This window comes from Sagittula marina (assembly GCF_014196795.1).
Lineage (GTDB): Bacteria > Pseudomonadota > Alphaproteobacteria > Rhodobacterales > Rhodobacteraceae > Sagittula > Sagittula marina.
This window is the reverse complement of sequence record NZ_JACIEJ010000006.1, coordinates 111,359-165,461: the sequence shown is the minus strand read 5'-3', so window position 1 is coordinate 165,461 and position 54,103 is coordinate 111,359. Positions and strand designations below refer to the sequence as shown.

Sequence of the window (54,103 nt, the reverse complement as noted above, 5' to 3'; positions counted from 1 at the left end):
CTCTAGAAGGCTTCCGACCTTGTCCATAAGGACGTCGCGAACCTCGGCAGGTGTCGCAAAGAAGAACTCCTTGCGGGCGTTCACCGCATTCAGAGCACTGTCCCGAAAATGGGTGTGGAGCTCATTCTCCAACGACACGGCGTCTTCAGAAAAGAAAAGGGCATGAACATCGAACCGAAAGGGAACGGACGCGCCGCCAAGCTCCGTTATCCGGTCGTTTGGCTCAAGCCGCCTCGTCAATCCAATCTTGACGACGTTCGCGCCAAACGCACCCTGATTGGAAATGACGTAAACATATCCGGACCTAATATTTGCCAGCCGGTATTCGTTCTGCTTTATGGCGTCCTCCAACGCCAAAAGGTTCTCCTCCAAGTGAGCGTTTCTCTCTCCCTTCTCCCGCAGGGCCTCAATGGCATTCTCGAGGTGGCTCTTCTCCTTAGCAAGCCGCTCGCGCTCTTCGGCGAACTCCTTCTCGATCCGTTTCTCCTCACGAATTCTCGCCCGGTTCTCCTTCTCCGCTTCCTTTTCTTCCTGCTTCTTCATTAGCCAGTCGGCCGTAAGCTCGATCTCTCGGACCCGAAGGTCATGGTACCCCGCGCTGATTTGCATCTCCATGATTTTGCCCAGCTTCGCTATCGCCTTTCGTGACGCTTCGAGCCGCTTCTTGGCCACGCCCGGATTTCCGTTGCGAAGTGAACGGATGCAGTTATCGCATTCAGCGTTGTAGGCGCGGAGCATCAGCTTTCCCAGGTCGTTCGATAGCTTTCGGCCTGCCGCCAAGGAGTTCTCGAACGTGAATGTCGACGAGAGCTCGATGGCCTTTTGCTCCCGCACGATCTTGGCGATCTCAACCTCGATCCGCTCAAGTTCGGCTCTGTATCCTGCGGCATTCTCGAGGGGATGATGGTATCGGTAAATCCCGATGTCCTGCAGGATCTTCTGGTCGTCGAGGGAGATGGTTTCCGATGCAGCAGTCGAACTGTCGGCCAGTTGCGCCCGCAGCATCGCCACTTCGGCCTTCAACGCGAAAAGCTCGTTAGGCGGCATTTCCGAGTCAGTCGGATCACTATCCAACTCGATCGCTGGCTCTGCCTGAGGCGTGTCGCCGGCGTCCAATACCCAGAGCTCCCATCCCTCAGGCATGGCGGGCCAACTCGGGTCGGGTTTCCAGTCCTTTGGTGGCGTCCACCCCTTAGGTGGCTTGGGCCACCCAGGCGGCGGATTAAACGTCGGTCCTTTCGTCACGATTTGCGCACTCCTTTCACATCGACGGCGACCAGGGCGACGGGGTCCTTGGAGATCGCGGCGCCGAGATGCTTCAACGTTGCCAGCGGGACAAGGCCGGAGAGATCGAACTCCATGAAACTGTCACGCTCAGCGCTGACACCTACAAAGGGAAGGAAATCGAGCCGTCCCGTGGCAGGGTGCTGTGCCTTCGTGCCGACCTCGAGCGAGATCGTTCGGATCAGCCCGCGCCTGTCCGCCTCGAACACCTCGTGGAGCGACCTGATCGCGACCTGATGCAGAACGCTGGCATACCGTTTCTTGATCTCCGTCTGGGACAATGGGACCTCGCGTATCTCATCGGACGTCTTTACGTATTTGTACCCTTTTACCGCCGGAAAGCTGTCTGGGGTTGGGACCGTCACACTCATCCGAAGCTCGGCTGTCTCAGGTGCGAACGAGAATTCATGGGTGACTTCAAAGTGATCGGGATAGGTGGAATTCTCGACGACGAGCGAGATGTACTCCTGAACCGCCTCAGCGTCTCCATAGGAAAGGTTCGTAATGAATTGGTCGATGGACTGGTTGTAATCGTCCAGTTCCCGCCGGAACCGATCTTTCTCTGCTGCCAGGGTATCAACCCTTTCGGCCTCTGCCTGCTCATAGGCGGCCAATTCGATTGCGTACTTTTCTTCTAAGGCCAAAACCCCACTGGCCCACTCCGCTTTTCGCGTCTCGTGAGTTTGCCGCGCCATGGCACGCGCTTCCTCAAGCTTCCGCCTCTTACCGAAGAAGCCTTTGGGCTTCGCTGGCTCTACGTATGTTGGTTCGGATGGGACCTTTGGTCGTTTCGGAGCGACTAAGGGAATCTCCAAATCAGGCATGTCGAATGGTGTCGCATCAAACGGCTTTCGAAGAGTGTCAAGGTCTATATGGTCATCGACGTCGATCGTGGCGGCCAGTAGACCTTCCAGATCATCAAAGACCGCATCAACTTCGGAATTCATTCGTTCGACCTCGGATTGCTGGGCCACGGCATGTGCGGCTTTAACCGCCTTCTCGTGAGCTTTTCGATCCCGCTCATCCGTGACCTCTGCTTTCCGGACCTTGGCTTCATAAGCCTTCGCCTGACGTGCTGCCTCTCTCCGCTCGGCGAGGTCACGACGTTCCGCAGCTTTTGCGCGACGAACACGATCTTTTTCCGCGGCCTTCATAGCCTTCAGCGTGACACTCAGTAAACTTTTGGCCAAAGGTACTTACCCCTTAATCGACAATTTTGTTTAAGCTTATCCCACCACGTCCTATTGTCTACGACTGGCTTGCCATAGGTCGGCAGCGCGAAGCATCAATGTGGTTTCGGAGCCGCCAGGTCCGGCGCTTATCACCAAGATCCGCTGTGAGAGAGCCGCGCCGCAGCGATGACCTGTCTGGTGAACGGCAGGAATGGGCTGAGCGCGCCAGTGAACTGAGGCACCCTAGGGGCAGGACTCGTTCTCTCTCAAAGCCAAAAGATTACGGTCGCCGCGGGTGCGATTGCTGAGAAGAAGGTTTGTGGGCAGCGGTCATAACGGGTCGCAACCCTCCTTCCGTCCTTGAGCCTGCCGAAACTGATATCGATCCGGTTGCGACGTTTGTATCTGCGCTTGCCGTACCAGACGGGCGTTGTCCGTTTTTTCCGGCCCGAGATGCAAGGACGTATCTTCTTGTCCTGCAAGGCTTCTCTGAACCAATCGGCATCATTTCCACGATCTCCGAGCAGTCACTTCACCGTGGGCAACCCGCTGACCAGGGCACGCGCCCCGATGTAATCTCTGATGGGTCCGGCGGTCAGGAATAGGTCCATGGGCCGGCCCTGGCTGTCGCAGACCGCGTGCGGCTTCGCATTCATGCCGCCTTTGGTTCGGCCAATCAGACGCCCACGCCCCCTTTTCGACGCCCAGGCTGGACGCCGTACGATGGGCCTTCAGATGAGTTGCGTCGATCATCACGGTCGTCTCCTCACCGTGCTCGACCGCCAACCCCGCCATGATCCGGGCGAAGCCCCCCCGCTCGTGGCCTCTCTCGAACCAATGGCGTTTGGCCACTCACCTCCAAGGCTTCCAGCGGTTGTAGAGCGTCTTGTGCGGGCCGCGTTCCCTCGGCGCATCTCGCCACCGCAAGCCATTGCGATTGATGAAGATAATCCCGGTCAGGACACGCCAGTCATCAACTCTAGGCTTGCCGTGCGACTTGGGAAGGTAAGGCTCCAGACGCGCCATCTGCGCATCGCTCAACCAGAAAAGATCAGGCATGTTCACCGCTCGTTTCCGAACGGTGAATCACGCTCGCCCAACCAAATCAATGGGTCCTGACCCTAGATAGGCTTGAACATGCTTTCGGCTGCGTCGGACCTAAGCCTTGCCCAAAATTCTATAGCATATCGATCCGTCATGCCTGCGACAAAGTCGCAAATATGGCGAGCCTTCAGCGCCTTGTCGCCTTCGGCGTCTTGGACTTGCTTGCGCACGTCATCTGGCATGAGCAATTGTCCGTTTTCCCTCTCAAGAGCCTCGAAGATGTCTGTAACCAATTCGGTTCCGCGATACTCGCCGAGTTTTACGCGGTTTGAGTAAATCGTCGAGAGATAGGTGTACTGCTTAAGGATTTCTACAGTGATACGAGTCTTCTCTACTAGTTTCACCTTAGAGAGAGGTAAGATTTCTTCATTCACCTCCAACTCAACCCCGTTCATAAACTCATGAACTAGCTCAGAAGAAAGCTTCATCCTTCTCCCTGCGTCCATGTGCAAATCTCGGGATGCCCTCATAGCATAGATGAAATTGGAGATGTCATCCTGCCGTTCGTCATCCGCCGTACGTGAGGCATTGCTCTCTCTCGCAGCAAAGATATCGCCGAAAATGCGAACCAAAGTGGCTTGGACTTTCTGAAGAGAAATATCCCCATCATACTCTCCCGCAAGCTGCTTTGATACGGTCGCGGCGACTTTCTTGAGCAACTCGTCATCAGTCGCCAAAATAGACGCGGGCGTGAGAAAACCAGCCTTGAGGCTATCTTCAAGATCGTAAACAGAATAGGCAATATCGTCTGCGATATCCATGATGGCGCATTCGATAGTTTTGAATTTCACGTCGGGTGGCAGCGGCTTTCCACCCAAAACTTTCAGCTTTATCTTTTCGACGATTTTAGCTTCAGATGCGTAGTAGCCTTTTTTTGGTTTTTTGGCTTCAGGCCGTTCAAACTCAATTTCTGAATCGTATTTCAGGACGGCCGCAAGTGTGCGGAAGCATAAATTCATCCCCGCGCGCTCGTCGCCATCTAGAGGCTCTTGATAAGTCTCCTTCTTTTCAAGTCGGCTTAAAATTCGTAACGTCTGTGCGTTTCCCTCAAATCCGCCATATTCTTTCATCTTTCTATCGAGTGCCCGCTCGCCGTTGTGCCCAAACGGTGGGTGCCCAATATCATGCACAAGAGCCGCGGCCGCACACAGCCTACTGTTGATCTCTTGCCCCTCTAGCTCTTTCTTGTACACATGATTCAAACGGTCGGCGATACCTTCTGCGATTTGCGCGACCTCTAGTGAGTGAGTCAAACGGTTTCTAAAAAAGTCAGACTCGTGCCCAGGAAAAACTTGTGTTTTGCCTTGGAGCCGCCTGAAGCTGGCACTGTGAATAATTCTACCGTAGTCTCTGACAATAGGCGGTCGCCAAGCATCGACTTCCGCAACTTCGCCATTCTGACGCTGCCAGTCTTCATCCCTATACATGCTTTTACTCATTCTTGGCTTGCATGCGGAAGAGGAATCTGTTGCCGGAGTGCGGCCTTCCTAGCCTCTTCTTCCCGCTTCATCTGAAGTCCGAGCCGCACTGCTTCGCGAACATTGTCCTGCTTTGCCTCTACCGCTTGTCGCGCTTCCAAAATTGCCGAATAAGCCATTTATTTTTCTCCCAAATAGCGCAGCGCCTTTTTTCATAACGGTCGTGCGCAGGTTAATCCAGTGCCTGACTTGTAGTCATGCACTGAAGCAGTGCTATCGTGGCCGCACTCGCGCGGGCACCCCGGCCTTACGCAGGACATCGGCCAAGTGGCTGGTCAACCCGATCCTTCGATCAAGCATGACACCAACGTGTGGTTCTAGCTCGGAGGATAGCAACCGGAGCGCCTCCAGCCCTCGACTAACATCAAAGTCAGCCCACTCCATAGCTTCGCCAGGCACGATGACGTCCCCATCGGACACGCTAGCGCCGCTATGCAGTTGTACTATCCACAATTCGCTTCCATCAAAGACCCACTCGAATCTCGTGGCCCCGAAAACGGCCAGAAGCCGAGCATATAGGTCATGAACCCTCGTAAGGACTTCCTCTGGCACAACTTCAGGATCCGCCTGTCCGACCATGAGGTGGTCTCCAGTTCCGCTTATTCCCTCTACCACCAGAGCTCCACTCGATGTCTCGATGGCGGCTCCGGACCACTGAGCCGCAATGCCTTGCTGCGAAAGCACCGCAGAGATAGCGGTCCCGTCAGGATCCTCAGCTTGGAGCAATTTAAACGGATCTTTCCATCCACGTGCTGTAGTGAATTTTCCGGGGACCTGCTCACTCGGGCTGGTCCGTATCCACACTTCTTCAAGACCAGTGTGCCGTCCGAAAGAAAATGGCGCTACCCGTCGACCTATCACCGTGGTTCTCGGCACCGGAAACCCATTGATATCCGCAATCAGAAGTCCATAGGCCTTGTCACCTATCATGCGACTGAAATCGTTAGGCCACTCCACCCTTACCGGCCCTCCGGGAGCGAAGTCCTCAGCGTATTCCCAAAAGATCACGTTGTCCATTTTCCATCCCCGAGGTCTAGGATGAAGACTGAACTCTAAGCGGCCGTTGCGGCCATGGGAAAAGTCTACATCTACTCCATAGACCTTCTTGAAAAGCTGTATCGCCCCCTGCGTGGGAAGCCGGGCGAAGCCTGGTTTCTCGACGCCCCTAGGAGTCATATCGGGACGAAATTCAACTACGTCGCCGATTACGACTCCAGAGACGCCTCCATCCGAGACATCAATCGTTTCGTTGACAATTGTGAACGCTCCTTCATTGGCGATGCGCTCAACAGCGGCGACTGCAGCAGCAACATTATCGACACCATATATGAACTCGCGGCTTTGGGATTGATAAGCGCTGAAGCTACGAATGTTTACCGTCCGTTCAGCGCAGCGTTCGATGAGAGTTTGTATGGCATCGACGACGGACTCGAACTGGTGGTTGGCCTCGAAGCCTGCAATGCGGCAGAATTGCTGTGCGGGTCCGTCGACTGAAGGCGCGAAGCTTACAAACTGCGCTACGTTGCATGTAGCTGCGAGCCGGTCTAGGGACTCATCTTTCCTAAAGACCGCTCCGTCAGGTTGATCAGACTTACTTTTCGAACCGCCCAACGCCATCTTTCTGTGCCTTCTCAGTAAGTTGACATGTTTACCATGCCGTTCTTAGGATCGTATCCCAAAGTTTGGTGACAACCAAATGTCGATTGCTTGCGCCGCTATAGGTTTCCCACCAGTGGAAGTCGACCCGATCTGCCTTGATGGCTCAACTGCACAGAGAGCGCTCCTTGAGGTGTACCGCTGCACCAAAGAGCGGAGGCTGTGGAAGTCCATTTCTTGATATTTTCAACGATGATCTCGGGAGCGCAAGGGCAAGCGGCTGTCTAGCGCCGGATGTAACGCGGTAGTCAACTCCACGCCGAACGAGGCGCGCGTCTTTGTGCCGTCGGGGTGCCTCCTGACCTGCATCGCGGACTCCGAGCGAGGTCCGAGGCCTGCGCCTGACCGCCTCTCATGCCGCGGGTGCATATATCCCCTTCCAGCGCTAGGCTGCCACCCGAGCCAGATGCGGCGCACGACCGGAGCCCTCGCGTCGCTGCCATACCATGACCCTCGCTACTAGCAACCTTCGCCAGCTACTCCCAACTAGCATCCATGAAGCTCTTCAGGTCAAAGTCGGGGTCTCGAGTGCCGATGCGCTCAACCTGATCCTGAATTGGCCGCAACCGTTCGAGCAGGTCTTGTTCTGCCCGCATCCGAACGAGTTCGGAAATTAACTGGGCCCGTAGCTTATGATACTCCGCAGCCTCCACATCCACCTCGTTCATGGCCAAGAGCAAGCTCCTCAGGCGTTCGATGTCATCGTCCATCGCTCGAAATCCTCATGGGTGCTCCATGAGCGGCAACCTGCGATCGCTCATAGGCTCGAACATGTCGCCCCCCGCAGCTGACTGTCGGAACCCCTTCCCTATCCAGCCTCCGTGCCAAATGGATCGGGGCCACCTTCGACGCCTTGGCGAGCTGCCCAAGTGTAAGGAACCGTGCCTCGAACTCACGAATGCTGGACAGAGTGATCAGGGCGTGTCGGTGATTGGTGTCGGCGTTCACGCATTTCGCTTGGCAGAGATACCCGGCATCCCGAAGCGCCCGAATGGCTCCAACCCCGATCTTCAGGTAGGCTGCGGCCTCAAGCGGCGTCAGATCGCGCGGCGCGAACAGGATCTCTCGCGCGCCGACTTCAACCTCTTGTGGCACGAGGATCGCCTGGAGGCCTGTCACGTCTGCCAAACGGGCGAGCCCCTCGATTTCGCCCTCCCGCCAGAGCGTGATCAGGCGGACCAAACCAATACGATGGTTTCGGCAATGGTCACGAAGCGGGAGGTAGCTCCCGACGCCGGGCGCTTCTGGCAAAGCAGCCACATCTGCCAAGAGCCGCCCCACATCCTCCGCGTAAACATAGCGCAGCGCCGTACCGAACCTGATCGAACGCAGAACTTCCTTGTCGATGAGCCCCTTTACCTGCGTCGGCAGAACGTTCAGTGCAGCAGCCGTAGATTTGAGGTTTCGCAACCCGCCCCAGAATTCCATCGCCCTGTCGAGTTGCTCCGGCGTCGTTTCCGTCAGGGCTTCAGTCTCTGTATCGGAAAGACCATCGACGTGGCCGATCAGCCGCTTCAGCAGCGCGACCCCAAGGCCGGTTTGCCTGCGCGCTGTATCAAATGACATGCGCTGGACACCGGGCACCGGCCTGCCCAACACGCGCCTGTTGGGCTTCATCGTGTAGCTGCGCACCGCGAAGGCATGGACGCAGGCGACTAGGCCTTGCAGCTCCGGGCGCTCGTGTGCGGCGCGGAGCCAATGGTAGAACGCGCCGAGGTCAGTCGAATAGTACGGCCGGCGCGAGCGGGAGCGCGCTTTTAGCTCCTCCATGCAGCGAAGGAGGCTCTCTGGACCGGCGGAAAGAACTCGAAGCCCCTCAACGCAAAACTCGCGCTCCTGGTCCTGACCGTAGGCTGAGAAATGCTGCAATGGCGCGCCGCAGATGACCGCGCCCAGCGTCATGCATGCACCGTGCAGATGAGTGAGCTCCAAACCACGGAGCCAGTCATCCTGTGGCCCCCCGTAAATTCTGCCGCGGACGTACGTTTCAAACTTGGTGGGCTCAAATGCCTGCTGCCGGTCCGCGGCCTGCTTCACCAGATCGTGGTGGAGATCGACCTGGGCCACGACATCGTAGGTTTCATGCGAGGTTGCAGCACGCGGCAGGTCCAGAAGAGCCGTTTTGTGGCGCGCGCACCCGGAAAGGCACAGGACATTCCACTCGAGCAGCTGATGCGCCCCATACCGACCCATTTCCGCAGGCACCTCTTCGATGCATGTCGGGCAAACCCGGCTGGACGTGCGCCGGAACACGCCCGTGCTGCTCTTGGTGCGGCCGACCCGGTAGTGACCGGTCCGAACCTGCGCTGCGCTCCAAAGCTCAAGATGAGACAACTCAAGGTCCCCGACGTCGGCGAGCAGAGCAAGCTGGTCCGGGTGCCCGGAACAAAGAAACGGCCACCGCATGCCCATGTCGGAACAAAGGTCTCGTGGCCTGACGCCATTTCGGGCAGCGAGCCGTGAGCCGATGCTTGCGGGAGTCTCCCCATTGAGCGGAGAAACGGTCAGCGCCAGTCGCACATTGTGCATGTCGTCGTCAGGCATCGTCACCCCCATCATCGAAACACCGGCGCGGATCGATCCGGTGGAAGTCCTCGGCGAGAAACGGGTTCAGTCCCGGGCCGACGGCAGTTCGCATGTGATAGACCTCCGCGAAATGCCGCCTGGACAGACATGCCTCTAAGCCGTCGGCCCGGAGAGCGCGCGTCAGCGCCTCTACGATGAACTGAGCGAGCAACCCGAACTCGTAGTCCGCCGCGTGCATGAGACGTGTCGCGAACTCCGCCTCCCTGACATCGTCGTCACGCTGCACCTTCGCCCTGTCGCAGTAACGCGCCACAAGGCCAAGGACCTGATCCTGCCCTGCATATGGCGACAAGCGTTCGATCTCGATCGGGTACATGCGGCGTGCCAGCTGCGCGTCCTGATTGATAATCGACTTGAGGCCGGGCATGCCGGTCAGGAGGAGGCCGACGGGCCACTGACTGTTCTCCATCAGGGACTTGAGCGTATTCACGATGGCCTGCCGCTCCTTGTCGGTCTGGTGCTGAGCCAAGTCCTGCGCCTCGTCCATGTGCATGAAGAGGGTTTTCCGCAATTTGAACTGCTGCTTCACGAGACCCCAGATGACCGCTGCGGACCGGTCACGCACAAGCGGATAGCCCGCCGCGTGCAGCGCAGCCGTCGCGACAAACTTCATCGTAGCGGGCGAAGGCACTTTGAGGCTGATCATCTCATTCACGCCGTCCGGGTCGTCATACACCAATCTTTTCCGGTAGCGCCGCCTCAGCTCCTGAATTGCCGTCGTCTTGCCCGCCCCTGAGCGACCGACGAGGACGATGCCCCTGAGGTCGGACACAATGCCCTCGGCGAGGTCCGCGCGCCTCTGTTCGAGCAACTGCTCGAAATACTCATCGAGGCGGTCGTAGGCCATGGTCGGGACATACGCGCCCCGAATGTCCTGAATGATCTGCCGGACCTCAGGACTACTCTTGTTCGTCTTCATCACTGAATCTCCATTCGATTTCGGGATCATTCGGCAGCTGGAACTGGTCGGAAGAGTCGTCGACCGGGGGCACTCCCTGGATGTTCGCCCCCTTTGACGCAGCAATGTCGGAGAGCGAGCTGGTCAGGCTTGCCGTCCCCGCGGCCGCCGGTTTTTCGATGACCTCGCCGGGGACGATCCCGAAACTCAGGCCGTAGAAGCTTTCGTGCTCCGCCCTGCGAATGTCTTTTGCGGACACGGTCAGTGGCCCGATCTGGCGCCACGCGCGTTGGTGATCATCAATCAGCTTGATGCGCTCGAGGGCGGCATCGACGACCTCGATATGGAGGCGTGCGGCTGCCTTGTTCGACCGTCGCAATTCCCGGATGGTCGCTTCCCAAACGGCGAGCGAAGTTCCACGTGCATTCGGCAATCCAGCCGGAATGGTGTGCCATGCATCATCGAACCAGGCAGAGACGTACCCCATGTCCTCAGGGTCGATGCGAAGATCGATCTGCTGCGCCCCCCTCCGCTGGAAAAAGGCGGCGAGCTTGCGACTCGTGTAGGCGATGCCGCAAACTAGGACGCCGTGACGACCAAGCTGACGCTTCTGCGGGATACCGAGGAAATGTCGGAGAACATGAGGTGATTTGGCCGGGCTATGCCCGTAGAGCGCCATCAATCGGTTCCAGGTGTCGGCGGGTGTCGCGTATTCCAAGCCACGATGCGCGCGATGGTGGTAGGCATCGACGACGAAGCGCACCATAAGTTCCACAATGCTGTCTGCGGTATGAACCACGTACTTGTCGAACGGGTAGTCGCCGCGCTCCTGCGGATTGCTAAACGTTCTGCCGGTCAGAAGTGGCATGAGCATCGTGACGAACGTCCGGAAGACGCGTTCTACGCGTCCCCGCAGCTTGGGCACACCTGCTGGCAGCACTTCATACCCGATCCCGAGGTCTGCGAGCGCCGCCTTGAACTCCGGGTTGACGAAGGAAGCTCCGTTATCCACCACCACGTTGAAAATGTGGCCGTGCTGGCTCCACTCTGTCTTGCACCCCAGCTGTTTGGATATCTCGCTCTTGTTCCGCATGGCCAACCATAGGGTTGCCAGTGCGGTCTCGTGGCTCGGCGTTCTCGCCATCTTGATGGCCAAGATCACCCTCGTCGCGGCATCGATTGCGACGCAGACCCAGAAGCGCCCTGTCCGAAGTTCGTCAAACTTCGGCTCGCTGACATCGATCCCGGCTTCTTCCAGCATGGCGATGAGGTCGATCTGCCACTCGTCCATTTCGATGCGCTGCAAGGGGGCTTCAATCTCAAGACCCTGACCGTAAGGTCCCAACTTGTTCTTGGCCTTCGCTACTCCTTCCCGAGCCGCGCAGGTTTCAAACTGGTCGAGTTCGGCGATGCGTCGTCGCACCGTACTCTGGCAAGTCTCCCGCTCCGGAAGCTGGTCACTCAGCGCAAGCGACTTGTTCAATTCACGAATAATTCGATTTGCCTCATCCGCGATGTGCCGGATGTTGACCCGGCCCGGATGCAGGTATGTCTTGATCGCAGCCTGTATGGCACTCTCGACCTGAGACGAGACCCGCTTGGCATTGCCCTCGTTAAACCGGCTCTTCTTGACGAAGCACATGGGATCACGTGTTTCCTGCCAAAGTCGCACCGAAGCCATTAGGGCCGTGCGACCGGGATGCTTCTTGGAGAGAAGTTTCCCCAGCTCCGCCCCATCCCCACCATGGCGTATCTGCTCCAATATCTTGGCCTCGACACGTTTTTCCAACTGAGGGAGGAATGCGACGCAGGGGTCATTGGAGCGGTTTACCTCGCCATTCGCCTCCGCTTCGAGAAAACAATCGACATAGAGCTGCTTGCGGAAGATCTCGGCTTTTTCGGCTGCGTCCATCCGGCTGATGAGCGCGCTGCTCGCCAAGGCGCGGCGCGCGGCTTGCGCACCGGAAAAATAGCCGTACTCGATGGATGCCTTACACTCATCGATCATGCGTTTGACATCGGCATGGCTGAAGCAGAGCAAATCCGAGCTGCCGTCCAATGGACGCAGCTCGAGCGTGCTATCCGAGACGCCACAGACCACATGCACGGTGCTGCCCACGACCAGTGCATCTGATTTGCTGATACGTAGCCTGACTGCCATCAGCGCACCTCCGGCAGCAAGAGCATGCTGGCCTCGGTCACAGGAACAGACACGTTCGTCATGGCGGTCCCGTCGAAGATTGCCTTGAAGCCTGCGCGGAATGCCCTCCCCCGCAGACCGGTCGCGGCAACAACCTGCCCCAGAGACATTTCGCGGTTCATGCCACGGAGCACCTGCTGAACCGCCGCATCTGCTTCGGCATCCTCAACCTGCCGAAACATGTGCAGCAGCTCCGCGTTGCGCACTTCGGCTGCGGAGAAGCTGCTATCTGTGACGAGCAGCGCGTCGTCTGCGAATTGCTTCGCGGTCTGAGCTCTGATCAGCGCGAACTCACGGTCGAAACCATTTCGTTCGACCAGCCCATCCGGTTTGACGGCAATCGCGATCCTTTTGCCGTCGTCCAACGTTGCCAGGAAATCGAAGGTGTGAGGCTTCAGCTTCCCATCTTGATTTCTATAGGTGATCTGAGGCGGCTGATCCCAGACGTCGACGACCGCATGCTGGGAGAGCAGCACCAGGAGGCACTTGCGCTCAAGGTGGCTCTCGAAGATCAGCTGCCGCCAAGCGGCCTGGGCACGCAGTTTCGCGACCAGAAACCCTCGTGCGCTCGCCCGCGATCGGGCCGGGAACATCCGGGTCGCGCGCGTCCGCTCGGGCGGGGCGTACGGCCCCCCGAAATCTTCGTCATACATAGGCTGTTGCTCCCGGCACCGCAGGCATACCTGCCGGTGCAACGGGGTCCTCTTTCATGGAGACACGGAGCCCCGGCCCGCAGAAGTCTCTGCACGCTTGACCGGGGCCGAAAGTTGGGTCATGAATGAGGTGTATCTGGCTACAACTTGATACACCTGAAGGGCCTTGGGAGCGTCAACTCCTCGGGCCCTTTGCTTTTCTAGGTCATTGTCATTCCTTCCTCTTCGTGGACGGGGAACAATTCTTCCGGCGACATGCCCACGGCCTGCGCAAGTGCTTCTTCGATGCGCTGAGACCGACACATTCGCTTACCGACCAAGGTCAGCGCAGAGTCACTGACACCAAGTTCACGCGAGATCTGCGCCAGTGACGTTCCGCGGATCCGAAGTTCCGCCTTCAGACGCTCGTGGGCGTCTAAATCCGCCTTTGTAGGGGTGCGCATCGGGGCGATCTCCTGGTTCTGAGAGAGCAAAAGCAGCCGGACTCGTCATCCAGCTAAGGAACTCCATCCGAAGCAGTCAATCTCTCAAGATATTGCCGTAAAACAAAAAACCACCCGGACCATTTGGTCCGCACGGACCAAACGGTCCGATGCCCTTGTTTTCCTAACCGCTGGCCAGCATTCCGAGCTAAGGTTCCTGATAAGGGTAAACAGCTCAGACATCGGATCAGCGGATTTGGTCACGCCACAGGAAGATCACGAATCGATCGCTCAGCGGCTTGGTGCGGCCAACCTCCTGGCCATTCGTGCGTCCACGGGACTGAGCCAAGCCCAGTTCGCCGCGGCCATAGGGTTCTCGGACCGCACCCTACGCCGCTATGAGCACGGGGAACGCGAGCTGCCCCAGGCTGCGCGGCTGACCATCATTCAGCTATTCAAGATCGACCCTCTTGCCAGCGACCAAATGGCCGCCGCGATTGGGCTGGACGGCGCTGAGCTGTCTCCAAGCGCAACGGCAGTGACTGGGGCGGAGGAAGATTGCTGGCTGAAGCTTAGGAGAGAGGGTCTGGAATCCAGGGAGCGGAACTACTCTCCCCTTGGCCAGCATCTTCTGAAAGCCCGCGACTACGCGTTTCTCAGCGCAACGCTGTACTTCGCCGCGAAGCATGTCGCGCTGGGGCTGGGGCTCCCCTTTGGCTTCGGGGTCAACGGCACGGACTGGGCATTCATCGGAGCCTTCTGTGTGATCGTGCTCTTCCTGTTTTCAGTCGTTGCCGAGCTGCCCGTACTCAAGGCCGCCAGACATATTCTAACGGGCAATAGGGGGAGAAGGGCTCTCTAAGGCGCGTTGGCGGTCAATATGGCGGGAAGCGGTCGTTCACTGTGATCTGGGCGAACGGATGCTCTAGTGTGCCCCGTAGTCTGCCAGAAACGCAACGCGCCGGTCTTTCGCGATGAGTGGCTCGCGGTAAGGGCAATTTTTGCCCCCCATCCGCGCGACCAAACTTGAGCTCCAGAATTGACTACGAAACCGCCAAGAGATCAAAGAAATCTATCTGCTTTGCGCTGATCTCACCAAGAATGCGTTCCTTGGTTCTTGGGCTTCTGAACATCTGATAGTGAGCGACCGCTTTCTGCTGGCTGCAGGCAGCCGCAACACGACGAATGGCCTCCTCTACTAGCTCAAGCGCGGAGTCTCCCTCGGGCACCTCGGCCTTTTGAGACTTCACGTGGAGAAGCTTGCACGCGAAGAGAATAAACCACTGCCCATAGACTAGGTACTGATGCTCGTGTCCGCTTTCAGGCGACGAGCCAAACTTTGCTTGGTAGGCATCGCGAAGTTCTTCGATGATTCCATAGATCCGATAAAGTTTGATCAACTCATCGATGTTCTGGCGGCTGCCAAATATCTGCTGGAAGCGGGCATCGAAAATTGAGTCTGATTCAGTCTTGGCCCGATCCGGTTCTCTGAGATCAAACGACAAGATGATCTGCCCCAACTTCAGGGCGTCGATCCTCTTATCGTCTGGCTGCTCAGAGTGCATATTCTTCTTGCGCTCAAAGAAGTAGCCCTTCTCCTTGAACGCAAGCTCCAGCTTTTTCAAGACTTCATGGTTCGACATGAGATCACGGCTTTGAATACGCGCCTGACTATTGGTCGCAACGGCCACCCTCTCCGCGATATCTGACCGATCGGTTGCATACATGCGCACCATTACGACAACATCAGACAGTGCCTCGGGGTCGGTTCGCGCGGCCTCAACTAGTGAGTGCGAGGTTTGCGCACCGTTGACGATCTGGAAGTCTTTGAAGACCAATTTCGGATTGGTATGCCCCTTGTTGTAGGAAAAGCTCTTGCAGGTAATCGTGACGCCATTGTTCAGATACCAGAACAGGTAGCTGTCGTTCGAGGTCGCGGTCGAAATGATCGCCTGATTGAAGCCGCCCTTGCTTCCGAGGAACACGCGTAGGTTGTCATCAAACAGGTGTCGTTTGATGGTTTCGCCATCATCTTCGGTGATCAGATCGACAAAGGACATTGCATCAATTGACGCAATCGCACCTCTGACATCACCATCAGATCGCTCAAGGATTTCTCGGCCAATGACCTGCAATTGACCATCTGCGCGCGCTCGACCTTCGCCCGCCATGGCCTGAATGACACTGTGGCCGCCATAGAACTCAAACGAAACAGATGAATGTGACGCCTTTATGCTCTCGATAATTCCTAAGGCTGAGGTCGAGAAGCCCTCGCCATTCGAACAGAAGATCGCCTTGTAGCGGCAGATCTTGCCCTTGTTGTGGAGGTCCCAAATTCGTCGAACAGCTTCCTGAAGCCGAAAATTCCCACTGGTAGCCAAACCTTCTGATTTTTCGAACAGCTCGTTAAGGAAAAGGGAAACTTTCAGAATTTCTGTGTCGTTGATTGTCTTATGGCAAGTGCCTTGGCTCTCCCGATACTTCGACTGGAACAGAAAGACCTCGGCACTGCTTTCGCTTTCAATGATATGAACGGCGTCGATCCCACGATCGTCGGGGCCATCGGTGATAATCTCTTGCAGCTGATCATCATGTCCAGGAAAAATTTGGCCCAAGACGATCGCAAGGAAACCCACTGTCTTCTTAGCAAACTGATGTTTCTCGCAGGTTCTCGACACTCTCGCGTCGATGATTTCCCAATCCATCTTTGAAATCGGATTCATGGTGTAGTTTAATCCTCAGATTGGGATCGATGCTTCTGTGCTGCAAAGGATTTTCAGCAAGTCCCTATTGCTGCGAACTTCATTATCCTATGCCGATCTTAATTTGTTGATAGCCTAGAGTACTAAAGAGAAACTTCTAGCGAACATAACAAGCTGAATCTACAAGTGATTTTCGCCGCCCCCTCAACCGAGCTTCCCGAACAGTGCGAACTGCAATCTGACGCACCTGCCTCTGAAGGCATGAGGTGCGTACGCATGTTGACGCTGTGGAGATAAGAAGCGGCAAGCAAGGTCAAGGCTCAGCAAACGGCCGGTTTGAAAGGTCGCACTCCAGCGGGCAGGATTTGTGCGCGATGTCAGCTCTGGGCCGAAATGTTACTGCTCGGTCGCGACGTAGGCGCGCACGTCCTCGCGCCAGAAAATTCTGCTCAAGTCGTGTGGCATCGCCAAGAGGGCCACGTCTGCATTTCTCAGTTTCATAGACAAAGCGCCCTGTGGGCGCCGAGCGACGTCGGCAAGCTCGCCCAAAGATATAAAGATTTCGCGGAACTGCATCAGACTACCAGCGGTAACTACGGTTGCCCCTCGACGGTAGAGCTCCGAAGCATCCGCACCGTGCAGCAATCCGTTTTCAACGAGGTACCCCACCGTCTTTGCGGTGACTCGTAGCTTCTGTGCGACGGCGCTGATGGAGAGATGGGCTTCACCCTCTACCGCTGCGCCGTCGGCACCATGCGCCTCGCCAGCTACGCTTGCACCCGAGCCCTTACGAGCTGGAAAGAACTTCTTTTCGCGCTCGTATGCCTCAAGCATTCGCTGTGTGACAAAGCCCATCGGAACAATGCTGCCATCAGGCTGACGCTTTGCGAGGCCGCGGCGCACCAAGTCCTCTGCGTTGCGCTTGGCGAAGCGCTTGAGCGGAAATGGCTTCTCTGCGTTCGACGAAGCCTTTCCCTCCGACGGCACCCCAAGCACCAGCACTCCTCTTCTGACAGAGAAATGGTCGAAGACGTGCCGCCGCACGACGTCACGCAGGGGTTCGAATTCGTCACCGAGGCTCCGGCTTTTCAGCCACGTGGTCCAGGGACCGAAAACACGACCGAAGAAACGCCCATCCACCCCGTCCTCACGCGACAACGCCGCGAGGCAGTCTGAGAGGGCCACAGGGCCGTCTTTCAGCACGTCGTAGCCGTAGCCACCGAAACTCACCCAATCAGCCCCTCTGTGCCCCGCTAGCGAGGCGTCTGGCCCCTTAGCAATGCGCAGCCCCAACACCTCGCATGCGCGCGATACCACATTGAGCTCGAGACGGTCGATCCATCGATCGCCCCGCCCTTTCAGGATGCGGTCGGTGAGGTACTGCTCGAAAGGGCTGAGGTCTGCGGGGATCATCGGCTGATCCAAGAGCCACCCGTAATGCTTCCGAAGCTGCGCCGAAAAGTCCCTGGCACCTTTACTAAACTTCTCTGGCGGGAGGGTCACGAGCATACATCCTGCTCCGGGCAGCTTCTGATCGACGAGAATTTCCACTGCAGGCGGCGCGGAACACGCCACGATTCAGCTGCAGTCGACGCCTCCGCCCTTACACACTCCGGACAGACACGGACACGCAGGCGCTGAAAGCTCTGGAGGGAGGCAAATTCGTCTCGCAGTCGGAAATGCCCTTTCCCGAAGTGGCGGACTGACACCCATTCCAACGCAGCCGCATCGCACCCGGCCAGCTGCGCCAATTGCCCTATCGCGACCTTCTCACCGCGGAACAAGGGATCGACCGGAAAGGCAATGTCGCCGCAGAATCGCTGCATGGAGCTTGCGCCGCCCCTCGCCGCGATTCGGGACAGCAAAGACGAAGCCGGCTCGAACGCGGCATGCGGCACGGTCAGCGGCAACTGAGGAAAGGTATTTCCAGGGATGGCAGAGAGGCTCTTGGCCAAACGAGACTTCCGGGATCAGACAAAGGCAGGAACGTCCTGACCTTACGATCGCGAGCTCAACTGGGCAACGCCACTCCGCGTCCTGGAACTTCCGCCTGCGGGGTCAGGCATCTGACATGAAAGTCAGTTTTGCCTGACACCCCACAATTTGAATTATGGCGGACCGAGGAGGATTCGAACCCCCGACCCCTTGATTCGTAGTCAAGTACTCTATCCAGCTGAGCTATCGGTCCGTGAGGCGGGGAATACATATGCCGCGCGGAGGGCGCAAGCGCCTTTTTCGATTTTTTATGACATTTCGCCCATCGGCAGGCGAATTTCAAAGCAAGTGCCTGTTTCATCGGTTCTTTTCAGCGCCAGCATACCGCCATGCCCGCGGATCAGCTCCGATACGATTGCCAACCCCAGACCGGAGCCCCCCTTCCGCACCCCTCCCTGGAAGGGTTGGAACAGATGTTCGCGTGCTTTTGGCGGCAGACCCGGCCCGGTGTCGGTCACTTCGATGATCCAGGCGTCATCCTCCGCCCAGGCGGCCACGGAAATCTCTCCCGCGTCGCCGGTGGCGACAATCGCCTGACGGGCATTGCGCACCAGATTGGCCAGCGCGCGATAAAGCTGTTCGGGGTCGCCACGAATCACCAGGCTGGCAGGAATGTCCTCCGACAGGGAAATGTCCTCTTCCCCGATGGCCAGCCGCTCCGCCTCCAGAACCTCGGAGGCCAGCTCCGACAGGTTGAACAGCGACAGCACCGGCGCGGGCTCCTCCGCGCGGCCAAAGGCCAGGGTGTTCTCGCACAAACTGACCGCACGGGTGATGGAGTTCACCAACTTCGGCGCCATGCGTTTCACGGCAGGATCTTCGGACATCTCGATCCTGTCGGTGAACAACTGCGCCGAGGTCAGGATATTGCGCAGATCATGGCTGACCCGTGCCACCGCGCCCCCCAGCTGGGCCAGGCGCTCTTTTTGCCGCAACGCCTGCGTCAATTGGGTTTCCATGGCTTGCAGCGCGGTCTCTGCCTCGCGCAGTTCGCGCACCGTGGCCTGTGGCGTGATGATGCGGCGCGCGTCCTCCGGCGCTTCGGCATAGCGTTTCATGTGCCCGATCACGCCCTTCATCGGGCGCACGATCAGCCGCCGCACCGCCATGAACAGCAGACACGCAGTGACGATGGAGATCACGGCAGACAGGAACAGAACGCGCAGACCATAGTCCAGCATCGCCACCCGCAGGCCCGCCGTGTCCATGGTGACTTCGATCAACTGCCCCGCATCCAGCGAAGGCGCACCGATCACCCGAATAATGCCCGGCTGCGTATCCCACAGCCGCAGCATCGCATCGCGCATCAGGTCGAGCGGCCCTGCTTCGCGCAGATCAAAGGATTTATCGACCTCACCGGGAATCGGCGAGCTCAGCACCAATTGCCGCATGGTGTCGCGCCGCAGCACCACGTTGTAGACGCCGGCATTGTCGAGCAGCTCGCGCTCCAACTCCTCCGACAGCATCTCATCGGCCAGCAAGGCAAGCGAGGCGATCTGCGCACGCTCCAGCCGTGCCAGCAGGTAATCTTCGCGGAAGCGCGCCACGGAAGGCACAAAAATCAGCACCTCCGCCAGCATCACGAAGACGACTGTCAGTATCAGGAAGCGACCGGAGAGCGAATTGAGCATCAGGACCTTATGGCAGCCAGCGTTGCACGAGCCGCACAACTTTTTTCACGGTTTCGTTTTCAAACAACTTGGGTGTGAAATAGGCACCGGCAACCCGTTTGTTAATCTCTCCGACAGTCGGATAGGGCGAAACCATGTTCGACACGGCGCTCATCTTCAGCCCGTTGGCAATGACAAGCGACCAGAGGTTCACCAATTCGCCGGCTTGCGCCCCCACGATGGTGACGCCGACGGGCTTGCCTTTGACCACCATAGCCTTGATGAAACCCGCCGTCTGCCGTTCTGCGATCAGGCGGTCATTATGGTGAAAATCAAAGCGCGCAACCTCCAGCGCGTCACCATGCCGCTGCTGCGCCTCGGCCTCTGTCAGACCGATCTGCGCCAGTTCAGGCTGTGTATAGGTGGCGCGCGGAATATGGTCGGTCTTCGCCTTCGCAGGCAGGCCCAGCACGGCGGAACGCACGATGAGCCCCGCGTGATACCCGGCCAGATGAGTGAACTGCATCCCGCCCGCCACATCGCCAATGGCGTAGACACGGCGATTCGAGGTGCGCAGCCGGTCATCCACCTTGATGCCGGTGCGCGTGGTCTGGATCCCGGCAGCGTCGAGGTTCAGCCGCTCCGTATTCGCCCTGCGCCCCACGGCCACCAGCAGATGAGAGCCGGTGAAGCTGCGGCCATCCTCAACCTCCACCGTGATCCCCTCGCGCACGGCGGTGACCTTGGCGTCCTCGACGATCTCCACGCCTTCGCTGCGCAAACGGTCGATCACCAGCGCGGCCGCCTCCGGATCATCGCGTCCCAGCGCCTTGGCCCCTTCGATCACGGTGACCTTGGACCCGAGCCGCACGTGCGCCTGTGCCATCTCCATCCCGATGGGGCCGCCGCCGATGATCAGCAGATGCGCGGGCTGCTCCCGCAGCTGCCAAAGCGTCTCGTTCGTGAGGTAGGGCACCGTCTCCAGCCCGTCGATCGGCGGCACAAAGGGCGAAGAGCCCGTCGCCAGCACAATCCGCCGCGCGCTGATGCGGTAGCCGCCGGCCTCCATTTCCGTCTCGGACACAAAAGCCCCGAAGTCGCGGATCACGCGCACGCCAAAGCCCTCGAACCGCTCGACGCTGTCCATCGGGGCGATCTGCGCGATAACCTCCTGCACATGGTCCTTGGCAACGGCGTAATCGACCTGCGGTGCCACAGGCGCGATGCCATATGTCCCCGCCCCGCGCATCGCCTGCGCCCGCGCGGCGGCGGCAATCAGCGCTTTGGACGGCACACACCCGTAGTTCAGACAATCGCCGCCCATCTCATGGCCTTCGAGCAGGATCACATCGGCGCCCATCTGCGCCGCCCCGGCAGCCACCGACAGGCCGCCTGATCCGGCACCAACAATCAAAAGGTCACAGCTCAGGCTATCCATCTCAGATCTCCTTCTTGCCGCGCACGGCCTTGATGACGATTGGCAACGCGGACAGCGCCGCCAACCCAAGGATCGGCCCGATCACATGCGGCGCCCAAAGCAGCGACAGATCTGGCCGCTCCCCCCGGTCGAACACTTCGCCCAGACCGACCCCGATCGAGGTGAACACCAGAGCACCGGGAATGATGCCAAGCGCGGTGGTCATGACGAAATTGCGCAGTTTCACGCCCACCAGCGCAGGCAAAAGATTGGCGACAAAGAACGGCACCGCCGGCACCAGCCGCAACATGAACAAAACGGAGATTTCATTCTCGCGCAAGCCGTCGCGGATGCGCTTCCAATTGCCCTCCGCCGCGTCCACCTTTGCCGCCAACGTCCGCCCAAGACCTGCCCGCGCCGCAAGAAAGATCCCCGTCGCGCCAATGGTGGCCGCCAACACATTATAGACGGTGCCCGCCGCAAGGCCGAACAGGAAGCCACCCGTGACCGACGCCACAGCCGCCCCCGGCAGGGAAAACGCGACGATCGCCACGTAGATCGCCAGAAATCCCGCCACCATCAGCACATAATGCGTGTCCCGCAGCGCCAGCAACGCCTCACGGTTGGCCGCCAGGGTGTCAAAGCTGATGTAGTCGCGCAGGGTAAAAGCCCCCAACACCGCCACCACGCCGATCACGATCAGAGGCAAATGGCGCGTCCAGCTCTTGGGCTGGTCCGAAGTCTCGTCGGTCTCTGTCATATCGCTCATTGTGTTGGGGCCTTTCGTTCCGGGCAATCTGCCTGAAACGTGACGGCTCCGCCTCCCTTGGCCGCACGGGTTCACGCGGGGTTGATCCGAGAAAGCCCATCCGTGAGGGAATCGCGCGTAATCTCGCACGACTGAAACATAGGCTGCCGGCATTTGGCAAAAGCTGTAACATGACCCAAAGGCCAACCGCTGCACTTTAACGCAGTCTGTCGCGGTCCTGAATTCACCTGTAGAATAGGGTATTATCGGATCGTCGGCTCGTATATTCACGAAAATGGCCGGGATGCAGATCTTTTCGCAGTTCTGGCAATCGGACATTTGACAAAATAATGAAGCCCCCCTATAGGACGGGCTTCGAACTTCCCTGGCGGCGACTCACGTCGCCTCCAATGAACCCGGAGTAGCCGCGATGAAACGCACTTTTCAACCTTCGAACCTCGTCCGCAAGCGCCGTCACGGCTTCCGTGCCCGCATGGCAACCAAAGCAGGCCGCAAAATCCTGAACGCGCGCCGTGCACGTGGCCGCAAGGTTCTGAGCGCCTGATCCGGACGGGCCTTCACATGGTCACGACACAAGCACCCGCCCCGGCTCACCCCGCGGCGGGTTCTTCGTCTTTTCAGGTTCTCGCGAAACGCGCCGACTTTCTCCGCGCCGCCAAGGCGCGTCGGGTCCCGTGCGAAGGTTTCCTTTTGCAAGCCCGCCAGCGCGGCGAGGGCGAGGCAGACGGGATGAGAATAGGCTTCACCTGCTCCAAAAAGGTGGGCAACGCCGTGGCGCGCAATCGGGCCAAGCGGCGCCTGCGCGAAATTGCGCGCCTCGTTTTGGCCGACATCGGTTTGCCGGACCACGACTACGTTCTGATCGGTCGCGCCGAAAAGACCGCGCAGCGGGATTTTGTGCTGCTGCAAGAGGACTTGCGCCGCGCCATCGTGAAGCTGCACGGCCCCCGGACATGACCCCCTTCGCCTGGGTCGTCTCTTTGCCCGTGCGCGCCTACCGATTGGTCGCTTCTCCATGGGTTGGCCACGGCTGCCGCTTCCATCCAACCTGTTCTGCCTACGCCATGGAAGCCCTGGAAAAACATGGCGCTCTCAAAGGCAGCTGGCTCGCCGCCCGTCGCATCGGGCGTTGCCATCCGTGGGGCAGCTCCGGCATCGACAACGTCCCGGACTGAGCACCGAGCTGCAGGACGAGACCAACCAACGCAGCCACGTCATCCGAGACATTTTTGGCTCTGACGGAACATGTGGTCGAGAAGGGGTTTCCGCCCGCGAAGACTCTGCCGTATAGCGTCGCTCATGACCGATGATCTTGATGACATTCACCCCCTCTTCCAAGGCGCTCCGCGGACGACGGAATTCCGAAAACTGCGCAAGCGGATCGTTCGCAACGTTCGCGAAGCCGTGGAACAATACGGCATGGTGGAGGGCGACAACGCGCGCTGGCTTGTGTGCTTGTCAGGCGGCAAAGACAGCTACACGCTGCTCGCAATTCTTGTCGAATTGAAGTGGCGCGGCCTCTTGCCCGTGGACCTTCTGGCCTGCAACCTCGATCAGGGCCAACCGGGATTTCCGGCGACGGTTCTTCCCGAGTTCCTCGAGAAAATGGGCGTCCCACATCGCATCGAATACCAGGACACCTACTCCATCGTCACCGACAAGGTTCCCGCCGGGCGGACCTACTGCGCGCTCTGCTCGCGCCTTCGCCGCGGTCACCTCTACCGGATCGCCCGCGAAGAAGGCTGCTCAGCCGTTGTCCTGGGTCATCACCGCGACGATATTCTCGAGACGTTCTTCATGAACCTCTTCCACGGCGGCCGCCTCGCGACCATGCCGCCGAAGCTGGTCAACGAAGAGGGCGACCTCTTTTTGTATCGCCCCCTCGCCCATGTTGCCGAGGCCGACTGCGAGAAGTTCGCCAACGCGTTGAATTATCCGATTATTCCCTGCGACCTGTGCGGCACTCAGGACGGGCTGCAACGCCAGCAGGTCAAGCAGATCCTCGACCAGTGGGAAAAGAACTCCCCCGGCCGGCGACAGGTGATGTTCCGGGCTTTGACGAACGCGCGGCCCTCGCACCTGCTCGACCCCAAGCTCTGGGACTTCCAGGGGCTTGAGCTGAAAGAACGCAATTCGAACAAAAACTAACTGTCGAGTTAATAAGCAAGTTACCCCCTTCCCCTAGTGTCTTTTTCGAACGAGGGAAGGGCACGCGATGAAAGCGTTGATCGAGCAGAATGTCAGCAAGGTCCGCACGATCCTGCGACGGGGGCTATATGGCCCGCAGGCCCTGGCGTTCCTCCCCGCAGCTGCATTGACCGCCTTTTGGACGGGCGGAGAGGCGTTTTTGATCTTCACAGCCCTTGGTGCGCCGTTTCTATACTTGCTCACCAGCCGGGCGCCCAATCAGGAAACAGATGACGGCAGGCGCAATGCCACGTCCGGCGTGATTGGCAAAGCCGAGGCAGAGGCGCTGGCGCAGCAGGCACTCGACCGCGCGCAGGCCGCCAATCTCGCGACCGCTTGCATCATTGTGGACATCGACGGTCTGGACGAAGCAGCGCAACTGTCCGGGGAAAGCACGGTGGAGGCGCTGCGGGATCTGTCCTTGTCCCGGCTGATCAACATCCTCCGGCGCGATGACAAGGTGCTTCGTATCGGCGAACGGCGCTTCTTGATTCTTTTAGGGCCCTCCCTGCGCATGGAACTGGAGCCGCTTTTGCAACTTGCCTCGCGGCTGCAAGGCGCGGTTGAGGAACCCGCCTCCGTCGAGAATGCCATGCGCTACCTCTCAGCGTCCGTCGGCTTCTGCGGCAGTCCTCGGCTGAACCGCGCCGCAACTGGCAAAGAGCTTTTGGAGGCGACCAATGTGGCCTTGGCAGAGGCGGTAGCAAACGGCCCCTCCGCAATACGCGCCTGGTCAGAGCACATGCGCATGGCTCACACTGAACAGAAAAGCCTAAAGGCCGAAGTGGACCGCGCGCTGGACAACGGCCAGATACAGCCTTGGTTTCAACCGCAGATCTGCACCTCTACCGGCCGCATCAGCGGCGTCGAAGCGCTGGCCCGTTGGATCCACCCCACCCGCGGCATTGTCCCGCCTGCACAGTTCCTTCGCGTGCTGGAGGACGCCGGCCGCATGGAACGGCTCAGCGAAGTGATCCTGCAGCACTCCCTCACCGCGCTGCGCAGCTGGGACGCCGCCGGGCTGGATGTTCCGCGTGTCAGCGTGAATTTCTCTGATTCCGAATTGCGCGCCCCTCGTCTCGTCGAACGCATTCAGTGGGAGCTGGATCGTTTCGGATTGACGCCACAGCGACTTGGCATCGAAGTTCTGGAAACAGTGATTGCCGGATCACCGGAAGGCATCGTTGCCCGCAACATTGTCGAACTCAGCAAACTCGGCTGCCACATTGATCTGGATGACTTTGGCACAGGTCATGCGTCCATTACCTCATTGCGCCGTTTCAAGGTACACCGCCTGAAAATCGACCGCAGCTTTGTGACCCGCGTCGACCGGGACGAGGAACAGCACCGCATGCTCGCCGCCGTTTTGGGCATGGCGGATCGTCTCGGACTGGAAACCTTGGCCGAGGGCGTCGAAAGCGTCGGGGAGCACGCCCTTCTGGCACAACTCGGATGCGACCACGTCCAGGGTTTTGGCATCGCCCGGCCAATGCCTGCGGATCAAATGGTCGACTGGGGCAATCAGCACGCCAGCCGCATTGCCGAGGCGCAGAACCTGGGACGGAGTTCTGGCTGACAACCCCTTCCCGAAATCCAGACAACAGATCAAACCGCGCTCGCCTAAAAGGCGATGGCAACCTCCGCTTCCGGCTCTGCTACGCCAAATACCCATTAGAATTGCAGGCGGAAAGACACATCACCTTTATGTAACGGAAATATGCTTGACCTTTGAGGCTTGGGGGGTTTGAACCCACCGGGACTTTCAAACGGAAAGGCAGGCCCCCCCGATGGACGAACAGAACAAGAACCTACTGCTGGCGACGGTGCTCAGTTTTGCCGTGATGCTGGTTTGGTTCGTCTTCTTCCAACCGCCAGAGCCAGTTGAGGATCCCAACGATCCCGCTGCGGTCACGGAAACCGTCACCACCGATGGTGTCGCAACCGCGCCGACGTCAGCGCCGGGCGCGACCCCCGTCGATGCGCCGAGCGATCAGGCAACCGCCGCCGCCGACGCCCCGCGTCTGCAACTCGACACGCCGCGGCTCGAAGGCAGCATCTCCCTTGTGGGCGGTCGCCTCGATGATCTGCGCCTGAAGGACTACACCGTCTCGCTCGACAGCGACGAGATCGTGCAGATGTTTAAACAGGTCGGGTCTGAAAAGGCGTATTACGCGCTTTACGGCTGGGCGCCCGGCGCCGGTCTCACAGCCGAAGACGTGCCCGGCGCCAATACGGAATGGAGCGTCGAATCCGGCGAAACCCTGACCGTCGACACGCCGGTGGTATTGCGCTGGGACAGCCCGGCGGGCCTCATTTTCCGCCGCGCGATTTCTGTCGACGAGAACTACATGTTCTCCGTCTCCCAGAATGTCGAAAACCCCACGGACGCGGACGTCAGCCTTGCGCCCTACGGAATCGTGGCGCGTCATGGCGAACCCGACGGCAAGAAGTTTTTCGTGCTGCATGAAGGCGCGATGCAAATGTCGGACGGCATTCTGGAGCTGACCACATACAGCAACATGACGGATCTCGACGTCGTTGCCGGCGAAGGCGCGCCCGCCACCGTGGAGCGTGTAACCGAAACTGGTTGGGTCGGTTTCACCGATCACTATTGGATGGCCATGATGGTGCCGGGTGCGGACCAGCCGTTCAAATCCGTCGTCAAATACGATCCCCGCAGCGATATCTACCAGTCCGAAGCCGTCCTCGCCACGCGCGAACTGGCTGCGGGAGAGACCATCGACGTCAACACCCAGCTGTTTGCCGGCGCCAAGGAATGGGAAACCATCAAGGAGTATCAGGCCGCGGGCGTGGATCGGTTCATCGATTCCATCGACTGGGGCTGGTTCTTCTTCCTGACCAAACCGATTTTCGCTGTGCTGCACTGGCTGAACCTCGCCATTGGCAACATGGGTGTCGCGATCATCGCGCTGACCGTTCTGCTCAAGGCGCTGCTTTTCCCGCTGGCCTATAAATCCTACGCCTCCATGGCGCGGATGAAAGAGCTCCAGCCAGAGATGGAAGCCCTGAAAGAACGCGCAGGCGACAACCGCGAGAAGCTGCAAAAGGATATGATGGCGCTGTACAAGGAGAAGAAGGTCAACCCCGCTGCGGGCTGCCTGCCGATCCTGCTGCAGATCCCGATCTTCTTCTCGCTCTACAAGGTGATCTTCGTCACTCTGGAACTGCGTCACGCGGACTTCTTCGGTCCCTTCCGCGACCTCAGCGCGCCTGACCCGACCTCGATCTTCAACCTGTTCGGTGCGCTCCCCTGGGCCGCGCCAGAGGCAGGGTCGATCATGGCACTGGTCTTCATCGGCGTGTTGCCGATCCTGCTGGGCGTGTCCATGTTCCTGCAGCAAAAGCTGAACCCGGCCCCGGCCGATCCGGCCCAGCAGATGATCTTTGCCTGGATGCCGTGGGTGTTCATGTTCATGCTCGGCGGCTTTGCCTCGGGTCTGGTGGTCTACTGGATCACCAACAACGTGATCACCTTCACCCAACAGTACCTGATCATGCGCAAGCACGGGTACAAGCCGGACATCCTCGGCAACATCAAGGGCAAGAAGGCCGAAAAGGCCAAGTAAACCCACCGATGACACAATTGGACCGCGGTCGTGATGGTTTCACGGCCGCGGTTGTTTTATAGAAGGCTCCGGAACACCGAGTTCCGACCGCAGGAGACGCCCAGATGAAGCTGCCCTTTCCCATCGCAGACGATCCCGATGACGCCGCACGCGAGGCCGCGCGCAAATTGTTCGTCGGGCATGAGGTCGACTTCGTCAAAGGCGTCGTCGCCATGGACGGACTGCCCCCAGATGACCGGCCAGAGGTCTGCTTTGCCGGGCGATCCAACGTTGGGAAATCCAGCCTCATCAACGCCCTGACGGGTCGCAAGGGACTGGCGCGCGCCTCGAACACGCCGGGCCGCACGCAGGAAATCAACTATTTCACGCTCGGCCCTGAAAAATACCTCGTCGACCTGCCCGGCTATGGCTTCGCCAACGCCCCGCTGCCGGTGGTGGAAAAGTGGCAGCGCCTGTTGAAGCAGTATCTTTCCGGTCGCGCCACTCTGAAACGCGCCTTTGTGCTCATCGACTTTCGCCACGGCGTGAAGAAGGTCGACGATGAAATCATGACCTTGCTGGACCGCTCCGCCGTGCCGTTCCAGGTGGTGATGACCAAGCAGGACAAGGTCAAGAAGTGGGATCAGGACAAGATTCTCGAACAGGTGCGCGACGCCCTGAACAAGCACCCCGCCGCCTACCCTGAAATGGTCGTCACCTCTTCGGAAAAGGGCGACGGCATTCCGACGCTCAGGGCGATCATTGCCGGGCTCGACTAGGCTGGAAGTCACCGCCGCTTCGGGGCATGTTGAACCGAAGCCGTCCGAGGAAGACCAGATGAGACCGCGCAATATGAACAAAGACTGGAAAGCCACCGCCCGCACCCTGTCCCAGGCCCTGCCCTATCTGCAGCGCTATTCCGGGGCCATCGTGGTGGTGAAGTTCGGCGGCAACGCCATGGGCGACGCCGATGCCATGGCGGAATTTGCCCGAGACATCGTGCTGATGCGTCAGGTCGGCCTGAATCCCGTGGTCGTCCACGGTGGCGGCCCCATGATCAACGAGATGCTCGCCAAACTGAACATCGAATCGCGTTTCGTGCGCGGCAAGCGTGTCACCGATCAGGCCACCGTCGAAGTGGTGGAAATGGTGCTGACCGGCCTCGTGAACAAGCGAATCGTTCAGGCGATCATGGACGAGGGAGGCCGCGCCGTTGGTCTGTCCGGCAAGGATGACGACCTGATGGTCTGCGAGGCGGACGATCCGGAACTGGGCTTCGTCGGCCGCCCGATCGAAATGAACGTGCAGGTGCTGCGCGATCTGTTCAACGCCGGGATCATCCCCGTCGTCGCCCCTGTCGCAACGGGGATGGACCCTCTGGAAACGTTCAACGTCAACGGTGACACCGCTGCCGGCGCCATCGCGGGCGCGCTGAAGGCCGACCGCCTGCTGCTGCTCACCGATGTCGCCGGCGTCAAGAACGCGGAGGGCGAGGTGATGACAGAGCTCAGCCCCGCGGACATTCGACGCCTGACCGACGAGGGCATCATCGCGGGGGGCATGATTCCCAAGACCGAGACCGCGCTCAAAGCTCTTCAGGAAGGGGTGCGGGCCGTGGTCATCGTCGACGGCCGCGTGTCCAATGCCTGCTTGCTGGAACTGTTCACGGAGCACGGCTCCGGCTCGATGATCCGGGACGAGGCACTGCCCCCGTTGACCCAGAAGTGACCAGCCTTCAGGCGGTGGACACCATGGTCCGCGCGCAGGCTTTGGCCGTGCGCGGGGCCTTCCATCCCGGTCCGCTGGACGGTGCGCCAAAGGGCACCGGCACCATTCTGATGATCGGGCCGGATGAGCCGCGTTTCTGGCAAGTTTTCACCGCCGCGCCGGAATACAGTGACGGGGCAGACGATCCGATGGATCGCTGGTCAAAGCGCGTCCTTTGGGCGGTGGCACAGGACTTGGGCGGTCGCGCGCTGTTCCCCTCCGACGGGCCGCCCTACCCGCCGTTTATCGCTTGGGCACAGGCGACCGGGGCCTGCCTGCCCTCCCCGGTTGGCCTGCTGGTGCATGAAACCGCCGGATTGTTCGTCAGCTTTCGTGGTGCGATCGCCCTGACCGAGCGCCTCGATCTGCCATCGCCGGCACCGCGTCCCTGCGACGCATGTGCAGCCCCCTGCACCACGGCGTGCCCGGTCGGCGCACTCAAGCCCGGCCAGGACTACGATGTGCCGCTCTGCCAGGCGCATGTGGCCAGTCCGGACGGCAGCGACTGTCGCGCAGGCTGCCTGGTGCGCCGCGCCTGTCCGGTCACATCATCCCCTTCCACCTCTTTCAGCCGTGACCCCGCGCAGTCAGCTTTTCACATGGCATCCTTCATGAGACATTATCCCGTATGAAACGACTGATCCTGATGCGCCATGCCAAGTCTGACTGGTCCGCGGGCACCGCCGACGCGAACCGGCCGCTGAACGGACGCGGGCGACGCTCTGCCGAGGCGATGGGCCAGTGGCTGCGCGACATGGGCCATATGCCGGATGAGATCCTGTGCTCAAGCGCCACGCGCACGCGTGAGACGCTGGATCTGCTGGCGTTGAAGGCCCCGACCACCTACCGCAAGTCGCTTTACCTTGCTGATTCACAGACCATGCTGAGCGCGCTCCGTGGCGCCTCTGGCGACTGCGTCCTGATGCTTGGACACAATCCGGGCGTTGGCCAATGCGCGCATATGCTGGTCTCGCAAGAGCCCGAGCATGAGCGATTCGACGACTATCCCACCTGCGCGACGCTGGTGGCAGAGTTTGATATCGAAAAGTGGGAAGATCTTTTGCCCGGCAGCGGCGCGCCCCTCGGGTTTGCCGTGGGACGCGACCTGACCGATTAGCGGAACGGTGGGCTGTAGAGCAGCCCGCCCTCGGTCCACTGCAGGTTCAGCCCCCGCGACAGGCCAATCGGCGTGTTGGTCCCGATGTGGCGCGCGAACAATTCACCGTAGTTGCCGCCCGCCTTGATCGCGCGCACGGCCCATTCCGGGTCCAGCCGCATCATCTCCCCAATCAGACCATCCAGCCCCAGAAGCCGGTTGATCTCTGGCGTGCTGGTGCCTTTCGCGCGCAGCTCGTCGATATTGGCAGAGGTCACGCCAAGCTCTTCGGCCGCGATCAGCGCATTCAGCACCCAGCGCACCAGATCCGTCCAATCGTCATCGCCGTGGCGCACAACCGGGCCCAGCGGCTCCTTGGAGATGATGTCTTCCAGCAACACATGGTCTGACGGCGCAGCGAACGTCGCCCGGATCGCGGCCAGTTGTGACGCGTCGGAGCTGTAGACGTCGCAGACGCCCTCCAGGTACAGCGTCTGCGCCTCCGCCGTGCCATCCACCGGCACCGCCTCGTAGGTCATCTCGTAGCGGTTGAAATACTCATCCACGTTCTGCGCGCTGGTGGTTTCCGCCTGCACACAGATTTTCCGGCCATCCAACTCGCGTGCCGAGGACAGACCCAGCGCCTTGGGGACCATGAACGCCTGACCGTCGTAATAATTGATCCCTGCGAAATCGACTTTCAGGTCCACGTCGCTGGAAAAACTCCAGGTGGTATTGCGCACAAGGACATCAATTTCACCGGCGTTCAGCGCACGATAACGGCTGGCGGCTGTGGTCTCGTGAAAGGTCACGGCAGAGGGGTCGCCCAGAATGGCAGCCGCAACAGCCCTGCACAGCCCCACATCAAAGCCATGCCAATTGTCGTTGCTGTCCTTGGAGGCAAAGCCAACCAGGCCAGTGTTCACGCCGCAATTCAGGCTGCCTCGGGCCTTGACGTCCTCGAGCGTGCCGCCCATCGCGGTGGTTGCGGCCAGCATCAGCGCGCCGGCGCAAAAAGTCCTGTACATGCCGTCCTCTCATCATGGTCGTGCCCGATCACACTGGAACTGGCCAGCGGGCCAGTGCCTTGTCCGCACGGACGGGTGACCGTCCAACCTATTTGGAACGCCCGCAGTTTGGGCGGATTACAGCCAAGAGGTCAAGGCAGGATCACCCTTACCCCAGGCGCAACCGACGTCAGGCCCCGGTCGCCAGCGCGTGGTAGCGCGCCGCGTGCAGAAACTCTCCGCGCTTGATCGCTGCGGTTGCAGCGGCATCTTCGTCAACGCCCCACTGTTCCTCGTTCCAGGTTTCGTCCAGCCGTGACAGGGTCCAGGCGGTCTCCGGGTCACGTGCACCATGCACCACGGCGAGCGCCAGCACCAGCGACCCCGACATCGCCACGAGATCGTGAAAGGCTGCGAGCTCAAATGCGCTCTGCCCATGAACATGTTGTGAAAGCCGGTCCAGCGCCGCCTTATCCTGCGCCTGATACATGACGCCGGGCTGCGCGGTCAGCCGTGCATCAAAAGCCTCTGCCGCCCATTCGAGCAGCGGATCCCACTCCGCGTTCTGCCGCGCGACCAGTTCCGCCGGGCGGTCCGCGCGATAGCACAACAGGTCACTGTCGCCATAGGCCGCCAGCATCTCTGCCACTTCGGCGTGCTGCGTCGCCACCTTGTCCAGAGCAGAGTTCGAGGTTCTGGTAAACGGCATCAGGGCCGGGTTCACCTTGTCCTCCTGGGCGCGCCACTCGTCGGCAATCGCCTCCGCAAGGCCCGTCGTCGGCACCACCAGTGGCGTTTTGGCCGGGGTCTTCACCCCGCGTCCGTCGAGCTTGATGGCATAGCCATCCTCGACCGGCTCCACCGTGGCATCTTTCCAGAATCGTTTCAGCGCCCATTCGCTCATATCGTCACCTCCAGCATGTCGCCAATCGCGCCTGCCAGTTCTTGCGTGTCATTCACGACCCGAACCGCCGCCCCCAGCGCATCCGCCGGATGGTAGCCCCAGGTCACACCGATGCCGCGGATGCCCGCCGCCTCGGCCATGTCCATGTCATAACTTGTGTCGCCGATCATCACCGCCTGCGCCGCGTCCAACCCAAGCTCGTCCAGCGCAGAAAACAGCATCGCCGGATGCGGCTTCGATGGGTGATCGTCTGCCACCTGCGTCGTGACAAAGCGTCCGGTCAGGCCGTGCGCCTTCAGCAGGCGTGACAAGCCGCGCCGGGATTTGCCCGTCGCCACACCCAGCAGCAGATCATCAATGTCTCCGAGACGGTCCAACAGCTCCGGTATGCCATCGTACAGCGGCGAGGCCGTGCACGTCACCTGTGCGGCATAGGCGGCCTTGTAGGTCTCCACCATGCGTGTCCGCTGAACAGTGCCAAGGTCGGGCACCAACTGCTCCATCGCCTGCGGCAGCGACAGGCCAACGATACGCAGCACGTCCGGTCGATCCGGCGCGACCAATCCTTCGCCGGCAAAGGCCGCGCTCATGGCACCAAGGATATCTCCCTGACTGTCCACCAACGTGCCGTCCACATCAAAGATGACAAGCTTCAGATCGGTCAATGCAACGACTCAAAGGGGTCGGCGTCGGCGTAGTCTTCTTCCCAGCCAAGCGTGTCCCAGCTGTGCGCCATGTGGTCCGGCAGATGCGCGGTCACGGTCAGCGGCTTCTTTGTCACCGGGTGCTGCAAGGTCATCGACCGCGCGTGCAGGTGCAGCTTCTTGGACATCAGGCCGCCCAGCTGAGCGCCCCATCCGTCGCCGAGGTTTTCCTGACCCGAGCCGCCGTATTTGCCGTCGCCAATGATAGGGTGTCCGATCTCGGCCATATGCGCCCGCAGCTGGTGCGTGCGGCCTGTCAGCGGCTCCAGCGCCACCCATGACGCGCGCGACGCCACACGGTAAAGCGTGGCATAGTAGCTGTGCGCGCGCTTGGCGCCTTCGGTGTTATGCACCTCGTTGGGATGCACGCAGATCATCTTTTCGCCTTCGCCGCCCTTGCCGTGACCGGGCGCCTTGACCAGACCGTATTTGATCTCGCCGAGGTAGGGCACCGGCACACCTGCCACGAGCGCCCAGTAAACCTTGCGCGTTTCACGGTGGCGCATGGCCTCGGTCAGCGCCTTGGCCACGGCGCGGGTGCGTGCCAGCAGCAGAACGCCAGAGGTGTCCTTGTCCAGTCGGTGAACAAGGCGGGGCTTCTCGTCAAAGCCGAACTTCAGAGCGTCCGCCATGCCGTCCACGTGGCGCGTCTGCTTGCTGCCACCCTGCGTCGGCAGGCCCGGCGGCTTGTTCAGCGCGATGATGTGGTCGTCCTTGTAGATCACGCAGGACTGGATCAGCTCCGCATCGCCATCGGTGACCCGCGGCTTTGGCGCGCTTTCGACCTGCCCCGGTTCGGGCAACGGCGGAATGCGCACCTGCTGGCCGGTCTCGATGCGGGTCGAGGCCTTTGCCCTGCCGCCATCGACGCGGATCTCGCCCTTGCGGCACATCTTTTCGATCCGGCTTTGCGCCACGTGGGGGAAGATGCGCTTCATCCAGCGGTCGAGCCTCTGGTCGCCGTCGCCCGGCCCCACTGTTATCGTCTGTACGCGGCTCATGTGGTCAGGCTCCGTGCGATGTAAAGTCCGGCGAAGAGCGCCGCGATGGACACCCCCACCGATGCCATGACGTATCCCGCCGCCAGCCCGATCTGGCCGCGCTCGTAGATCGTCACCGCATCCAGTGAGAAGGTGGAAAAGGTCGTGAACCCGCCAAGGAACCCGGTGGTCAGCAGGGGCGCAAACCGGTTGCCCGAGACATGCGCCAACGCGACCACCAGAAAGCCCATCAGAAGGGAGCCGAGAATGTTCACGGCCAACGTCCCCCATGGAAAGTCACGCCCCATGAGGCGGACCATCAACAGGCCCGTCAGATAGCGGCCTGACGCGCCGAGCGCGCCGCCGAGGGCAACTTGAAAAAGCGGTGTCATGAGCGGTGCTGTGGCGCTTGTGGCATGGCTTGTCAAGGAAACTGGGGCTTTGTCCCCGGCCTGCGGCCTCCCCCGCAGTATTTGTGAACCAAAGAAACGAAAGATCAGTCTTTTGCCCGCTCCGCCCGCAGGCGCGCGTAATAGTCGAGGCGCTTGCGCATCTCGCGTTCGAATCCCCGGTCAACGGGATCGTAGAACTGGGGACGGTCCATGTCTTCGGGGAAGTAGTCCTGGCCGGAGAAGCCTTCCTTTGCGTCATGGTCGTAGGCGTAGCCCTTGCCGTAGCCCTGGTCCTTCATCAGGTCGGTGGGCGCGTTCAGGATATGCTTGGGCGGCATGAGCGAGCCGGTCTGCTTCGCCGCCTTGCGCGCCGCTTTGTAGGCCGTGTAGGTGGCGTTGCTCTTGGGGGCGAGCGCGACGTAGACCAGTGCCTGTGCCAGCGCCAGCTCCCCCTCCGGCGAGCCGAGCCGTTCGTAGGTTTGCCACGCATCCAGACAGGCGGTCTGCGCCTGCGGATCAGCAAGGCCGATGTCCTCCACCGCCATGCGCGTGATGCGCCGGGCGAGGTAGCGCGGGTCCTCCCCCGCCTCCAGCATCCGCGCGAACCAATAGAGCGAGGCGTCCGGGTCCGAGCCGCGCACCGATTTGTGCAGCGCCGAGATCAGGTTGTAATGCCCGTCGCCAGATTTGTCGTATTGGGCCGCGCGCTTCATCAGCCGGGTCTTCAGCGCGTCCGGACCAAGGTCGGTGTCCGTCTTCCACGAGGTCACCTGTTCCACGAGGTTGAGCAGCGCACGCCCGTCGCCATCCGCCATCTCCACCAGCGCGGCGCGTGCGGGTTGCGTGAGGGGCAATTCACGGTCCAGCAGCGTTTCGGCACGGGTCAGGAGGTCGGATAAATTGTCAGCTGACAATCGATCAAGAACAAGCACTTGCGCGCGGGACAGCAGGGCCTTGTTGAGTTCGAAACTGGGGTTCTCCGTCGTGGCACCGACCAGCAGGATGGTGCCGTCCTCCATATGCGGGAGGAAGCTGTCCTGTTGCGCCTTGTTGAAGCGGTGGATCTCGTCGACGAACAGCAAGGTGCCGCGCCCCTGGCTGCGCCGAAGCTTTGCCGCGTCGAAGACCTTGCGCAATTCCGGCACGCCGGAAAAGATCGCGCTGATCTGGACGAAGTAGAGGTCCGTGGCATCGGCCAACAGCCGCGCGATGGTGGTCTTTCCCACCCCAGGCGGCCCCCAGAAGACGATCGACCCCAGGGTTCCGGCGGAGAGCATCACGCCCAGAGGGCTTTCAGGGCCAAGCACCTGCTGCTGACCGATCACCTCGTCCAGCCGAGCGGGCCGCAGACGATCCGCCAAGGGGCGCGGCGCGGTGTCAGGCAACGCGTCGGGCGCGGTGTCGAAGAGGTCCGCCACCGGTCAGACCCGGAAGCTGAGCATGATGCGACGCGTGCCGCGCAGGGCCTCTATCTGCACGCGGCGCCCGGCCTGCCGCATCAACGTCTCCACATCGCGGGGGGCCTCCACACGGCGGCCGTCGATTCGCAACAGAACGTCGCCGCGGGCCAGACCAGCCCGCGCGCCATAGGGACCTGCCTCCACCACGACGACGCCATCCTCCACCGCCAGACCTGTGCCGAGTTCGTCCACGACCGCAGGATTGATCCGCGCGATTCGCAAGCCGGGCAGCACGGCGCGTTCGCCCAGGGAAATGGCCTCCCGCGCGGGGGTCTCCGGCGGTGTGATCATCTCGACCCGGGCATGAACCAGCGCACCTTCGCGCGCATACAGCACATCAGCCGTCTCCCCGATCCCGCGCACCGACATGCGAAACAGCATCTCTGCCGGGGTGTTCACAGCCAAGCCATCCACCTCCAGCACCACATCGCCGCGCTGCAGGCCTGCTTTGGCGAAGGGGCTGGCGCGATGCAGCTCTGACAGGATCACGCCCCCCGGCATGCCCAGCCCAAGACTGTCAGAGAGATCCGAATCCACGGACTGCCCGGTGACACCCGCCCAAGGACGTTGAAATCGGGTTTCGCCGTCGTGCGCCTGCTTCACGAATTGCGCGACAAGCGCCGAAGGGATGGCAAATCCGATGCCGTTCGACCCGCCGGAGCGCGTCAGGATCGACGTGTTGATCCCGATCAGGCGCCCCTGGACATCAATCAGCGCGCCGCCGGAGTTGCCGGGATTGATCGGCGCATCTGTCTGGATGAAATACCCCCGCGCGTTGCCCGTGGCCGTGCCAGAGCGCGCCAGGCCACTGACGATGCCGGAGGACACCGTCTGCCCGACGCCAAAGGGGTTGCCGATGGCCAGCACCAGCTCCCCCACCTCCACCGTATCGCTGTCGCGCAGGGTCAGATGCGGCATGTCATCGGCCCCTTCGAGCTGGAGGATGGCCAGATCGGACTCCTCGTCCCCCAGCAGCACCTTCGCTGCGTATTCCTGGCGATTGTTCAGCACCACGCGAATGTCGGTCGCCTGTCCCACGACGTGGTAGTTGGACACGACGATGCCGTCATCGGACAGGATCACCCCGGACCCCAGCGAGTTCTGCACCCGTGGTCGTGGCTGAAAATCCCTGAAGAAGTTGTTGAAAAACGGATCGTCGGCAAAGGAGCTGCGCGACTGCACCACCCGACTTGCGTAGATGTTCACCACAGCCGGCGTCGCCTGTTTCACCAAGGGGGCAAAGCTGAGGGAAATCTCGGCCTGGGAGGCCGGCACACGGGTGTCCGCCGCTGCCACAGTGCCCCAGATCAGCAACAGACAGACAAGCACTTTGCGCATTCGGGGCCTCCTTGTGGATGTCGATCAGATATGCCGTCACGGCTGCCAGGATTCAAGTCAGACAGACTGCCCCTGCGTCAGCTTAGAAGGTCGCTATGGAACGTCCACAGACGCTATCGCGTTGACTGATTGAAACAAAGAAACAGGAGGACCCAATGGCTGAGCGAGTAAGATCGAAGGACGGTACACGGGAAACCGAAGCCTATACGGACGACGTTGCCACCCCGTCGGATCAAGGTCGTGCGCAGGGAAATCTGGAACGCGCAGTGGGCACAAGAGATGACGAAAAGCGTGCCGAGCAGGATCGTCCGGGCGCGACACGTGTGACGAAATCCGACGAGGCCGGCCAAGGCAATCTTGGTGGTCATCACGGAACAGAAAAAGGGAGCACCTGAGATGGCTGAACTGAAAAAGGGAACCTGGGTCGTCGTGGCAGACAGCGAGAAGGTTCTGTTCCTGCGCAACATGACGGACCACGAGAACCCGAACCTCGACGTGTTCGACGAGGATGAACAGGACAACCCATCCGATGAAGAACAGTCGGCCAACCGCCCGGGTCGGATGAAGGACAACGGTGTTGGACAGAAATCCGCCTATCAGGACACCGACTGGCACGAGCTTGCCAAGGATCGCTTCGCCGCAGATCTGGCTGACAAGCTATACGCCGAGGCGCACAAGGGCTCGTTTGACAAGCTGATCATTGTGGCTTCGCCGCAGGTCTTGGGTGTTCTGCGCGATGAAATGCACAAGGAAGTGTCCGACAAGGTCATCGCCGAAGTGCCGAAAACTCTGACCAACCATCCGGTTAACGAGATCGAGGATCTAGTTAAAAAGGAGTTGGACGCCGCGTAAAGCGGCGCCCTGCCGATTGGGTGGGGACCGCCCCACCCGTCACTGGCAGGAGATCTACCATGAGTACGTTCAAACAGTCGTTGGTCACCGCGCTGAGCATGTTCGGGTCGGCGGTCTTTGCCCAAGGCGCGGGCTTCAATACATTGTCGCCCACGCAAAAGGACCTGTCCGACTATAAAGGCGAGTATAGACCGCTTTTGGTTTTTGCTCCCGACGCAGAGGATCCGGATTTCAAGGATCAACTGGCAGAACTGCGTGAGGCCAGCAACGGGTTGATGGAGCGCGATATTGTTGTGCTCATGGACACCGAGCCAGAGATTTATGGAAAGTTGCGCACCGCATTGGCCGTCGACAGTTTCGAAGTCGTGCTGGTGGGGAAAGATGGCAGCGTGAAGTTACGGCAGAAAACGCCGGTTGCCGCGCGCTTGCTGTTTGACCGGATTGACGAGATGCCCATGCGACGACGCGAAATGTCGAACTGATCTCAACATCGTAGACAAACAAAAAAAGGCCTCTCCGACGGAGAGGCCTTTATCACGACAGGGTCGTGGAATTATTCGGCTTCAGCCGCTTCGAGACGTGCCTTGTCCGCTGCGCCTTTGGCGTCAACGTCGCGGTCGACCAGCTCGATGATGGCCATGGGCGCCATGTCACCGTAGCGGAAGCCAGCCTTGAGAACGCGGGTGTAACCACCGTTCCGCTCGGCATAGCGCGGGCCGAGGACGTCGAACAGTTTTGCAACGTGCATGTCCTGCTTGAGCTGCGCGCGCGCCTGACGGCGGGCGTGGATGTCACCGCGCTTGCCCAGCGTGATCAGCTTGTCGGCGATGCGCTTGAGTTCTTTTGCCTTGGGCAGGGTGGTCTTGATCTGCTCGTGTTCGATGAGCGAGCCGGCCATGTTCGCCCACAGCGCCTTGCGGTGCTCGTGGGTACGGTTCAGGCGGCGGTAACCTTTTGCGTGACGCATTGTCTAACTCCTAATGTGCCCTCTACGGGCTGTTTTGCTTTGTCAGGCCGATGATGCGTGTCACCGACTCACCTTGGGGCGGATGCCCGGATTTGGGAAGGTCGGGGAAATCCCCGACCTACGCCGATTTTCAGAACGAGTCTTCCAGCTTCTTGGCCAGATCCTCGATGTTGTCCGGTGGCCAGTCCTCGACGTCCATGCCGAGGTGCAGGCCCATACCGGACAGCACTTCCTTGATCTCGTTCAGCGACTTGCGGCCGAAGTTCGGGGTGCGGAGCATCTCGGCTTCGGTCTTTTGGATCAGGTCGCCAATATAAACGATGTTGTCGTTCTTCAAGCAGTTCGCGGAACGCACGGACAGTTCCAGCTCGTCCACTTTCTTCAGCAGAAGCGGGTTGAACTCGAGACCATCTTCGTCGTCCTGACGTGTTGCGGCTTCCGGCTCGTCGAAGTTGACGAAGATCGACAGCTGGTCCTGCAGGATGCGCGCCGCGTAGGCAATCGCGTCTTCCGGCGTCACGGACCCGTCGGTTTCGATCTTCAGCGTCAGCTTGTCGTAGTCCAGAACCTGGCCTTCACGCGTGGGCTGAACGTCGTAAGCGACCTTCTTGACCGGGGAGTAGATGGCGTCGATCGGGATAAGACCGATGGGCGCATCTTCCGGCTTGTTCTTGTCGGCGGCAACGTAGCCTTTGCCGGTGTTCACGGTAAATTCCATGTACACTTCGGCACCTTCGTCCACGTGACAGATCACGTGATCGCGGTTCAGGATCTCGATGCCGTTGGATTCCTGGATGTCACCTGCGGTGACAACGCCCGGACCTTTGGCGGAAACGGACAGACGCTTGGGCCCTTCCACTTCCATCTTCAGAGCGACCTGCTTGAGGTTCAGGATGATGTCTGTGACGTCTTCACGCACACCGGCCACTGACGAGAACTCGTGCAGGACGTTGTCGATCTGAACGCTCGTGATGGCCGCGCCTTGCAGCGAGGACAGCAGCACGCGACGCAGCGCGTTGCCGAGTGTCAGACCAAAGCCGCGCTCCAGCGGTTCTGCGACACAGGTAGCCTGACGCGACGGATCGGCGCCCGGCTTGATTTCAAGCTGGGTCGGCTTGATCAGTTCTGCCCAATTCTTGTGGATCATGCAGTTCCCTCCATACCTGCCGGTTCCCCATGTCCAATAGGAGCCGACGCCCGAGGTTTCGAAAACGACAGAACGAGGCAGGGCACAGGGCCCCGCCTCGTCCAGTAATCAATGTCGATCAGACGCGGCGACGCTTCGGGGGGCGGCAGCCGTTGTGCGCGATCGGTGTCACGTCGCGGATGGACGTGATGTTGAAGCCTGCAGCAGCCAGCGCGCGCAGCGCGGACTCACGACCCGAACCCGGGCCCTGCACTTCAACTTCCAGCGTTTTCACGCCGTGTTCTTGTGCTTTCTTGCCTGCGTCTTCGGCGGCGAGCTGAGCTGCGTAAGGTGTCGACTTGCGCGAACCCTTGAAGCCCATGGTGCCAGCGGAGGACCATGCAATTGCGTTGCCCTGAACGTCGGAGATCAGGATTTTGGTGTTGTTGAAGGTCGAGTTCACATGTGCAACGCCAGCTGCAATGTTCTTGGAGACCTTCTTCTTGCCACCACGGCGAGTATCACGTGCCATTGGTCGTTATCTCCCTTACTTCTTCTTGCCGGCAATGGCCTTTGCAGGGCCTTTGCGCGTACGAGCGTTGGTGTGTGTCCGCTGGCCGCGAACGGGGAGGTTACGACGGTGGCGCAGGCCACGGTAGCAGCCAAGATCCATCAGACGCTTCACGTTCATCTGGACTTCGCGACGCAGGTCACCTTCAACGGTGAAGTTCGCGTCGATGTGCTCGCGGATTGCGAGAACTTCGGCGTCCGAGAGTTCGTTGATGCGGCGGGTCTGGTCAATGTTCACCGCTTCGCAGATCTGCTGAGCGGAGGTGTGACCGATTCCGGTGATATAGGTCAGCGCGATCGGAACGCGCTTGGCAGTCGGGAGGTTGACGCCGGCAATACGAGCCAAGTCTCTTATCCTTTCGTTGCGAGCCCGTCACTCCGGGCCCTTTTTTCACAACATGAGCCCGGCGCAATGCGTCCGGGCTGTCCGTCATATCTCAGGTGATCTGTCGTTCTCGGGGCGGCACAAAGCCGACACGATTCGGACGGTCTCCCTAGCGGGATGGGGCTAACTAAGGGCGCAGGGCCGCGAGGTCAACCCCATGAACCCGACTGTCAAGCAAGTTCTCCGTCCGATACGCAAATGTCTCAGCCGACGCGGTAATTCCCGACCCGGATCAATGAAGGATCCAGCCCCGTCACGCCGCTGAACCGGGCAACCGTGCGCGCGTCCACGCTGACCACGGAATCGCCATCCTCCTCGGTGACGCTGACAGTGTAATCGACTGACGCCTGGGGTACATCGGTCTCGACGTAGATCATCAGGTCGTCCTCCGCCGCGTCAAAGTCACTGACCACCACCGGGTCCACGTCGCCGGTCGGCAGGTAGATCCCGAAGAAATCCGCCCCTTCGCCACCCGACAGCGTGTCGCCATCGTCGCCCATCACCACATCATTGCCGAAACCACCGTAAACCATGTCCGGCTCGCCGCGGCCCGTGAGGTCACGGGCCGTCAGGTAGTCGTCGCCAGCATCGCCGCGCAACGTGTCAGACCCGATCTGGCTGTAGATCACGTCATTGCCAGAGCCACCGCGGATGAAATCGTCGCCTGCGTCCTCGTTCTCGAAAATCGGTGTGTAGAAGTCGTCGCCACCACCCATGAAGATCGTGTCATCGCCTTCCCACGCGTAGAAATCCTCGTCATCGTCACCGCCGGTCATGCGGTCGGCGTTCTCGGTGCCCAGCGTCGGGTAGATCGGCCCGCCCTGCAGCGAGGCCAGCAGGTCCATGTAGTCCTCGCGGTCCTCTATGGGTGCGCCATAGTTATCCTCAAGATCCTCGGCAACATCGGAGAAGCTCGGGTAGCCGATGCGGTCTCTGTATTCGAGGGAATCGGAGTCGATCGGTTCATCTCGTACGTAAAGCTCTTCCGTGGCCTCCAGCGATGGCCCCACGTCGCGCGCCGCGTCGTCCTCGGCGGTCGCGGAGTCGTCATCGCTGTCGAAGACACCACCGACAACGAGGCCGAGCAGTCCAAACCCAAGCAGTATCGCAATCATTACAGCCCTCGAAACGCATCAGGCAGAGCCTCCGCCCGTTAAAAGGCTATTTAGCAGCGACAGCATCAGCGCTCGCAGCAAATTGCGACAGAAGCACGCCGTTTCCAAAACGAAAACGGCGCCGCACATGCGACGCCGTAAACATGAATTTCGAAGCGATCAGGAGTCGAGCTTCTCGGCGATGGCGTCCTTGATCTCGGAGATCTCGCCAAGGCCATCAACACGACAGTGGTCGCCTGAATGATAGTAGTAACCGATCAGGGGCGCGGTCTGCTTGTAATACGCCATCAACCGCGTGCGCAGGCTTTCCGCGTTATCATCGGAGCGGCGCTTGAACTCGGTGCCACCACACTTCGTGCACTTGCCATCGGCCGGGATCGGTTTGGTGATATCGTTGTAGACCTCACCGCAATCGCCACAGGTAGAGCGCGCTGTGATGCGTTTGACCAGCGTCTCGTCCTCGACACGCAGTTCCACCACCTTGTCGAGCGTCTGACCAACCTCCTTGAGCAATTCACCCAGCGCATCCGCTTGTTTCAGCGTGCGTGGGAAACCGTCAAAGATAAAACCGTTGCCCGACGAGCCCGTCAGCTTTTCGCGAATCAGGCCGATCACGATGTCGTCGGTGACGAGGTCGCCCCGCGCCATGACATCCGCGACCTTGTTGCCCATTTCGGTGCCGCTGTCCTTGGCTTCGCGGAGCATATCCCCGGTGGAGAGCTGCTCCATGCCACGTTCTTCGACCAGGATACGGGCCTGTGTCCCTTTACCCGCCCCCGGGGGGCCTATCAGAATAATATTCATCGACGCGCCGGTCCTCCCCGTTTCTTACGTGCCTTACCCTTACCACTCAGCTTGGATTTCTGGATAAGACCTTCGTATTGATGCGCCAGAAGGTGGCTTTGCACCTGCTGGATCGTATCCATTGTCACGGACACGACAATCAGCACAGAGGTCCCGCCAAAGTAGAACGGAATGTTCAGCTGAGTGCGCAGGATTTCCGGCAGCAGCGCAACCGCCGCCAGATAAAGCGAGCCGACCACCAGAATGCGGTTCACCACATATTCGAGGTAATCGGCGGTTTTCTTGCCCGGACGAATGCCGGGAACAAAGCCATTTTGGTTCTTCAGGTTGTCCGCGACATCGTCCGGCTTGAACGACACGTTGAACGTATAGAAGTAGGCGAAGAAGATGATCATCCCGCCAAAGAACGCCAGGTACAGCGGCTGACCCGGACCAAAGTAGGCAAGGATCGTCGCCATCACCGGGCTGGTGCCTTCACCGCCGGAGAAGGTCGAGATCGTCACCGGCAACAGCAGAAGCGAGGAGGCGAAGATCGCCGGGATCACGCCCGCCGGGTTGACCTTGACCGGCAGGTGCGACTGCTGGGCTTCGGTCATCTTCATGCCGACCTGACGGCGCGGATACTGAATGGTGATCTTGCGCAAGGCGCGCTCCATGAACACCACGAAGGCGATCACCGCAATGACCATGATGATCACCCCCACGATCACGGCGGGGCTGATGGCGCCAGAACGACCGGAGGCAAAGAACTGCGCCAGAGCGGCGGGCAGCTCGGCCACGATGCCGACGAAGATGATCAGGGAAATCCCGTTGCCGACGCCGCGTGCGGTGATCTGCTCACCCAGCCACATCAGGAACATCGTGCCGCCGACCAGCGTGATCACGCAGGATGCGCGGAAATACCAGCCGGGGTCGGTGACGAGGTCGCCCCCCTCAAGGCTGGCCGCCAGACCGTAGGCCTGCAACGTCGCCAGCACCACCGTGCCGTAGCGCGTGTACTGGTTGATCTTCTTGCGGCCTTGTTCGCCCTCTTTCTTGAGCTGCTCCAGCGACGGCACCATGGCCGTCAGAAGCTGCACCATGATGGAGGCGGAGATGTAGGGCATGATGCCCAAAGCAAAGATCCCCATGCGTCCCAGCGCACCGCCGGTGAACATCGAAACAATGCCTGCAACGCCCGTGCTCGCCTGTTCGACGAACTCACGCAGGGCCGTACCGTCAATGCCCGGAACCGGAATATACGTGCCGAGGCGATATACGACCAGCAGTCCGAGGGTAAAGAAGATGCGGTTGCGCAGGTCGGTTGCTTTGCCAAGCGCCGCCCAACTGGTGTTGGCGGCCATTTGCTCTGCTGCGGATACCATGCGGATCTCTCTTATCAGGCAAACGCCGCCAAGACGGTTTTCCGTCTGGCGGCGCTCAAGGAAAACTGTGGGCTATGTAAGCGGCTGAGGCGCCGCTCACAAGGCGATTCAAGCGCCAGTGCCCGAGGCGTTACTCGGCTGCCGCGGTGGTCAGCTTGCCGCCGGCCTTTTCGACCGCTTCGACAGCGGACTTCGATGCGCCGGTGACGGTGATCGTCAGGGCACCGGTTGTCTCACCTTTGGCGAGAACGCGGATGCCGTCAAGCTTGCGGCGCACGAGGCCCGAGGTCACCAGGGTTTCTTCGGTGATGTTGCCGGCGTCCAGCTTGCCCGCGTCGACGAATTTCTGGATCAGGCCCAGGTTGACGACAGCGTAGGACAGGCGGTTCGGCTTGGTGAAGCCGCGCTTGGGCAGACGTTGGTAGAGCGGCATCTGGCCACCCTCGTAGCCATTGATCGCCACACCCGAACGGGATTTCTGACCCTTGATACCACGGCCACCCATTTTACCACGGCCTGAGCCGGGACCACGGGCGATGCGCTGCTTGCGCTTGGTTGCGCCGGGATTGTCGCGCAGTTCATTCAGTTTCATGTCGCTTCTCCATTGCCGGATGTGACCCTCGAAGCGTGAACGGGTCAACCACGGCTTTTCTTGGTTGTTGAGTCCGGGACCGCCCCAAAACGGATTTTGGGATTCGGGCCACCGGGGGCGTATAACGGCGCTTGTGCCGTCGATCAAGTGCTGTTCCTGAATGGCCCGTGATCGTCCGAACACCTCCCCGACGCAAGCCCTCATAAAGGAAGTGATCTGCCCTGCCCTTTTCAAAGCCACAGTATCAGGCTGAACACTGTCGCAAAACCTGTCGCTGCCGGGCTAGACGCAGCCGCTGCCCTGCGGCAAAGGGACATCGAATCCACCCACAACCACGAAAGGACCGCGCCATGATCGACCTGAACCTCCCTTTGTGGTGCGGCCTGATTTCCGGCGCGCTGAGTGCGGTGGCGTTTCTGCCCTATACATATGCCACGCTCAAAGGCCGCTGCCGCCCGCAACGCGCAAGCTGGTTGATCTGGATGGTTCTTGGATCCATCAGCCTGTTCTCGCAGTGGGTTGAGGGCGCGCAAGCCTCGCTGTGGTTCGCAGCCGTCCAGGTGATGGGCGCTGGTCTGGTGGCGATATTGTCGATTCGCCATGGCGCGGGCAGCTTTGTGTCGAGGCAGGACAGCGCCATCCTGACGCTGGCGGGCGCAGGGCTGGTGACATATTTCCTGACGGACACGGCGGCCTATGCGCTGGCAATCACCATCGCGATCTCGGCGCTCGGCGGCGTGGCAACGGTAATCAAAGCGTTCAATGCCCCCGATTCCGAAGCGATCTCTGCATGGATCGCGGGCACAGTGGCGTCCTTCTTTGCCATCCTCGCGGTGATCCCGCCTGTGCCCCTATTGCTCGCCTACCCCGTCTATATGCTGGGCATGAACGGCGCGGTGGTCATCGCCATCTTGTGGGGGCGCAACCGTCGCAACCGTAGCGGCTTGCCCGGCGGTATTGCCTGGTGACTTTCGGGGGGCATCAGACGGTGCCCCCACACCTGCTTGCGAACACCATTGACTTCTGCGCTGCAGCGCGATATGTGGAGCCCAGCCGTATCCGCCGCGTGAGTGGAACGCTGGGCGCCTACGTGTCCACCGGCTGCACCTCCCGAATATGACCCCACATCACGCATGGGTTCAGACCCGCAACAGGCTTTTCGGCACACGGTCGGATGCCTTCTTCTGCGGTCCCCTTGCGTCCGCGCGATCCACGCGCCGGGCCATAACGCGCCTCTTGGCGTTGTAAGGATATACTTTTGGATTTTGACATGCTGGGGCTTCCGTCCCGTCTTCAGGCGAACCTCGCCGAACTGAACATCACCGAACCGACACCGATCCAGACGCAGGCGATCCCGCACGCGATGAATGGCCGCGACGTCATGGGCCTGGCCCAGACCGGCACAGGCAAAACCGCCGCATTCGGCCTGCCCCTTCTCGCCGCACTGCTGCGTATGGAAGGCAAGCCCGAGCCGAAAACCGTGCGTGGCCTGATCCTTGCGCCGACCCGTGAGCTGGCCAAGCAGATCGTCGACAACCTGCGCGACTATGCCGCCGGGACACAGGTCCGTATCGGCATCGTCACCGGCGGTGTCTCCATCTCCGGTCAGGAAAACCGTCTGGCGCGGGGCTCTGACCTTGTGGTTGCGACCCCCGGTCGCCTGCTGGACCTGATGGAACGTCGTTCCATCCGTCTCGACGCGACGAAATTCCTTGTGCTGGACGAAGCGGACCAGATGCTGGATCTCGGCTTCATCCATGCGCTGCGCAAGATCGCCAAGGCGCTGCCGAAAACCCGTCAGACCATGCTGTTCTCGGCCACCATGCCGAAGCAGATGGCAGAAATCGCCTCCGCCTACCTCGAAGATCCGATCCGCGTCGAAGTGTCCCCTCCGGGCAAGCCGATCGAACGCATCGACCAGTCGGTCCACTTCGTTGAGCAGTCCCGCAAGATGGAGCTTCTGCTGGAGCACCTCGGCGCACACCGCGAAGAGCTGGCGCTGGTCTTCTCCCGCACCAAGCACGGTGCAGAGAAGATGAAGAAAACGCTCGAAGCGCGTGGCTTTGCCGCCGGTTCGATCCACGGCAACAAGAGCCAGGGGCAGCGTGATCGCGCGCTCAAGGCGTTCCGCGAAGGCGAGCTGAAGGTTCTGGTGGCCACGGATGTTGCGGCCCGCGGCATCGACATCCCGGCCGTGCGGCACGTCTACAACTACGACTTGCCGAACGTTGCGGACAACTATGTCCACCGTATTGGCCGGACGGCCCGCGCAGGCCGTGAAGGCTCTGCGATTGCCTATTGCGCCCCCGACGAGATGGGCGAATTCCGCGCCATCGAGAAGGTCATGGGTCGTACGATCGACGTCGCCGGCGGCACAGCCTGGGAAGGTGTTCCCAAGAAGAAGCCGAACCGTGGTGGCGGCGGCGGTGGCGGTGCAGGCCGTGGTCGCCGGTCTGGCGGCGGTGGCAACGGTGGCGGTGGTTTCCGCTCCGAAGGCGCGCCCAAGTCCTCGCGTCCGCCAAAGCGTAACCGTCGCTCCAAAGCGGCCTGAGAGCTGTCGCCGCGCTGATGTGCGGCCAGAAAATGGATAACGAAATGGCGCGGGCACTTGGTGTCCGCGCCAAGTTCTTTGGAATGGGTGCCGGAGCGTGGCCGGAGAGTAGCTGTCAAAGCAAAAGGGCCGCCCAGACAAGCGGCCCTTTGCCAATTTCGACGATCGTCAGCCCAGTTCGCCTGGCTTGTACCAATCGCCAATCTTCACCTCTGAAACATCGCCGACCATGTCCGCGTAGGCTTCGGGATCCTGCGTGCCGCCATCACGGCCACGGAAGTGATAGGGGTAGACCACTTTCGGCTCGAAGGCCTTGGTGGCATCGGCGGCTTGTTCGGCAGTCATGGTAAACGGCAGGTTCATGCACAGGAACGCCACGTCGATGCCTTCCAGCGCTTCCATCTCGGGCGTCGGTTCCGTGTCGCCGGAGATATAAATCTTGAAGTCGCCCATGGTCAGCACGTAGCCATTGTCCCGCCCCTCTGGGTGGTAGTTCATGCGATCTTCGGTGGTGTTGTGCGCGGGGATGGCGTCGATGGTCAGATCACCGAACGTCTTGGAATCCCCATTGGCCATCGCCTCTGCGCTGCCTTTGATGTCTTCTTCGAGCATGTCGTAGACAGCGGGGTTTGTGTAGACCGCAACCGGCTTGTCTGTCGGCTTCAGCGCGGTGAGGGTTTCGGCGTTGTAGTGGTCGCCATGCTCATGCGTGATCAAGATCAGGTCGGGCGCTGGCATGCCTTCATATTCCGATGCCTCTCCAACCGGGTCGACATAGATCACGCCAACGGGCGTTTCCATCACGATAGAGGCATGGTGTACCGGATGAATGGTCACGTTGCCCATCTCGGTCTCAAACGTGTCGCCCATATGCGCCTCTGCGCGGGCGGCGAAGGGGATCACGGTGACCGCGCCCATGGCGGCAGCGGTGTGGAGGAACGTGCGGCGATTGATCGTCATTGTAGTCTCCCGGTTTTGTCTCGCAGTGGATGGTAGGCTCACTGGGGCACAGGGCAACGATTCTACGCATGAAGACCGGGCGCATCGGGGTCAGGGTCCACGATCTCAGCCAAATGTGACCGGCCGTGATCGAGCAAAGCATGCTTGCCCGTCGGTCTACACGCCAGTGACAGGACAAAGAAAAACGCCCCCTGACCGTGTCAGAGGGCGTTTCCAATTCAGATCCGTAAAAGAGGCTTAGCTGCGCTCTTCAACGATTTCCACAAGGTGCGGGATCTTGTTGATCATGCCGCGCACGGAGGGGGTATCCTCCAGCTCGCGGGTCCGGTGCATCTTGTTCAGGCCCAGACCAATCAGGGTCTTGCGCTGAATTTCGGGGCGACGGATCGGGGAACCGATCTGCTTCACAACGATAGTTGCCATGTGACTCAGGCCTCCTCGGCGATCTGGCTGGATTCCTGCGGCGCTTCATCACGCTTGGGCAGAATGTCAGCAACTTTCTTACCACGACGCTGAGCGACGTTGCGCGGGGACTGCTGGTTGCGCAGGCCGTCGAGTGTCGCGTGGATCATGGCGTAAGGGTTCTGGGAGCCGGTCGACTTTGCGACAACGTCCTGAACGCCCAGCATTTCGAACACGGCACGCATCGGACCACCGGCGATGATACCAGTACCCTGAGGCGCGGTGCGCATGACGACGTTCCCTGCGCCGGCGTGACCTTTCACGTCGTGGTGCAGAGTGCGGCCTTCCTTGAGCGGGACGCGGATCATCTTGCGCTTGGCGGCTTCGGTGGCTTTACGGATGGCCTCGGGGACCTCCTTCGCCTTACCTTTGCCAAAGCCGACGCGGCCCTTCTGGTCGCCCACGACGACAAGAGCGGCGAAGCCAAAGCGCTTACCACCCTTTACGGTCTTGGACACACGGTTGATCGCGACCAGGCGATCTGCGAATTCCGGTGCTTCGTCGCGGTCACGACGGTTGCCCCGGCGGTTATCACGTTCTGCCATTTGGCATTTCCTTAACTTGTGGGCCCAAGAGCCCGTTATCCAATCCAGGTGCCCTCAAGAGCCCGGATCATCGAGGCATCGCTGCCTGCAAAAGAGGGCGCCAAGGCGCCCCCAAAGAGAAATGCGCAGGCCGGGGACATCCCCGACCTGCACGATCCTCAGATCTTCAGACCACCTTCACGGGCAGCGTCGGCCAGAGCCTTCACCTTGCCGTGGAACAGGAAGCCACCGCGGTCGAAGTATGCTTCTTCGACACCGGCTGCCTTGGCGCGCTCGGCAATCGCCGAACCAACCTTGGCCGCTGCTTCTACATTGTTCTTGCCGACCATGCCGAGGCTGGGCTCCATCGTGGATGCTGCGGCAAGGGTCTTGCCTGCAACGTCGTCGATAAGCTGCACCGAGATGTTCTTGTTCGAACGGTGAACCGAAAGGCGAACGCGACCAGCGTTGACCTTGCGGAGTTTGTTCCGGACGCGCAGACGGCGCTTGAGGAACAACGTACGTTTGTTGCTTGCCATTTTCCGCGTCCTTACTTCTTCTTGCCTTCCTTCTGGAAGATGTATTCGCCTTTATAGCGGATACCCTTCCCCTTGTACGGCTCCGGACGGCGCCAGTCGCGGATGTTTGCCGCAACTTGACCCACTTCCTGGATGTCGTGGCCCTCGACAATAATCTCGGTGGGCTTCGGAACAGTCACAGTCACACCGTCAGGGATCTGGAAGTCCACGTCGTGCGAGAGGCCGAGGTTCAGCTTCAGGACTTTGCCTGCGAGCTGAGCACGGTAACCAACGCCGTGAATTTCAAGTTCTTTCTTGAAGGTGTTCGAAACGCCATGAACCATGTTGGCCACCACGGTGCGGGACATGCCCCACTGCTGACGAGCGCGCTTGGACTTGCCGCGCGGCTCAACAGAGATGGAGTTTTCCTCAACGGTGATGGTCACATCGTCGGTCGCGTTGAAGATCTGAGTGCCCTTCGGGCCCTTGATCTCTACGCTCTGACCGGAGACGCTGGCCGAGACACCCGAAGGCATCTCAATCGGCTTCTTACCAATACGAGACATGTTATCAGGCCTCCTCAGAATACGGTGCAGAGCACTTCGCCGCCAATATTGGCTGCGCGTGCGTTTGCGTCCGACATCACACCTTTGGAGGTGGAGACAATCGACACACCCAGACCCTGACGGACCTGCGGGATGTCATTGACACTCATGTAGACGCGACGACCGGGTTTGGAGACCCGCTTCACTTCGCGAATGACAGGGGTGCCGTCGAAGTACTTCAGGCTGATCTCGAACGCGGGATGACCGCGGTCGTCAGTGCTGGACTCGTAGCCACGGATGTAGCCTTCGTCCTTGAGCACGTCCAGAACCCAGCCGCGCAGCTTGGATGCGGGGGTCGACGTGGTCGACTTGCCGCGCATCTGAGCGTTGCGGATACGGGTGAGCATATCGCCGATAGGATCGTTCATCTTATACCCTCCCTTACCAGCTGGATTTCACAACGCCGGGCAGCTTGCCGTTCGAGCCCAGCTCGCGCAGCATGATCCGCGAGATGCGGAGCTTGCGGTAATACGCGTGGGGACGACCAGTGAGCTGGCAGCGGTTGTGCAGACGTGTCGGTGCCGAGTTGCGCGGCAGTTTCGCCAGTTTCAGACGCGCTTTGAAGCGGTCTTCCATCGACTTCGACTCGTCGTTTGCGATTTCTTTCAGTTCGGCACGCTTGGCGGCATACTTTTCCACCAGGCGCTGGCGCTTTTTTTCGCGCTCGATCATGGATTTCTTGGCCATGTCGTTCTCTCCTTACGCCTTAATGAAGGGCATGTTGAACGCGGTCAGCAGGGCTTTCGCCTGTGCATCTGCGCTGTGCTCACCAAAGTCTTTGGCGTTTGTGGTCACGATGATGTCCATGCCCCAAACTTCGTCGACTTTGTCGAATTCGATTTCCGGGAACACGATGTGTTCCTTCATGCCCATGGCGAAGTTGCCACGACCATCGAACGACGGCTTCACACCACGGAAGTCGCGAATACGCGGCATCGCGATGGTGACAAGGCGGTCAAGGAATTCGTACATGCGCACGTCACGCAGAGTGACCTTTGCACCGATGATCATGCCTTCGCGCAGACGGAAGGCTGCGTTCGACTTCTTGGCAACCGTACCGACGGCCTGCTGGCCGGCGATCTTGGTGAGTTCCTCGACGGCGTTCTTGGCCTTCTTGGAATCACGGACCGCTTCGGTGCCGCAACCAATGTTCAGCACGATCTTCTGCAGAGACGGGATCTGCATGTCGTTCGTGTAGCCGAACTGCTCTTTCATCGACGCCTTGATGGTGTCGCGGAACTGAGCCTTCAGACGCGGTGTGTAGTTTGCAGTATCCAGCATCAGATCACGTCTCCCGTGGTCTTGGCGAAGCGGACCTTCTTGTCGTCTTCCATGCGGAAGCCGACGCGGGTTGCCTTGCCGTTTGCATCCACGATGGCCAGGTTCGACAGGTCGATCGGCAGCGCCTTCGGCGTGCGACCACCCTGCGACGTCTGGGACTGACGCACGTGGCGGATTGCGACGTTCACACCGTCAACGATGGCCTTGCCGGCCTTCGGATCGACGGAGGTGATTTCACCGGTCTTGCCCTTGTCCTTACCGGCAAGAACGACGACCTTATCGCCTTTTTTGAGCTTCGCAGCCATCAGAGCACCTCCGGAGCCAGCGAGATGATCTTCATGAAGTTCTTGGCACGCAGCTCACGCACAACCGGTCCGAAGATACGGGTGCCGACCGGCTCGCCATTGTTGCCGAGGATCACGGCGGCGTTGCGGTCGAAGCGAATTGCTGTGCCGTCTTCACGGCGAACTTCCTTGGCGGTGCGCACGACGACGGCCTTGCGGACGTCACCTTTTTTCACGCGACCACGCGGAATGGCCTCCTTCACCGACACCACGATGATGTCGCCGACAGAGGCATAGCGGCGGTGGGAACCGCCCAGAACCTTGATGCACTGAACTTTCCGGGCTCCGGAGTTGTCAGCGACATCCAGATTTGTCTGCATCTGGATCATTGTTAGTCTCCCGACGTCCCGGACCGCTCTGCAGAGAACATTGGCCCGGGGGTTTCGAATATAATCAGGGCCTCGACCGAGGCCCCAAATCGTTTAGTGAGCAGCTTCCGCTTCATGCGCAGCGTCTTCGACCTTCTGAGCTTCTGCGGCAGCTTCTGCGCGCACCTTCTCATGTTCGGCCACCATCTCGTCGTTCATGACTTCCCAGCGCTTCGTCTTGGACTTCGGTGCGCATTCACGAATGAGCACGGAATCGCCAACGTTGAACTGTTCGTTCTCGTCATGCGCGCGGTACTTCTTGGACTTCTTGATCGTCTTCTGAAGCACGGGGTGCTTGAAGCGACGCGTGACGGAAACGGTCACGGTCTGCTTGTTCGCGGTGGAGGTGACGGTGCCGGTAAGGATTCGTTTGGGCATCGATCAGGCCTCCACGGATGCGGCCGCTGTGGCCTTTTCGTTCAAGATGGTCTTGACGCGCGCAACTTCGCGGCGAACCTGACGGATACGCGCGGAGTTTTGCACTTCGCCGGTGGCCATCTGGAAGCGCAGGTTAAACGCTTCTTTCTTCAGCTGGACAAGCTGGTCCCGGAGTTGATCCGGGGTCTTGTCACGGAGGTCTTGGGCGCTCATTGCACCTCTCCTTTTCAATCAACATCACTGGAGGGCCCTTGCCTGCGTTGGCGTGCAAGGTCACCCTGATTCCAGTGGAGTCCGTGGATGAGCGGCCCCTATACGCCCGAATCCCCCATGTGGCAAGGGGTTTGCTGCGGAGATCGGCCATTGATGCATGGCCAGGAGCCCGGCCGAGGGGCGCAGCAGATTCCCCAACCGCGAATCGCGCAAACCGTGGTATGGTGCGACATGTTACGCACAACCCTGATCCTGCTGGCACTTGCGATATCTCCGGCCATGGCACAGACGGTCAAACCGGATTGCGCCTGCCTGAACCGTGATGGCGTCGAGGTCCCCCTAGGCCAGATCGCTTGCCTGACGGTCAGTGGGCGGAGCTTCACCGCGCGCTGCGCGTCTTCGCAAAACGTGCTGACATGGCGAAAGCTGCATGACGGGTGCCTGTCGGCCCAAATAACGCCGATCCCGGCCAGTTAGGCCCGGTCAGCTATCGAAGCGCGACACCCGAAGCCGTGCCAAGTGGCCATCCCGGATCGCCTGCGGGTGAATGGCGCCCAGTTGCGCCGGGATTTCCGGCAGGTCCAGGATTTTTGCTATTGCAAACCGATGCGCCCCGCCGCCATGGCGCAGACATGCCCCGTCGTGCCCGACGTGGATCAATGTTGCCCCGTGTTCGCGCCGGTACCGGTAATCCGGCAGTTCTGACATTCGTAGCAAACGGCCCCGATGGCGCGCTTCCGCGAAGATGATGTCCAGCCGGGCATAGCGGCTCCTGAG

General features: G+C 60.2%; 61 protein-coding genes, 1 tRNA gene and 2 pseudogenes (2 of these 64 cut by a window edge). 18 read left to right on the top strand and 46 right to left on the bottom strand.

The genetic code is table 11. The annotated features are described in order from the left end of the window. From GGQ68_RS13305 to GGQ68_RS13285, 5 genes and pseudogenes are all read right to left on the bottom strand, one after another. Positions 1-1,245, bottom strand: the 5' portion of a protein-coding gene (locus GGQ68_RS13305; protein WP_343055938.1) for an SNIPE associated domain-containing protein. The gene continues 78 nt to the left of window position 1, outside the view; the window shows 1,245 of its 1,323 coding nt (coding positions 1-1,245); it begins with the start codon at positions 1,243-1,245; its stop codon lies beyond the left edge, outside the window. Further along, entirely contained in the window at positions 1,242-2,474 is a 1,233-nt protein-coding gene (locus GGQ68_RS13300) for a hypothetical protein (protein ID WP_183966752.1), read from the bottom strand. The genes GGQ68_RS13305 and GGQ68_RS13300 overlap by 4 nt, the downstream gene beginning before the upstream one ends. A gap of 248 nt (positions 2,475-2,722) precedes the next feature. Next, positions 2,723-3,515: pseudogene (locus tag GGQ68_RS13295) on the bottom strand (IS5 family transposase). Positions 3,516-3,577: 62 nt separating this feature from the next. Next, complete coding sequence (locus GGQ68_RS13290) at positions 3,578-4,987, bottom strand: anti-phage deoxyguanosine triphosphatase (protein ID WP_246429364.1); 1,410 nt, start codon at positions 4,985-4,987, stop codon at positions 3,578-3,580. A gap of 8 nt (positions 4,988-4,995) precedes the next feature. Then, positions 4,996-5,157 (bottom strand): hypothetical protein, encoded by a 162-nt coding sequence (locus tag GGQ68_RS13285; protein ID WP_183966748.1) that lies wholly within the window; start codon positions 5,155-5,157, stop codon positions 4,996-4,998. A 952-nt stretch (positions 5,158-6,109) separates the two neighbouring features. Here GGQ68_RS13285 and GGQ68_RS13280 point away from each other — a divergent pair. Beyond that, a complete protein-coding gene (locus tag GGQ68_RS13280; protein ID WP_183966746.1) occupies positions 6,110-6,532 on the top strand; it encodes a hypothetical protein in 423 nt (140 codons plus the stop codon). A 638-nt stretch (positions 6,533-7,170) separates the two neighbouring features. On the opposite strand, the gene GGQ68_RS13275 is transcribed toward GGQ68_RS13280, so the two are convergent. The 6 genes from GGQ68_RS13275 to GGQ68_RS13250 all read right to left on the bottom strand — a co-directional run bounded on the left by GGQ68_RS13275 (position 7,171) and on the right by GGQ68_RS13250 (position 13,474). Beyond that, positions 7,171-7,404 carry a hypothetical protein gene (locus GGQ68_RS13275; RefSeq protein WP_183966744.1) on the bottom strand — a complete coding sequence of 78 codons (234 nt, stop codon included), beginning with the start codon at positions 7,402-7,404 and terminating at the stop codon, positions 7,171-7,173. Next, positions 7,394-9,238 carry a TniQ family protein gene (locus tag GGQ68_RS13270; RefSeq protein WP_183966743.1) on the bottom strand — a complete coding sequence of 615 codons (1,845 nt, stop codon included), beginning with the start codon at positions 9,236-9,238 and terminating at the stop codon, positions 7,394-7,396. Before GGQ68_RS13270 ends, GGQ68_RS13275 begins: the two co-directional genes overlap by 11 nt. Further along, a complete protein-coding gene (locus GGQ68_RS13265; protein WP_183966741.1) occupies positions 9,231-10,199 on the bottom strand; it encodes a TniB family NTP-binding protein in 969 nt (322 codons plus the stop codon). The genes GGQ68_RS13270 and GGQ68_RS13265 overlap by 8 nt, the downstream gene beginning before the upstream one ends. Then, on the bottom strand, positions 10,180-12,339 hold the full coding sequence (locus tag GGQ68_RS13260) for a Mu transposase C-terminal domain-containing protein (protein ID WP_183966740.1): 2,160 nt from the start codon (positions 12,337-12,339) through the stop codon (positions 10,180-10,182). Before GGQ68_RS13260 ends, GGQ68_RS13265 begins: the two co-directional genes overlap by 20 nt. Next, positions 12,339-13,031, bottom strand: coding sequence for a TnsA endonuclease N-terminal domain-containing protein (locus tag GGQ68_RS13255; RefSeq protein ID WP_183966739.1), 693 nt, complete (start codon positions 13,029-13,031; stop codon positions 12,339-12,341). Before GGQ68_RS13255 ends, GGQ68_RS13260 begins: the two co-directional genes overlap by 1 nt. A gap of 200 nt (positions 13,032-13,231) precedes the next feature. Continuing rightward, a complete protein-coding gene (locus GGQ68_RS13250) occupies positions 13,232-13,474 on the bottom strand; it encodes a helix-turn-helix domain-containing protein (protein WP_183966738.1) in 243 nt (80 codons plus the stop codon). Between the two features lie 235 nt (positions 13,475-13,709). Here GGQ68_RS13250 and GGQ68_RS13245 point away from each other — a divergent pair, with 235 nt between their 5' ends. After that, positions 13,710-14,315: a helix-turn-helix domain-containing protein gene (locus tag GGQ68_RS13245; protein ID WP_183966737.1), complete on the top strand. Its 606-nt coding sequence runs from the start codon at positions 13,710-13,712 to the stop codon at positions 14,313-14,315. A gap of 181 nt (positions 14,316-14,496) precedes the next feature. Here the strand turns inward: GGQ68_RS13245 and GGQ68_RS13240 are convergent, their stop codons facing one another. From GGQ68_RS13240 to GGQ68_RS13215, 7 genes are all read right to left on the bottom strand, one after another. Continuing rightward, positions 14,497-16,176, bottom strand: coding sequence for an AIPR family protein (locus tag GGQ68_RS13240; protein ID WP_183966736.1), 1,680 nt, complete (start codon positions 16,174-16,176; stop codon positions 14,497-14,499). A gap of 375 nt (positions 16,177-16,551) precedes the next feature. Continuing rightward, positions 16,552-17,664 carry a hypothetical protein gene (locus GGQ68_RS13235; RefSeq protein ID WP_246429363.1) on the bottom strand — a complete coding sequence of 371 codons (1,113 nt, stop codon included), beginning with the start codon at positions 17,662-17,664 and terminating at the stop codon, positions 16,552-16,554. Beyond that, the gene (locus tag GGQ68_RS24305) at positions 17,655-18,110 is read right to left on the bottom strand and encodes a TniQ family protein (protein WP_246429362.1); all 456 of its coding nucleotides are present in this window, start codon (positions 18,108-18,110) and stop codon (positions 17,655-17,657) included. Before GGQ68_RS24305 ends, GGQ68_RS13235 begins: the two co-directional genes overlap by 10 nt. Before the next feature lie 156 nt (positions 18,111-18,266). Continuing rightward, positions 18,267-18,343 (bottom strand) — tRNA-Arg (locus tag GGQ68_RS13230). A gap of 55 nt (positions 18,344-18,398) precedes the next feature. Next, positions 18,399-19,781 carry a sensor histidine kinase gene (locus tag GGQ68_RS13225; protein WP_183966735.1) on the bottom strand — a complete coding sequence of 461 codons (1,383 nt, stop codon included), beginning with the start codon at positions 19,779-19,781 and terminating at the stop codon, positions 18,399-18,401. A 7-nt stretch (positions 19,782-19,788) separates the two neighbouring features. Further along, positions 19,789-21,198 carry a dihydrolipoyl dehydrogenase family protein gene (locus GGQ68_RS13220; protein ID WP_183966733.1) on the bottom strand — a complete coding sequence of 470 codons (1,410 nt, stop codon included), beginning with the start codon at positions 21,196-21,198 and terminating at the stop codon, positions 19,789-19,791. A 1-nt stretch (position 21,199) separates the two neighbouring features. After that, positions 21,200-21,946, bottom strand: a complete 747-nt coding sequence (locus GGQ68_RS13215; protein ID WP_425502977.1) for a TVP38/TMEM64 family protein — start codon at positions 21,944-21,946, stop codon at positions 21,200-21,202. Between the two features lie 409 nt (positions 21,947-22,355). Between GGQ68_RS13215 and rpmH the strand changes: the two genes are divergently transcribed. From rpmH to GGQ68_RS13165, 10 genes are all read left to right on the top strand, one after another. Continuing rightward, positions 22,356-22,490: a 50S ribosomal protein L34 gene (rpmH, locus tag GGQ68_RS13210; protein WP_050929300.1), complete on the top strand. Its 135-nt coding sequence runs from the start codon at positions 22,356-22,358 to the stop codon at positions 22,488-22,490. Between the two features lie 17 nt (positions 22,491-22,507). Continuing rightward, positions 22,508-22,903 carry a ribonuclease P protein component gene (gene rnpA / locus GGQ68_RS13205; protein WP_183966731.1) on the top strand — a complete coding sequence of 132 codons (396 nt, stop codon included), beginning with the start codon at positions 22,508-22,510 and terminating at the stop codon, positions 22,901-22,903. After that, complete coding sequence (yidD, locus tag GGQ68_RS13200) at positions 22,900-23,121, top strand: membrane protein insertion efficiency factor YidD (RefSeq protein WP_183966729.1); 222 nt, start codon at positions 22,900-22,902, stop codon at positions 23,119-23,121. The genes rnpA and yidD overlap by 4 nt, the downstream gene beginning before the upstream one ends. Before the next feature lie 124 nt (positions 23,122-23,245). Then, entirely contained in the window at positions 23,246-24,094 is an 849-nt protein-coding gene (gene ttcA, locus GGQ68_RS13195) for a tRNA 2-thiocytidine(32) synthetase TtcA (RefSeq protein ID WP_183966727.1), read from the top strand. 67 nt (positions 24,095-24,161) lie between these two features. Next, positions 24,162-25,709, top strand: coding sequence for a putative bifunctional diguanylate cyclase/phosphodiesterase (locus tag GGQ68_RS13190; protein ID WP_183966725.1), 1,548 nt, complete (start codon positions 24,162-24,164; stop codon positions 25,707-25,709). Between the two features lie 211 nt (positions 25,710-25,920). Next, positions 25,921-27,720, top strand: coding sequence for a membrane protein insertase YidC (gene yidC / locus GGQ68_RS13185; RefSeq protein WP_183966723.1), 1,800 nt, complete (start codon positions 25,921-25,923; stop codon positions 27,718-27,720). 104 nt (positions 27,721-27,824) lie between these two features. Further along, positions 27,825-28,478, top strand: coding sequence for a ribosome biogenesis GTP-binding protein YihA/YsxC (gene yihA, locus GGQ68_RS13180; protein WP_183966722.1), 654 nt, complete (start codon positions 27,825-27,827; stop codon positions 28,476-28,478). A gap of 58 nt (positions 28,479-28,536) precedes the next feature. Then, positions 28,537-29,427, top strand: coding sequence for an acetylglutamate kinase (argB, locus tag GGQ68_RS13175; RefSeq protein ID WP_183966720.1), 891 nt, complete (start codon positions 28,537-28,539; stop codon positions 29,425-29,427). Beyond that, a complete protein-coding gene (locus GGQ68_RS13170) occupies positions 29,424-30,098 on the top strand; it encodes a 4Fe-4S dicluster domain-containing protein (RefSeq protein ID WP_343055937.1) in 675 nt (224 codons plus the stop codon). Before argB ends, GGQ68_RS13170 begins: the two co-directional genes overlap by 4 nt. Further along, on the top strand, positions 30,095-30,583 hold the full coding sequence (locus GGQ68_RS13165) for a SixA phosphatase family protein (RefSeq protein WP_183966718.1): 489 nt from the start codon (positions 30,095-30,097) through the stop codon (positions 30,581-30,583). The genes GGQ68_RS13170 and GGQ68_RS13165 overlap by 4 nt, the downstream gene beginning before the upstream one ends. Here the strand turns inward: GGQ68_RS13165 and GGQ68_RS13160 are convergent. The 7 genes from GGQ68_RS13160 to GGQ68_RS13130 all read right to left on the bottom strand — a co-directional run bounded on the left by GGQ68_RS13160 (position 30,580) and on the right by GGQ68_RS13130 (position 37,347). Then, positions 30,580-31,590 (bottom strand): amino acid ABC transporter substrate-binding protein, encoded by a 1,011-nt coding sequence (locus GGQ68_RS13160; protein ID WP_183966716.1) that lies wholly within the window; start codon positions 31,588-31,590, stop codon positions 30,580-30,582. The genes GGQ68_RS13165 and GGQ68_RS13160 overlap by 4 nt on opposite strands. A gap of 169 nt (positions 31,591-31,759) precedes the next feature. Continuing rightward, on the bottom strand, positions 31,760-32,473 hold the full coding sequence (locus GGQ68_RS13155) for an ATP12 family chaperone protein (protein ID WP_183966714.1): 714 nt from the start codon (positions 32,471-32,473) through the stop codon (positions 31,760-31,762). Then, positions 32,470-33,138, bottom strand: a complete 669-nt coding sequence (locus GGQ68_RS13150; RefSeq protein WP_183966712.1) for an HAD-IA family hydrolase — start codon at positions 33,136-33,138, stop codon at positions 32,470-32,472. Before GGQ68_RS13150 ends, GGQ68_RS13155 begins: the two co-directional genes overlap by 4 nt. Beyond that, the gene (locus GGQ68_RS13145) at positions 33,135-34,178 is read right to left on the bottom strand and encodes an RluA family pseudouridine synthase (RefSeq protein ID WP_183966710.1); all 1,044 of its coding nucleotides are present in this window, start codon (positions 34,176-34,178) and stop codon (positions 33,135-33,137) included. Before GGQ68_RS13145 ends, GGQ68_RS13150 begins: the two co-directional genes overlap by 4 nt. Then, entirely contained in the window at positions 34,175-34,549 is a 375-nt protein-coding gene (gene crcB / locus GGQ68_RS13140; protein WP_183966708.1) for a fluoride efflux transporter CrcB, read from the bottom strand. The genes GGQ68_RS13145 and crcB overlap by 4 nt, the downstream gene beginning before the upstream one ends. A gap of 104 nt (positions 34,550-34,653) precedes the next feature. Beyond that, the gene (locus GGQ68_RS13135) at positions 34,654-35,967 is read right to left on the bottom strand and encodes an AAA family ATPase (protein WP_183966706.1); all 1,314 of its coding nucleotides are present in this window, start codon (positions 35,965-35,967) and stop codon (positions 34,654-34,656) included. 3 nt (positions 35,968-35,970) lie between these two features. Then, positions 35,971-37,347 carry a trypsin-like peptidase domain-containing protein gene (locus tag GGQ68_RS13130; protein ID WP_183966704.1) on the bottom strand — a complete coding sequence of 459 codons (1,377 nt, stop codon included), beginning with the start codon at positions 37,345-37,347 and terminating at the stop codon, positions 35,971-35,973. 155 nt (positions 37,348-37,502) lie between these two features. Between GGQ68_RS13130 and GGQ68_RS13125 the strand changes: the two genes are divergently transcribed. The 3 genes from GGQ68_RS13125 to GGQ68_RS13115 are packed head-to-tail and all read left to right on the top strand — an operon-like array spanning position 37,503 to position 38,681. Continuing rightward, complete coding sequence (locus GGQ68_RS13125) at positions 37,503-37,742, top strand: hypothetical protein (protein ID WP_183966702.1); 240 nt, start codon at positions 37,503-37,505, stop codon at positions 37,740-37,742. Position 37,743: 1 nt separating this feature from the next. Continuing rightward, positions 37,744-38,199 (top strand): host attachment family protein, encoded by a 456-nt coding sequence (locus GGQ68_RS13120; RefSeq protein ID WP_183966700.1) that lies wholly within the window; start codon positions 37,744-37,746, stop codon positions 38,197-38,199. 59 nt (positions 38,200-38,258) lie between these two features. Continuing rightward, a complete protein-coding gene (locus GGQ68_RS13115) occupies positions 38,259-38,681 on the top strand; it encodes a DUF4174 domain-containing protein (RefSeq protein WP_183966698.1) in 423 nt (140 codons plus the stop codon). 71 nt (positions 38,682-38,752) lie between these two features. Here the strand turns inward: GGQ68_RS13115 and rplQ are convergent, their stop codons facing one another. From rplQ to rplO, 8 genes are all read right to left on the bottom strand, one after another. Continuing rightward, entirely contained in the window at positions 38,753-39,166 is a 414-nt protein-coding gene (gene rplQ, locus GGQ68_RS13110) for a 50S ribosomal protein L17 (RefSeq protein ID WP_183966696.1), read from the bottom strand. 130 nt (positions 39,167-39,296) lie between these two features. Next, a complete protein-coding gene (locus GGQ68_RS13105; RefSeq protein ID WP_183966694.1) occupies positions 39,297-40,313 on the bottom strand; it encodes a DNA-directed RNA polymerase subunit alpha in 1,017 nt (338 codons plus the stop codon). 118 nt (positions 40,314-40,431) lie between these two features. Next, positions 40,432-40,824, bottom strand: a complete 393-nt coding sequence (gene rpsK, locus GGQ68_RS13100) for a 30S ribosomal protein S11 (protein WP_183966692.1) — start codon at positions 40,822-40,824, stop codon at positions 40,432-40,434. Between the two features lie 15 nt (positions 40,825-40,839). Then, a complete protein-coding gene (gene rpsM / locus GGQ68_RS13095; RefSeq protein ID WP_183966690.1) occupies positions 40,840-41,208 on the bottom strand; it encodes a 30S ribosomal protein S13 in 369 nt (122 codons plus the stop codon). Between the two features lie 242 nt (positions 41,209-41,450). Continuing rightward, positions 41,451-42,362, bottom strand: coding sequence for a calcium-binding protein (locus tag GGQ68_RS13090; RefSeq protein ID WP_183966688.1), 912 nt, complete (start codon positions 42,360-42,362; stop codon positions 41,451-41,453). 159 nt (positions 42,363-42,521) lie between these two features. After that, positions 42,522-43,166 carry an adenylate kinase gene (locus GGQ68_RS13085; RefSeq protein ID WP_183966686.1) on the bottom strand — a complete coding sequence of 215 codons (645 nt, stop codon included), beginning with the start codon at positions 43,164-43,166 and terminating at the stop codon, positions 42,522-42,524. Next, positions 43,163-44,530 carry a preprotein translocase subunit SecY gene (secY, locus tag GGQ68_RS13080; RefSeq protein WP_183966684.1) on the bottom strand — a complete coding sequence of 456 codons (1,368 nt, stop codon included), beginning with the start codon at positions 44,528-44,530 and terminating at the stop codon, positions 43,163-43,165. Before secY ends, GGQ68_RS13085 begins: the two co-directional genes overlap by 4 nt. Before the next feature lie 130 nt (positions 44,531-44,660). Further along, positions 44,661-45,122 (bottom strand): 50S ribosomal protein L15, encoded by a 462-nt coding sequence (gene rplO / locus GGQ68_RS13075; protein WP_183966682.1) that lies wholly within the window; start codon positions 45,120-45,122, stop codon positions 44,661-44,663. Positions 45,123-45,472: 350 nt separating this feature from the next. Here rplO and GGQ68_RS13070 point away from each other — a divergent pair, with 350 nt between their 5' ends. Continuing rightward, complete coding sequence (locus GGQ68_RS13070) at positions 45,473-46,090, top strand: hypothetical protein (RefSeq protein WP_183966680.1); 618 nt, start codon at positions 45,473-45,475, stop codon at positions 46,088-46,090. A gap of 290 nt (positions 46,091-46,380) precedes the next feature. After that, the gene (locus GGQ68_RS13065) at positions 46,381-47,673 is read left to right on the top strand and encodes a DEAD/DEAH box helicase (RefSeq protein WP_246429361.1); all 1,293 of its coding nucleotides are present in this window, start codon (positions 46,381-46,383) and stop codon (positions 47,671-47,673) included. Between the two features lie 168 nt (positions 47,674-47,841). Here GGQ68_RS13065 and GGQ68_RS13060 read toward each other — a convergent pair whose 3' ends face one another. From GGQ68_RS13060 to rpmC, 12 genes and pseudogenes are all read right to left on the bottom strand, one after another. Continuing rightward, on the bottom strand, positions 47,842-48,633 hold the full coding sequence (locus tag GGQ68_RS13060) for an MBL fold metallo-hydrolase (protein WP_183966678.1): 792 nt from the start codon (positions 48,631-48,633) through the stop codon (positions 47,842-47,844). Between the two features lie 237 nt (positions 48,634-48,870). Then, positions 48,871-49,056 (bottom strand): 50S ribosomal protein L30, encoded by a 186-nt coding sequence (rpmD, locus tag GGQ68_RS13055; protein ID WP_183966676.1) that lies wholly within the window; start codon positions 49,054-49,056, stop codon positions 48,871-48,873. A 5-nt stretch (positions 49,057-49,061) separates the two neighbouring features. Then, on the bottom strand, positions 49,062-49,640 hold the full coding sequence (gene rpsE / locus GGQ68_RS13050) for a 30S ribosomal protein S5 (RefSeq protein WP_183966674.1): 579 nt from the start codon (positions 49,638-49,640) through the stop codon (positions 49,062-49,064). A gap of 158 nt (positions 49,641-49,798) precedes the next feature. Beyond that, positions 49,799-50,158, bottom strand: coding sequence for a 50S ribosomal protein L18 (gene rplR, locus GGQ68_RS13045; protein ID WP_183966672.1), 360 nt, complete (start codon positions 50,156-50,158; stop codon positions 49,799-49,801). Between the two features lie 11 nt (positions 50,159-50,169). Then, complete coding sequence (rplF, locus tag GGQ68_RS13040) at positions 50,170-50,703, bottom strand: 50S ribosomal protein L6 (RefSeq protein ID WP_183966670.1); 534 nt, start codon at positions 50,701-50,703, stop codon at positions 50,170-50,172. A 14-nt stretch (positions 50,704-50,717) separates the two neighbouring features. After that, the gene (gene rpsH, locus GGQ68_RS13035) at positions 50,718-51,110 is read right to left on the bottom strand and encodes a 30S ribosomal protein S8 (RefSeq protein ID WP_183966668.1); all 393 of its coding nucleotides are present in this window, start codon (positions 51,108-51,110) and stop codon (positions 50,718-50,720) included. Positions 51,111-51,123: 13 nt separating this feature from the next. Further along, the gene (rpsN, locus tag GGQ68_RS13030) at positions 51,124-51,429 is read right to left on the bottom strand and encodes a 30S ribosomal protein S14 (RefSeq protein ID WP_183966667.1); all 306 of its coding nucleotides are present in this window, start codon (positions 51,427-51,429) and stop codon (positions 51,124-51,126) included. A 12-nt stretch (positions 51,430-51,441) separates the two neighbouring features. Then, positions 51,442-52,023, bottom strand: a complete 582-nt coding sequence (gene rplE / locus GGQ68_RS13025) for a 50S ribosomal protein L5 (RefSeq protein WP_183966666.1) — start codon at positions 52,021-52,023, stop codon at positions 51,442-51,444. Next, entirely contained in the window at positions 52,023-52,328 is a 306-nt protein-coding gene (gene rplX, locus GGQ68_RS13020) for a 50S ribosomal protein L24 (protein ID WP_183966665.1), read from the bottom strand. Before rplX ends, rplE begins: the two co-directional genes overlap by 1 nt. Continuing rightward, the gene (rplN, locus tag GGQ68_RS13015; protein WP_183966664.1) at positions 52,328-52,696 is read right to left on the bottom strand and encodes a 50S ribosomal protein L14; all 369 of its coding nucleotides are present in this window, start codon (positions 52,694-52,696) and stop codon (positions 52,328-52,330) included. The genes rplX and rplN overlap by 1 nt, the downstream gene beginning before the upstream one ends. Before the next feature lie 195 nt (positions 52,697-52,891). After that, positions 52,892-53,113: pseudogene (gene rpsQ / locus GGQ68_RS13010) on the bottom strand (30S ribosomal protein S17); the annotation flags it as partial. Between the two features lie 3 nt (positions 53,114-53,116). Beyond that, the gene (rpmC, locus tag GGQ68_RS13005) at positions 53,117-53,326 is read right to left on the bottom strand and encodes a 50S ribosomal protein L29 (RefSeq protein WP_183966661.1); all 210 of its coding nucleotides are present in this window, start codon (positions 53,324-53,326) and stop codon (positions 53,117-53,119) included. Between the two features lie 231 nt (positions 53,327-53,557). Here rpmC and GGQ68_RS13000 point away from each other — a divergent pair, with 231 nt between their 5' ends. Beyond that, complete coding sequence (locus GGQ68_RS13000; protein ID WP_183966659.1) at positions 53,558-53,803, top strand: hypothetical protein; 246 nt, start codon at positions 53,558-53,560, stop codon at positions 53,801-53,803. A 6-nt stretch (positions 53,804-53,809) separates the two neighbouring features. On the opposite strand, the gene GGQ68_RS12995 is transcribed toward GGQ68_RS13000, so the two are convergent. After that, positions 53,810-54,103 carry the final stretch of a hypothetical protein gene (locus tag GGQ68_RS12995; RefSeq protein WP_183966657.1) on the bottom strand. It continues 399 nt past the right edge of the window, so only the last 294 of its 693 coding nucleotides appear in the window; its start codon lies beyond the right edge, outside the window — the gene reads right to left on this strand; the stop codon is at positions 53,810-53,812.

What these genes read in the sequence shown, in the direction of transcription:
- GGQ68_RS13290 (WP_246429364.1), bottom strand. Translation starts at nt 4,987, where the DNA reads ATGTATAGGGATGAAGACTGGCAGCGTCAGAATGGCGAAGTTGCGGAA.
- GGQ68_RS13285 (WP_183966748.1), bottom strand. Translation starts at nt 5,157, where the DNA reads ATGGCTTATTCGGCAATTTTGGAAGCGCGACAAGCGGTAGAGGCAAAG.
- GGQ68_RS13280 (WP_183966746.1), top strand. Translation starts at nt 6,110, where the DNA reads ATGGGAAAAGTCTACATCTACTCCATAGACCTTCTTGAAAAGCTGTAT.
- GGQ68_RS13275 (WP_183966744.1), bottom strand. Translation starts at nt 7,404, where the DNA reads ATGGACGATGACATCGAACGCCTGAGGAGCTTGCTCTTGGCCATGAAC.
- GGQ68_RS13270 (WP_183966743.1), bottom strand. Translation starts at nt 9,238, where the DNA reads ATGCCTGACGACGACATGCACAATGTGCGACTGGCGCTGACCGTTTCT.
- GGQ68_RS13265 (WP_183966741.1), bottom strand. Translation starts at nt 10,199, where the DNA reads ATGAAGACGAACAAGAGTAGTCCTGAGGTCCGGCAGATCATTCAGGAC.
- GGQ68_RS13260 (WP_183966740.1), bottom strand. Translation starts at nt 12,339, where the DNA reads ATGGCAGTCAGGCTACGTATCAGCAAATCAGATGCACTGGTCGTGGGC.
- GGQ68_RS13255 (WP_183966739.1), bottom strand. Translation starts at nt 13,031, where the DNA reads ATGTATGACGAAGATTTCGGGGGGCCGTACGCCCCGCCCGAGCGGACG.
- GGQ68_RS13250 (WP_183966738.1), bottom strand. Translation starts at nt 13,474, where the DNA reads ATGCGCACCCCTACAAAGGCGGATTTAGACGCCCACGAGCGTCTGAAG.
- GGQ68_RS13240 (WP_183966736.1), bottom strand. Translation starts at nt 16,176, where the DNA reads ATGAATCCGATTTCAAAGATGGATTGGGAAATCATCGACGCGAGAGTG.
- GGQ68_RS13235 (WP_246429363.1), bottom strand. Translation starts at nt 17,664, where the DNA reads ATGCTCGTGACCCTCCCGCCAGAGAAGTTTAGTAAAGGTGCCAGGGAC.
- GGQ68_RS13225 (WP_183966735.1), bottom strand. Translation starts at nt 19,781, where the DNA reads ATGCTCAATTCGCTCTCCGGTCGCTTCCTGATACTGACAGTCGTCTTC.
- GGQ68_RS13220 (WP_183966733.1), bottom strand. Translation starts at nt 21,198, where the DNA reads ATGGATAGCCTGAGCTGTGACCTTTTGATTGTTGGTGCCGGATCAGGC.
- GGQ68_RS13215 (WP_425502977.1), bottom strand. Translation starts at nt 21,946, where the DNA reads ATGAGCGATATGACAGAGACCGACGAGACTTCGGACCAGCCCAAGAGC.
- rpmH (WP_050929300.1), top strand. Translation starts at nt 22,356, where the DNA reads ATGAAACGCACTTTTCAACCTTCGAACCTCGTCCGCAAGCGCCGTCAC.
- rnpA (WP_183966731.1), top strand. Translation starts at nt 22,508, where the DNA reads ATGGTCACGACACAAGCACCCGCCCCGGCTCACCCCGCGGCGGGTTCT.
- yidD (WP_183966729.1), top strand. Translation starts at nt 22,900, where the DNA reads ATGACCCCCTTCGCCTGGGTCGTCTCTTTGCCCGTGCGCGCCTACCGA.
- ttcA (WP_183966727.1), top strand. Translation starts at nt 23,246, where the DNA reads ATGACCGATGATCTTGATGACATTCACCCCCTCTTCCAAGGCGCTCCG.
- GGQ68_RS13190 (WP_183966725.1), top strand. Translation starts at nt 24,162, where the DNA reads ATGAAAGCGTTGATCGAGCAGAATGTCAGCAAGGTCCGCACGATCCTG.
- yidC (WP_183966723.1), top strand. Translation starts at nt 25,921, where the DNA reads ATGGACGAACAGAACAAGAACCTACTGCTGGCGACGGTGCTCAGTTTT.
- yihA (WP_183966722.1), top strand. Translation starts at nt 27,825, where the DNA reads ATGAAGCTGCCCTTTCCCATCGCAGACGATCCCGATGACGCCGCACGC.
- argB (WP_183966720.1), top strand. Translation starts at nt 28,537, where the DNA reads ATGAGACCGCGCAATATGAACAAAGACTGGAAAGCCACCGCCCGCACC.
- GGQ68_RS13165 (WP_183966718.1), top strand. Translation starts at nt 30,095, where the DNA reads ATGAAACGACTGATCCTGATGCGCCATGCCAAGTCTGACTGGTCCGCG.
- GGQ68_RS13160 (WP_183966716.1), bottom strand. Translation starts at nt 31,590, where the DNA reads ATGTACAGGACTTTTTGCGCCGGCGCGCTGATGCTGGCCGCAACCACC.
- GGQ68_RS13155 (WP_183966714.1), bottom strand. Translation starts at nt 32,473, where the DNA reads ATGAGCGAATGGGCGCTGAAACGATTCTGGAAAGATGCCACGGTGGAG.
- GGQ68_RS13145 (WP_183966710.1), bottom strand. Translation starts at nt 34,178, where the DNA reads ATGAGCCGCGTACAGACGATAACAGTGGGGCCGGGCGACGGCGACCAG.
- crcB (WP_183966708.1), bottom strand. Translation starts at nt 34,549, where the DNA reads ATGACACCGCTTTTTCAAGTTGCCCTCGGCGGCGCGCTCGGCGCGTCA.
- GGQ68_RS13130 (WP_183966704.1), bottom strand. Translation starts at nt 37,347, where the DNA reads ATGCGCAAAGTGCTTGTCTGTCTGTTGCTGATCTGGGGCACTGTGGCA.
- GGQ68_RS13125 (WP_183966702.1), top strand. Translation starts at nt 37,503, where the DNA reads ATGGCTGAGCGAGTAAGATCGAAGGACGGTACACGGGAAACCGAAGCC.
- GGQ68_RS13120 (WP_183966700.1), top strand. Translation starts at nt 37,744, where the DNA reads ATGGCTGAACTGAAAAAGGGAACCTGGGTCGTCGTGGCAGACAGCGAG.
- GGQ68_RS13115 (WP_183966698.1), top strand. Translation starts at nt 38,259, where the DNA reads ATGAGTACGTTCAAACAGTCGTTGGTCACCGCGCTGAGCATGTTCGGG.
- rplQ (WP_183966696.1), bottom strand. Translation starts at nt 39,166, where the DNA reads ATGCGTCACGCAAAAGGTTACCGCCGCCTGAACCGTACCCACGAGCAC.
- GGQ68_RS13105 (WP_183966694.1), bottom strand. Translation starts at nt 40,313, where the DNA reads ATGATCCACAAGAATTGGGCAGAACTGATCAAGCCGACCCAGCTTGAA.
- rpsK (WP_183966692.1), bottom strand. Translation starts at nt 40,824, where the DNA reads ATGGCACGTGATACTCGCCGTGGTGGCAAGAAGAAGGTCTCCAAGAAC.
- GGQ68_RS13090 (WP_183966688.1), bottom strand. Translation starts at nt 42,362, where the DNA reads ATGATTGCGATACTGCTTGGGTTTGGACTGCTCGGCCTCGTTGTCGGT.
- GGQ68_RS13085 (WP_183966686.1), bottom strand. Translation starts at nt 43,166, where the DNA reads ATGAATATTATTCTGATAGGCCCCCCGGGGGCGGGTAAAGGGACACAG.
- secY (WP_183966684.1), bottom strand. Translation starts at nt 44,530, where the DNA reads ATGGTATCCGCAGCAGAGCAAATGGCCGCCAACACCAGTTGGGCGGCG.
- rplO (WP_183966682.1), bottom strand. Translation starts at nt 45,122, where the DNA reads ATGAAACTGAATGAACTGCGCGACAATCCCGGCGCAACCAAGCGCAAG.
- GGQ68_RS13070 (WP_183966680.1), top strand. Translation starts at nt 45,473, where the DNA reads ATGATCGACCTGAACCTCCCTTTGTGGTGCGGCCTGATTTCCGGCGCG.
- GGQ68_RS13060 (WP_183966678.1), bottom strand. Translation starts at nt 48,633, where the DNA reads ATGACGATCAATCGCCGCACGTTCCTCCACACCGCTGCCGCCATGGGC.
- rpmD (WP_183966676.1), bottom strand. Translation starts at nt 49,056, where the DNA reads ATGGCAACTATCGTTGTGAAGCAGATCGGTTCCCCGATCCGTCGCCCC.
- rpsE (WP_183966674.1), bottom strand. Translation starts at nt 49,640, where the DNA reads ATGGCAGAACGTGATAACCGCCGGGGCAACCGTCGTGACCGCGACGAA.
- rplR (WP_183966672.1), bottom strand. Translation starts at nt 50,158, where the DNA reads ATGGCAAGCAACAAACGTACGTTGTTCCTCAAGCGCCGTCTGCGCGTC.
- rplF (WP_183966670.1), bottom strand. Translation starts at nt 50,703, where the DNA reads ATGTCTCGTATTGGTAAGAAGCCGATTGAGATGCCTTCGGGTGTCTCG.
- rpsH (WP_183966668.1), bottom strand. Translation starts at nt 51,110, where the DNA reads ATGAACGATCCTATCGGCGATATGCTCACCCGTATCCGCAACGCTCAG.
- rpsN (WP_183966667.1), bottom strand. Translation starts at nt 51,429, where the DNA reads ATGGCCAAGAAATCCATGATCGAGCGCGAAAAAAAGCGCCAGCGCCTG.
- rplE (WP_183966666.1), bottom strand. Translation starts at nt 52,023, where the DNA reads ATGCTGGATACTGCAAACTACACACCGCGTCTGAAGGCTCAGTTCCGC.
- rplX (WP_183966665.1), bottom strand. Translation starts at nt 52,328, where the DNA reads ATGGCTGCGAAGCTCAAAAAAGGCGATAAGGTCGTCGTTCTTGCCGGT.
- rplN (WP_183966664.1), bottom strand. Translation starts at nt 52,696, where the DNA reads ATGATCCAGATGCAGACAAATCTGGATGTCGCTGACAACTCCGGAGCC.
- rpmC (WP_183966661.1), bottom strand. Translation starts at nt 53,326, where the DNA reads ATGAGCGCCCAAGACCTCCGTGACAAGACCCCGGATCAACTCCGGGAC.
- GGQ68_RS13000 (WP_183966659.1), top strand. Translation starts at nt 53,558, where the DNA reads ATGTTACGCACAACCCTGATCCTGCTGGCACTTGCGATATCTCCGGCC.